The organism is Herbidospora sp. RD11066 (assembly GCF_054661255.1).
Window position 1 is genome coordinate 1 of the sequence record NZ_BAAGDO010000011.1, and the last position, 57,671, is coordinate 57,671.

General features: G+C 70.3%; 42 protein-coding genes (1 of these 42 running past the window's edge). 27 read left to right on the forward strand and 15 right to left on the reverse strand.

From position 1 onward, the window contains the following. Positions 1-143: 143 nt before the first annotated feature. The 5 genes from ACYQ78_RS32795 to ACYQ78_RS32815 all read left to right on the forward strand — a co-directional run bounded on the left by ACYQ78_RS32795 (position 144) and on the right by ACYQ78_RS32815 (position 7,549). The gene (locus ACYQ78_RS32795; RefSeq protein ID WP_459804832.1) at positions 144-1,649 is read left to right on the forward strand and encodes a sugar ABC transporter ATP-binding protein; all 1,506 of its coding nucleotides are present in this window, start codon (positions 144-146) and stop codon (positions 1,647-1,649) included. A gap of 100 nt (positions 1,650-1,749) precedes the next feature. Further along, positions 1,750-1,944 (forward strand): hypothetical protein, encoded by a 195-nt coding sequence (locus ACYQ78_RS32800; protein WP_459804833.1) that lies wholly within the window; start codon positions 1,750-1,752, stop codon positions 1,942-1,944. Between the two features lie 124 nt (positions 1,945-2,068). After that, positions 2,069-3,100, forward strand: coding sequence for an ABC transporter permease (locus ACYQ78_RS32805; protein ID WP_459804834.1), 1,032 nt, complete (start codon positions 2,069-2,071; stop codon positions 3,098-3,100). Between the two features lie 5 nt (positions 3,101-3,105). Beyond that, entirely contained in the window at positions 3,106-4,083 is a 978-nt protein-coding gene (gene yjfF, locus ACYQ78_RS32810; protein ID WP_459805078.1) for a galactofuranose ABC transporter, permease protein YjfF, read from the forward strand. Positions 4,084-4,150: 67 nt separating this feature from the next. Next, positions 4,151-7,549, forward strand: a complete 3,399-nt coding sequence (locus ACYQ78_RS32815) for an alpha-L-arabinofuranosidase C-terminal domain-containing protein (RefSeq protein WP_459804835.1) — start codon at positions 4,151-4,153, stop codon at positions 7,547-7,549. A gap of 48 nt (positions 7,550-7,597) precedes the next feature. Here ACYQ78_RS32815 and ACYQ78_RS32820 read toward each other — a convergent pair whose 3' ends face one another. Continuing rightward, positions 7,598-8,974, reverse strand: a complete 1,377-nt coding sequence (locus ACYQ78_RS32820; protein ID WP_459804836.1) for a glycoside hydrolase family 16 protein — start codon at positions 8,972-8,974, stop codon at positions 7,598-7,600. 285 nt (positions 8,975-9,259) lie between these two features. Between ACYQ78_RS32820 and ACYQ78_RS32825 the strand changes: the two genes are divergently transcribed. From ACYQ78_RS32825 to ACYQ78_RS32835, 3 genes are all read left to right on the forward strand, one after another. Further along, a complete protein-coding gene (locus tag ACYQ78_RS32825) occupies positions 9,260-10,078 on the forward strand; it encodes a LacI family DNA-binding transcriptional regulator (RefSeq protein ID WP_459804837.1) in 819 nt (272 codons plus the stop codon). A 77-nt stretch (positions 10,079-10,155) separates the two neighbouring features. Then, positions 10,156-11,277, forward strand: coding sequence for a monooxygenase (locus ACYQ78_RS32830; protein WP_459804838.1), 1,122 nt, complete (start codon positions 10,156-10,158; stop codon positions 11,275-11,277). 16 nt (positions 11,278-11,293) lie between these two features. Then, positions 11,294-12,421 carry a YibE/F family protein gene (locus ACYQ78_RS32835; protein WP_459804839.1) on the forward strand — a complete coding sequence of 376 codons (1,128 nt, stop codon included), beginning with the start codon at positions 11,294-11,296 and terminating at the stop codon, positions 12,419-12,421. On the opposite strand, the gene ACYQ78_RS32840 is transcribed toward ACYQ78_RS32835, so the two are convergent. Continuing rightward, positions 12,418-12,996, reverse strand: a complete 579-nt coding sequence (locus tag ACYQ78_RS32840; protein ID WP_459804840.1) for an SH3 domain-containing protein — start codon at positions 12,994-12,996, stop codon at positions 12,418-12,420. The two genes, ACYQ78_RS32835 and ACYQ78_RS32840, sit on opposite strands and share 4 nt — an antisense overlap. A 197-nt stretch (positions 12,997-13,193) precedes the next feature. Here ACYQ78_RS32840 and ACYQ78_RS32845 point away from each other — a divergent pair, with 197 nt between their 5' ends. Beyond that, complete coding sequence (locus ACYQ78_RS32845; RefSeq protein ID WP_459804841.1) at positions 13,194-14,147, forward strand: sulfotransferase family protein; 954 nt, start codon at positions 13,194-13,196, stop codon at positions 14,145-14,147. Positions 14,148-14,288: 141 nt separating this feature from the next. On the opposite strand, the gene ACYQ78_RS32850 is transcribed toward ACYQ78_RS32845, so the two are convergent. Beyond that, the gene (locus ACYQ78_RS32850) at positions 14,289-15,134 is read right to left on the reverse strand and encodes a glycoside hydrolase family protein (protein WP_459804842.1); all 846 of its coding nucleotides are present in this window, start codon (positions 15,132-15,134) and stop codon (positions 14,289-14,291) included. Positions 15,135-15,396: 262 nt separating this feature from the next. Between ACYQ78_RS32850 and ACYQ78_RS32855 the strand changes: the two genes are divergently transcribed. Further along, positions 15,397-16,620 (forward strand): TIGR03118 family protein, encoded by a 1,224-nt coding sequence (locus ACYQ78_RS32855; protein ID WP_459804843.1) that lies wholly within the window; start codon positions 15,397-15,399, stop codon positions 16,618-16,620. Positions 16,621-16,646: 26 nt separating this feature from the next. Further along, complete coding sequence (gene gndA / locus ACYQ78_RS32860) at positions 16,647-18,086, forward strand: NADP-dependent phosphogluconate dehydrogenase (protein ID WP_459804844.1); 1,440 nt, start codon at positions 16,647-16,649, stop codon at positions 18,084-18,086. A 194-nt stretch (positions 18,087-18,280) separates the two neighbouring features. On the opposite strand, the gene ACYQ78_RS32865 is transcribed toward gndA, so the two are convergent. After that, the gene (locus tag ACYQ78_RS32865) at positions 18,281-19,612 is read right to left on the reverse strand and encodes a condensation domain-containing protein (protein ID WP_459804845.1); all 1,332 of its coding nucleotides are present in this window, start codon (positions 19,610-19,612) and stop codon (positions 18,281-18,283) included. 65 nt (positions 19,613-19,677) lie between these two features. Here ACYQ78_RS32865 and ACYQ78_RS32870 point away from each other — a divergent pair, with 65 nt between their 5' ends. After that, positions 19,678-26,064 (forward strand): amino acid adenylation domain-containing protein, encoded by a 6,387-nt coding sequence (locus ACYQ78_RS32870; RefSeq protein WP_459804846.1) that lies wholly within the window; start codon positions 19,678-19,680, stop codon positions 26,062-26,064. Beyond that, positions 26,061-31,361: an amino acid adenylation domain-containing protein gene (locus ACYQ78_RS32875; RefSeq protein ID WP_459804847.1), complete on the forward strand. Its 5,301-nt coding sequence runs from the start codon at positions 26,061-26,063 to the stop codon at positions 31,359-31,361. The genes ACYQ78_RS32870 and ACYQ78_RS32875 overlap by 4 nt, the downstream gene beginning before the upstream one ends. Here ACYQ78_RS32875 and ACYQ78_RS32880 read toward each other — a convergent pair. The 3 genes from ACYQ78_RS32880 to ACYQ78_RS32890 all read right to left on the reverse strand — a co-directional run bounded on the left by ACYQ78_RS32880 (position 31,358) and on the right by ACYQ78_RS32890 (position 36,637). Beyond that, complete coding sequence (locus ACYQ78_RS32880) at positions 31,358-31,978, reverse strand: GmrSD restriction endonuclease domain-containing protein (RefSeq protein ID WP_459804848.1); 621 nt, start codon at positions 31,976-31,978, stop codon at positions 31,358-31,360. The two genes, ACYQ78_RS32875 and ACYQ78_RS32880, sit on opposite strands and share 4 nt — an antisense overlap. 182 nt (positions 31,979-32,160) lie before the next feature. Beyond that, on the reverse strand, positions 32,161-33,510 hold the full coding sequence (locus ACYQ78_RS32885) for a condensation domain-containing protein (RefSeq protein WP_459804849.1): 1,350 nt from the start codon (positions 33,508-33,510) through the stop codon (positions 32,161-32,163). Positions 33,511-33,577: 67 nt separating this feature from the next. Further along, positions 33,578-36,637 (reverse strand): glycoside hydrolase family 48 protein, encoded by a 3,060-nt coding sequence (locus tag ACYQ78_RS32890; protein ID WP_459804850.1) that lies wholly within the window; start codon positions 36,635-36,637, stop codon positions 33,578-33,580. 214 nt (positions 36,638-36,851) lie between these two features. Here ACYQ78_RS32890 and ACYQ78_RS32895 point away from each other — a divergent pair, with 214 nt between their 5' ends. Genes ACYQ78_RS32895 through ACYQ78_RS32905 form a run of 3 tightly spaced genes read left to right on the forward strand, consistent with a single transcriptional unit; the run spans position 36,852 to position 39,689 of the window. Continuing rightward, a complete protein-coding gene (locus ACYQ78_RS32895; protein WP_459804851.1) occupies positions 36,852-37,577 on the forward strand; it encodes an NUDIX hydrolase in 726 nt (241 codons plus the stop codon). A gap of 34 nt (positions 37,578-37,611) precedes the next feature. Beyond that, positions 37,612-38,445 carry a hypothetical protein gene (locus ACYQ78_RS32900; protein ID WP_459804852.1) on the forward strand — a complete coding sequence of 278 codons (834 nt, stop codon included), beginning with the start codon at positions 37,612-37,614 and terminating at the stop codon, positions 38,443-38,445. A gap of 17 nt (positions 38,446-38,462) precedes the next feature. Next, the gene (locus tag ACYQ78_RS32905) at positions 38,463-39,689 is read left to right on the forward strand and encodes an adenylosuccinate synthetase (protein WP_459804853.1); all 1,227 of its coding nucleotides are present in this window, start codon (positions 38,463-38,465) and stop codon (positions 39,687-39,689) included. On the opposite strand, the gene ACYQ78_RS32910 is transcribed toward ACYQ78_RS32905, so the two are convergent. Beyond that, complete coding sequence (locus ACYQ78_RS32910) at positions 39,661-41,523, reverse strand: S41 family peptidase (protein WP_459804854.1); 1,863 nt, start codon at positions 41,521-41,523, stop codon at positions 39,661-39,663. The two genes, ACYQ78_RS32905 and ACYQ78_RS32910, sit on opposite strands and share 29 nt — an antisense overlap. An 80-nt stretch (positions 41,524-41,603) precedes the next feature. Then, a complete protein-coding gene (locus ACYQ78_RS32915; RefSeq protein WP_459804855.1) occupies positions 41,604-43,175 on the reverse strand; it encodes a hypothetical protein in 1,572 nt (523 codons plus the stop codon). Between the two features lie 174 nt (positions 43,176-43,349). On the opposite strand from ACYQ78_RS32915, the gene ACYQ78_RS32920 reads away from it, so the two are divergent. After that, entirely contained in the window at positions 43,350-43,796 is a 447-nt protein-coding gene (locus tag ACYQ78_RS32920) for a hypothetical protein (protein WP_459804856.1), read from the forward strand. Here the strand turns inward: ACYQ78_RS32920 and ACYQ78_RS32925 are convergent. Further along, a complete protein-coding gene (locus ACYQ78_RS32925; protein WP_459804857.1) occupies positions 43,765-44,409 on the reverse strand; it encodes an endonuclease V in 645 nt (214 codons plus the stop codon). The genes ACYQ78_RS32920 and ACYQ78_RS32925 overlap by 32 nt on opposite strands. Positions 44,410-44,439: 30 nt before the next feature. Here ACYQ78_RS32925 and ACYQ78_RS32930 point away from each other — a divergent pair, with 30 nt between their 5' ends. From ACYQ78_RS32930 to ACYQ78_RS32940, 3 genes are read left to right on the forward strand one after another with little or no spacing between them, the layout of a single operon-like run. Then, the gene (locus ACYQ78_RS32930; protein WP_459804858.1) at positions 44,440-45,021 is read left to right on the forward strand and encodes a TetR/AcrR family transcriptional regulator; all 582 of its coding nucleotides are present in this window, start codon (positions 44,440-44,442) and stop codon (positions 45,019-45,021) included. A gap of 27 nt (positions 45,022-45,048) precedes the next feature. Further along, the gene (locus tag ACYQ78_RS32935; protein WP_459804859.1) at positions 45,049-47,568 is read left to right on the forward strand and encodes a molybdopterin-dependent oxidoreductase; all 2,520 of its coding nucleotides are present in this window, start codon (positions 45,049-45,051) and stop codon (positions 47,566-47,568) included. Further along, entirely contained in the window at positions 47,565-48,425 is an 861-nt protein-coding gene (locus tag ACYQ78_RS32940) for an FAD binding domain-containing protein (protein WP_459804860.1), read from the forward strand. The genes ACYQ78_RS32935 and ACYQ78_RS32940 overlap by 4 nt, the downstream gene beginning before the upstream one ends. Here the strand turns inward: ACYQ78_RS32940 and ACYQ78_RS32945 are convergent. Genes ACYQ78_RS32945 through ACYQ78_RS32960 form a run of 4 tightly spaced genes read right to left on the reverse strand, consistent with a single transcriptional unit; the run spans position 48,413 to position 52,975 of the window. Further along, positions 48,413-49,705, reverse strand: coding sequence for an AAA domain-containing protein (locus tag ACYQ78_RS32945; RefSeq protein WP_459804861.1), 1,293 nt, complete (start codon positions 49,703-49,705; stop codon positions 48,413-48,415). The genes ACYQ78_RS32940 and ACYQ78_RS32945 overlap by 13 nt on opposite strands. Beyond that, a complete protein-coding gene (locus ACYQ78_RS32950; RefSeq protein ID WP_459804862.1) occupies positions 49,702-51,159 on the reverse strand; it encodes a hypothetical protein in 1,458 nt (485 codons plus the stop codon). The genes ACYQ78_RS32945 and ACYQ78_RS32950 overlap by 4 nt, the downstream gene beginning before the upstream one ends. Then, positions 51,156-52,229: a hypothetical protein gene (locus ACYQ78_RS32955; protein WP_459804863.1), complete on the reverse strand. Its 1,074-nt coding sequence runs from the start codon at positions 52,227-52,229 to the stop codon at positions 51,156-51,158. The genes ACYQ78_RS32950 and ACYQ78_RS32955 overlap by 4 nt, the downstream gene beginning before the upstream one ends. Then, a complete protein-coding gene (locus tag ACYQ78_RS32960; RefSeq protein ID WP_459804864.1) occupies positions 52,226-52,975 on the reverse strand; it encodes a hypothetical protein in 750 nt (249 codons plus the stop codon). The genes ACYQ78_RS32955 and ACYQ78_RS32960 overlap by 4 nt, the downstream gene beginning before the upstream one ends. 109 nt (positions 52,976-53,084) lie before the next feature. Here ACYQ78_RS32960 and ACYQ78_RS32965 point away from each other — a divergent pair, with 109 nt between their 5' ends. The 7 genes from ACYQ78_RS32965 to ACYQ78_RS32995 all read left to right on the forward strand — a co-directional run bounded on the left by ACYQ78_RS32965 (position 53,085) and on the right by ACYQ78_RS32995 (position 55,706). Beyond that, complete coding sequence (locus tag ACYQ78_RS32965) at positions 53,085-53,939, forward strand: DUF6119 family protein (protein WP_459804865.1); 855 nt, start codon at positions 53,085-53,087, stop codon at positions 53,937-53,939. Positions 53,940-54,016: 77 nt separating this feature from the next. Next, positions 54,017-54,640 carry a hypothetical protein gene (locus ACYQ78_RS32970; RefSeq protein WP_459804866.1) on the forward strand — a complete coding sequence of 208 codons (624 nt, stop codon included), beginning with the start codon at positions 54,017-54,019 and terminating at the stop codon, positions 54,638-54,640. Between the two features lie 68 nt (positions 54,641-54,708). Beyond that, the gene (locus ACYQ78_RS32975; RefSeq protein WP_459804867.1) at positions 54,709-54,831 is read left to right on the forward strand and encodes a hypothetical protein; all 123 of its coding nucleotides are present in this window, start codon (positions 54,709-54,711) and stop codon (positions 54,829-54,831) included. 69 nt (positions 54,832-54,900) lie between these two features. After that, positions 54,901-55,137 (forward strand): hypothetical protein, encoded by a 237-nt coding sequence (locus ACYQ78_RS32980; RefSeq protein ID WP_459804868.1) that lies wholly within the window; start codon positions 54,901-54,903, stop codon positions 55,135-55,137. Then, positions 55,134-55,280 carry a hypothetical protein gene (locus ACYQ78_RS32985; RefSeq protein ID WP_459804869.1) on the forward strand — a complete coding sequence of 49 codons (147 nt, stop codon included), beginning with the start codon at positions 55,134-55,136 and terminating at the stop codon, positions 55,278-55,280. The genes ACYQ78_RS32980 and ACYQ78_RS32985 overlap by 4 nt, the downstream gene beginning before the upstream one ends. A gap of 19 nt (positions 55,281-55,299) precedes the next feature. Continuing rightward, the gene (locus tag ACYQ78_RS32990; protein WP_459804870.1) at positions 55,300-55,458 is read left to right on the forward strand and encodes a hypothetical protein; all 159 of its coding nucleotides are present in this window, start codon (positions 55,300-55,302) and stop codon (positions 55,456-55,458) included. 56 nt (positions 55,459-55,514) lie between these two features. Then, complete coding sequence (locus tag ACYQ78_RS32995) at positions 55,515-55,706, forward strand: hypothetical protein (protein WP_459804871.1); 192 nt, start codon at positions 55,515-55,517, stop codon at positions 55,704-55,706. 10 nt (positions 55,707-55,716) lie between these two features. Here the strand turns inward: ACYQ78_RS32995 and ACYQ78_RS33000 are convergent, their stop codons facing one another. Next, positions 55,717-57,671: the 3' portion of an AfsR/SARP family transcriptional regulator gene (locus ACYQ78_RS33000; RefSeq protein ID WP_459804872.1), read on the reverse strand. 1,090 nt of this gene lie beyond the right edge of the window; 1,955 of the gene's 3,045 nt are visible here — the last part of the coding sequence; its start codon lies beyond the right edge, outside the window — the gene reads right to left on this strand; its stop codon occupies positions 55,717-55,719.

Below are 57,671 nucleotides of genomic sequence, written 5' to 3' on the forward strand. Positions count from 1 at the left end.
CCCGACGCGGGTCGTCACCGAGGAGACCACCTTCACCCAGGAGCAGGCCAAGACGGCCCTGCCCACCCGCCAGTACTGAGAACCACCCTCTTGGGCCGCCCCGATCTGCGAACGGGGCGGCCCGCCCGAATGAAGGAGCGCGCATGGCCGACACGGCCCCGATCCTGCGCATGACGGGGATCGGCAAGGAGTTCCCGGGTGTCCGGGCCCTCGACGGCGTGGACTTCCGGCTGCTCCCGGGTGAAGTGCACGCGCTCATGGGCGAGAACGGCGCCGGGAAGTCGACCCTGATCAAGGTCCTGACCGGGGTCTACTCGATCGACGCCGGTGAGATCGAACTGGGCGGCACCCGTGTGGCGTTCGCCGGTCCGCTGGAGGCCCAGAAGGCCGGCATCAGCACGGTCTACCAGGAGGTCAACCTCTGCCGGAACCTGTCGGTCGCCGAGAACGTCTTCATCGGTCGCGAGCCGCGCAGGTTCGGCCGCATCGCGTGGCGTGAGATGCGCCGCCGGGCTTTCGAGCTTCTGCGGAGACTGGACCTGTCGATCGACGTGTCCAAGCCGCTCAGCTCCTACTCCCTGGCGATCCAGCAGATGGTCGCGATCGCGCGGGCCATCGACATCGACGCCCGGGTGCTGATCCTCGACGAACCGACCTCCTCTTTGGACGCCGGTGAGGTCGCCCAGCTGTTCCGCGTGATGCGGCGGCTGAAGGAACAGGGCATCGCGATCCTGTTCGTCTCGCACTTCCTGGACCAGATCTACGAGATCGCCGACCGCATGACCATCCTGCGCAACGGCCGTCTCGTCGGCGAGTACGTCACCGCCGAACTGCCCCAGGTCGAACTGGTCGCGAAAATGATCGGCGGCGAGCTGGCGGTGCTGGAGCGCCTGGACGAACGCCCTCCGGCCCGCGTTTCCGACACCCTCGTCGAAGCTCAGGAGCTTGGCGGGAAGGTGGCACCCTTCTCGCTGACCATCCACAAAGGCGAAGTGGTCGGCCTGGCCGGGCTGCTCGGTTCGGGCCGCACCGAGATCGCGCGCCTGTTGTTCGGCGCCGACCACGCCGCGACCGGCACGGTCCGGATCGGCGGTGACCAGGTCGCCCTCCGCACCCCGCGTGCCGCGATGGCCAAGGGTGTGGCGTTCTGTTCGGAGAACCGCCGCGAAGAGGGCCTGGTCCCCGAGCTGACGGTGCGGGAGAACCTGATCCTGGCGTTGCAGGCCGCGCGCGGCTGGAGCCGCCCGGTGCCGCGTAAGAAGCAGGACGAGCTGGTCGCCAAGTACATCAAGGCGCTCAACATCCGCCCGGCCAACCCCGAGATGCTGATCCGCAACCTGTCGGGCGGAAACCAGCAGAAGGTCCTCCTGGCCCGCTGGCTGATCCTCGAACCCAAGCTGCTCATCCTCGACGAACCCACCCGGGGCATCGATGTCGGCGCCAAGGCCGAGATCCAGAAACTCGTGGTCGAACTCTCCGACGGCGGAATGGCGGTCCTGTTCATCTCCGCCGAACTCGACGAAGTGCTGCGGCTCAGCCACAAGGTCGCCGTCCTGCGCGACCGGCGCGTGGTCGCCGAACTCCCCAACGACGAGAGCCTGACGACGGATGCGCTGATGGAAACGATCGCCAGCGGAGCGGTCAGATGAACCCGTTGATGCGGCCGCAGTGTGGTGTCGCCGAACTCTCCAATGACGACATCCTGACGACGGATGTGCTCGTGGAGACGACCGCGAGCGGAGCAGTCAGATGAATCCATTGATGCGGCCGCAGTGTGGCGTTGCCGAACTCCCCAAGAACGTGAACCTGACGACGGATGCGCAGCGGAGCGGTCAGATGAATCCGCTGGTGCGGCCGCAGAGTGGCGTTGCTGAACTCCCCAAGAACGAGAACCTCACGACGGACGTGCTCATGGAAACGATCGCGAGCGGAGCGGCCAGATGAGCCGACCGATGTGGCTGCAGCGTGTGATGGCCGAACTTCCCGATGGCGGACGTGCTGGTGGGCGCGATCGCCGACTGACCGGTGGAATGACCCGGTTGATGCGGTCGCAACGTGTGGTGGTCGCATGAAGCGCCTTGCCTGGCCGGTGGGCATGCTGGCCGCGCTGCTGCTGGTCAACCTGATCTTCACCGACCACTTCTTCCAGATCGAGATCAAAGACGGCCACCTCTACGGCAGCCTCATCGACATCTTCCGCTTCGGCGCCCCGCTGATCCTGGTCGCCCTCGGCATGACCCTGGTCATCGCCACCAGCGGCATCGACCTGTCGGTCGGCTCCGTCGTGGCCATCTCCGGCGCCATGGCCTGCCTGCAGATCAGCACCCTCTCTTCCCAGGACTCGGTCGGCGGAGTTCTGGGAGCGATGGGCATCGCCCTGGCATTGGCTGTCGTGCTGGGTGTGGGTAACGGTGTTTTGGTCGCGGTCATCGGGATCCAGCCGATCATCGCGACCCTGATCCTGATGGTCGCCGGACGCGGTCTGGCCCAGCTGATCAGCGACGGGCAGATCATCACGATCAACAGCGAGCCCTACAAGCTCATCGGCGGCGGCTACTGGCTGACCCTCCCCTTCGGGATCATCGTCGTCGCCGCCGTCCTCGCCCTCACCGCGTTCTTCACCCGCCGCCTGGCACTGGGTCTGCTGATCGAGTCGGTCGGCGGCAATGCCGAGGCCAGCCGTCTGTCGGGGATCCGCTCGCGCGGGATCCTCATCGTCGTCTACGCCTTCTGCGCCCTGCTCGCAGGCATCGCCGGACTGATGATCAGCTCCAACGTGTCCAGCGCCGACGGCAACAACGCCGGCCTGTGGATCGAACTCGACGCCATCCTCGCCGTCGTCATCGGCGGCACCTCCCTCGCAGGCGGCCGCTTCTCCCTCAGCGGCACGGTCCTGGGCGCGCTCATCATCCAGACGCTCACCACGACGATCTACTCCATCGGTGTCCCGCCCGAGACGACGCTGCTGTTCAAGGCGCTGGTCGTGACGATCGTCTGCCTCCTCCAGTCGCCCGCCTTCCGCGCCAAGGTCTTCCGCCAACGCAGAAAACCGGCCACACCCGCGGTCAAGGCCGACGAGAAAGTGACGGTGGCCTCGTGAAAACCATGACACTGCCGCGCGCACTGCCCCGCACCCTGCCACGCAACTACCTGCCGGTCCTGGTCACCGCAGCCCTGTTCGCCGCGATGTTCATCGCGGGCGGCATCCGGTATGAGGGGTTCGCGTCCGGCCAGGTCATTCTCAACGTCTTCATCGACAACGCCTTCCTTCTGGTCGTGGCGGTCGGGATGACGTTCGTGATCCTCACCGGCGGCATCGACCTGTCCGTCGGATCGGTGGTCGCACTCACCACGATGATCAGCGCCTCACTGCTCCCATCGACACCCTCTTTCCTGGTGATCCTGCTGGTCCTGGGGATCGGCGGGCTGCTGGGGGCGGCGATGGGCGCGATCATCCACTACTTCGAGATCCAGCCGTTCATCGTCACCCTGGCCGGCATGTTCCTGGCCAGAGGGCTGTGCTATACGATCGGCACCGACTCGATCCCGATCACCGACCCGACCTTCACCGCCGTCGCGCAGACCCAGATCCCGCTCGGGCCGGGCATGTGGATCAACCCCAGCGTGCTGATCGCGCTGGCGGTGGTGCTGGTGGCGACGTACACGCTGCACTACACCCGCACCGGCCGGAACGTCTACGCGGTCGGCGGCAACGAGCAGTCAGCACTGCTGATGGGCCTCCCCGTCGCCCGGACGAAGATCGTCGTCTACACCATCTCGGGCTTGTGTTCCGCGCTCGGCGGGCTGCTGCTGTCGTTCTACATGCTGTCCGGCTACGGGCTGCACGCCGTCGGGATGGAACTGGACGCCATCGCCGCGGTCGTCATCGGCGGGACCCTGCTGACCGGCGGGTCGGGCTACCTGCTCGGGACCGTCCTGGGTGTGCTGGTGCTCGGGCTGATCCAGACGGTGATCAGCTTCGAGGGCACCCTCTCCTCGTGGTGGACCAAGATCGTCATCGGCCTGCTGCTCCTGATCTTCATCCTTCTCCAGCGCCTCATCGCAGGGCGGTCACGCCACTGACGGGACCAAGGCGCCGGCCCCGTCGCCGACCGGGCAAATGTTAGCGATAACACAAGGGAGCGTCACGTTGAGACGAGCCGCTTTAGCCGCGTTACTCCTGATCAGTACGTTGGCGCCGCCGCAGTCCGCGACCGCGGCGGCCGATCCGATCCCCGTGGGGGCCGTCGTCGACCAGTTCGACGGCACCACCCTGGGACCGGACTGGACGGTACTGGCACCGGACGACTCCCGCTGGTCGCTGTCGGGGAGCGCACTCCATCTCGACACCTCGACCGGTGACACCTACCAGGCGCAGAACAGCGCCAGGAACCTCTTCCTCGTCGACATCCCGGCCGGTGACTTCGAGGTGGTCACCAGGGTCAACGCCCCGGTCGCGCTCAACTACCAGGCCGGAGGGCTGCTGGCCTGGCAGGACTGGGACAACTACGTGCGCGCGGGGCTGGCCAACGTCAACGGCGCGGTGATCGAGACCGGGACCGAGGTCGGCGCCCTCTACCGGGCGAGCCTGGCGCCCATGCCCGGCTCCACGAGCGAGACCCTCAAACTGGCCAGGACCGGCGACGTCTTCGTCTCCTCCTACTGGACCGGCGAGGCCTGGGCGGAGGCCGCCCGCACGACCGCCGCCCTCGACGTGAAGCAGGTCGGGCTGTTCGGCTTCTCGGCCACCAACGGCACCCCGATCCGCGTCGACTTCGACTATTTCGCCGTCAAGGCCAGCCCGGGACAGCCGGTGACCCCCGAGGGGCGGTTCACCCTCCGGGCCAAGACGGCGCCCTACCTGACGGCCGACGCCACCGGAGTGGTCCGGGCCGCGACGCAGGTCCCGAACACGGGCCTGCTGCTGACCGCCGAGACCCGGGCGGGCGGCGTGGCGCTCAAGGACGCCGCGTCCGGGAAGTACCTGGAGGTGGGAGGCCAGGTGCGGCTGAGCGCGACCGGCTCGGTCTTCCAGATCACCGACGCCGGTGGCGGCAAGGTCATGCTGTCCTCCGGCGACGCGAACGTCGCGGTCAGCGAGGGCCTGCTGGTCACCGGCGAGGCCGCGACGAAGTTCGCCGTCGAGGGCTTCACCGGCGGCGACCTCACCGTCGACACCGGGGCCCAGGGCACCGAGGTCAGCCCCAACCTCTACGGCGTGTTCTACGAGGACATCAACCACGCCGCCGACGGCGGTCTGTACGCCGAACTCGTCCAGAACCGCTCCTTCGAGTTCAACAACCAGGACAACGCCTCCTACAACGGGCTGACCGCCTGGAGCAGGGTCGAGCGCGGTGCCACCGCGGTCGCCGCCGTCTCCACCGAGGCGCCGCTGAACTCCAACAACCGCACCTACCTGCGGCTGGACGTCACCGGAACCGGCACCGCCGGAGTGAGCAACGCCGGGTTCAACCGGGGCCTGGCCGTCAAGGAGGGCGAGCGGTACGAGCTGTCGCTCTGGGCCAGGCGGGCGACCGGCGGGGCGCTCGCGGTCACCGTGGAGAACGGCGGCGCCGTGCTCGGCGAGGCGACGCTGCGGCTGCGGGCCGGTGACTGGACCAGGTACACCGCCTCGTTCAAGGCCACCGGCACCACCGACGCCGCGCGGCTGGTCGTCCAGGCCCCGGCGGGCCGCGTCGACCTCGACATGGTCTCGCTGTTCCCCAAGGACACCTTCGAGGGCCGCAAGAACGGCATGCGCAAGGACCTGGCGGAGAAGATCGCCGACCTGAAGCCCCGGTTCCTCCGCTTCCCCGGCGGCTGCGTGACCAACGTCGGCACCTACGACACCTACGCCGAGAGCGGTGGCCGCCGCCGCATGTACCAGTGGAAGGAGACCATCGGACCGGTCGAGGAACGGCCGGCCAACTTCAACTTCTGGGGCTACAACCAGACGTACGGGATCGGCTACTACGAGTACTTCCAGTTCGCCGAGGACCTCGGCGCCGAACCGCTGCCGGTCCAGTCGGTCGGCGTGAACGCCTGCGGTGTCAACCTGCGCCTGACCGACCAGCAGAAACTCGACAGGTACGTCCAGGACACCCTCGACCTGATCGAGTTCGCCAACGGTCCCGTCACCTCGGAGTGGGGCGCCAGGCGCGCCGCCATGGGCCACCCGGAACCCTTCGGCCTGGAGTACGTCGGCCTCGGCAACGAGGAGACCGACGAGTACTTCTTCACCACTTATCCGAAGTTCGCCGCCGCGATCCGCGCCGAGTATCCCGACATCAAGATCCTCACGAACTCGGGCCAGACCTCCCAGGGCACCTGGTTCGACCGGCTCTGGCAGTTCGCCCGCGACCAGAAGGCCGACCTGGTCGACGAGCACTACTACAACGACCCGGGCTGGTTCCTGTCGAACAACCGGCGGTACGACTCCTACGACCGCGAGGGCCCCAAGGTCTTCATCGGTGAGTACGCCTCGCGCGGCAACACCTTCTTCAACGCGCTGGCCGAGGCGTCGTACATGACCGGGATCGAACGCAACTCCGACGTGGTCGAGCTGGCCTCCTACGCCCCGCTGCTGTCGAACGTCGACTACGTGAACTGGACGCCCGACCTCATCTGGTTCGACAACGACCAGCTCTACGGCTCGCCGAGTTACTACGTACAGAAGATGTTCTCCACCAATGTCGGCGAGCGGATCCAGCCCAGCACCTTCGAGGGCGAGACCAGAGCCGAGGCGGACATCGCGGGCGGCATCGGGCTCGGCTCCTGGAACACCCAGGTCCGGTACGACGACGTCACGGTCACCGGCGACGACGGAGAGGTGCTGTTCACCGAGGACTTCTCCGGGGGAGCGGGCCGGTGGACCGCGACCACCGGGGCGTGGTCGGTGCAGAACGGCGCCTACGTGCAGACCGGTAACGCCACCGACGCCCGGTCGACCGCCGGTTCGCCCGATTGGTCGAACTACACGATGGAGGTGACCGCCAGGAAGACCGGCGGCGCCGAGGGCTTCCTGGTCTCGTTCGGCGTGAAGGACACCGGCAACTTCTACTGGTGGAACGTCGGCGGCTGGAACAACACCCAGTCGGCCATCGAGAAGTCGGTGAACGGCGGCAAGACGTCGATCGCCACCTCCACCACCACCGTGCAGACCGGCCGCGACTACAAGATCAAGATCCAGGTGTCCGGACGTAAGGTCACCACCTGGATCGACGGCCAGAAGGTGAACGAGTTCGTCGACAGTTCCGCCGTCGAACCGCTCTACCAGGTGGTCTCCCGCGACGGCGAAGGACACGTCACCCTCAAGGTGGTCAACGCGCAGGACACCGGCGTGCGGAGCACGGTCCGCCTGGACGGCGCCCGCGTCGGCCCGACGGCCCGGGTGACCACGCTCACCGGCGACGCCGGCGACGTCAACTCCCTCGCCGATCCGACCAGGATCGCGCCGGTGGAACGCCAGGTCGGCGGGTTCTCCAACGCCTTCACCTACGACTTCCCGGCCCGTTCCGTCGTCTTCATCCGGTTCAGCGAACGCTCGTAGCCACAGAAGAAAGGGGTGGGCCGCGCCGAGGCCCACCCCTCTAGCCGGTCAGTTCGAGAACGTGAGCCAGTTCAGGTTCACGAAGTCGGCCGGCTGGCCGCTGCTGAAGGTCAGGTAGACCGTGTGGGTCCCGGTCACCCCGCTGATGTTGGCGGGGATGGTCTGCCAGGTCTGCCAGCCGCCGGTGTTCCCCACCGAGATGCTGCCGATGGGGGTCGCGGTCGGGCTGTCGAGGCGCACCTGGATCAGGCCGCTCACCCCGCCGGCCGTCCCCGAGGCCGCTCGTGCCTTGAACTGGGTGGCCGCCGACGTGCCGAACTGGACGTTGTCGTAGCGCAGGTAGTCGCCGTTGGAGATGTAGGCGACGTTCTGGCCGCCACCCGCGTCGGTGGTCGTCTCCAATGCGGTGCCGCTTTGGGCCTGGTAGGCCTCGGCCTGGATGGTCGAGCGGGCGTTGACGCCGGTACCCGACGTGGGTGTCGGCGTCGGGCTCGGGTTGGTCGTGCCGCCGCTGTGCCAGACCGCCACGTAGTCGACCAGCATCGGCTTACCTGACACGGTCGAAGACGTGGGAGTGGAGTAGCCGGCCACGCCGTTCGGGAAGGCGCCGCCGATGGCCACGTTCAGGAGCAGGAAGTAGCCGTTGTGGTTCGTCATGTTCGACCAGGTCGTCGCGTCGAACTGGCTCTGGTTGACGCCGAAGAACTGGATGCCGTCGACGTACCAGCGGATCTGGTTCGGCGAGACGCTGCGGTCCCATTCGAGCCGGTACGTGTGGAACGCCGACTGGCAGCTGGGGTTCGGGCACGCCCGGCTGGCGCCGAGCCCGTTGGTCTCGTTGCACGGCCCGCCCGGGTTGACGCCGCAGTGCAGGGTCCCCCAGACGGCGTTCACCCCGTTGACGTTCTCCATGATGTCGAGCTCGCCGATGCCGGGCCAGTTCCAGTAGTTGCCCCGGTAGGGCGCGCCGAGCGACCAGAACGCGGGCCAGTAGCCCATCGCCGAGGCGCCGGTCACGTTGGGCATCTGGATCCGGCCCTCGATGCGCAGGATCCCCCCGGCCGCCGGCTTGAAGTCGGCGCGGCGGGTCTCGACGCGGCCCGACGTCCAGGAGCCGTTGCTCGCCTTGATCGGGGTGATGCGCAGGTTGCCGCTGCCGTCGAGGCTGAGGTTCTGGGTGTTGCTCGTGTACTGCTGGATCTCCCCGGTGCCCCAGTTGGACGGGCCGCCCGAGTAGCCGTAGCCGGTGTCGATGATCCAGTTCGACGACGACGGCAGCGAGCCGGCGGAGCCGGTGAAGTCGTCGGCCCAGACCAGCGACCAGCCCGACGGCGTCGACGGCACCGACGCGGCGGCCGGGATGCCGGCCAGGGTCGTGGCCGCGACCGCGACCGCCAGGAGCGGCAGGAGTAATCGTTTGAACATGGTGGATCCTCGTTTCTGATCCGCGACCGGGCGGCGCCGGTGACGGTCCCGGGCAGCCTCGCGGGAGGGCCGCTGGTAGACGGCCCCTGGCGGGGTGGGGATGACGCCGCGTCGGCGGATCGATCTGAGCGACACTGTGCTCCGCCCGTCTCACGGCGGTCAAGAGGTCCGGTGAGATTTTTGAGAGCGCTCTCTCGGAAAAGTTTGGGCCTTGACGCCATCTGCGATGAGGGCCAGCCTGTGCAGGAAATCGCTCTCTACGTTGTCTCTGGAAGGGTGGCCGCCGTGCGTGGTTCCGTGGCGCTGGTGGTCGGGGAACCGCTGTCCCGGGTCTTCTCCGAGGACCCGCTCTTCGCCCTGGTGAGCCGGTCGGTCAGCCGGGAGCTCGGGCACGTCGACCGCCAGGTCGTGCTCATGCTCGGGACCGGTCCGGACAGCTCCGCGCGCATCGAGCGCTACGTCGCGGGCGGCCACGTCGACGGCGTCATGCTCGTCTCGATGCACGACACCGACCCGCTTCCCGGCGCCATCGACCGGATCGGGGTGCCGGTCGTGTCGTACGGACGGCCCGCCGCCCCCTGCCCGATCGGGTACGCCGACAGCGACAACCCCTCGGGCGCCCGCCTGGCCGTCAACCACCTGCTCAACCGCGGCCGCCGGAAGATCGCCACCATCGCGGGGCCGCCCGACATGATCGCCGGCCAGGACCGGCTGACCGGCTACCACGGCTCGATGGCCGACGCCGGGCAGCCGCCGTGCGTCGTCTTCGGCGACTTCACCCGCCATTCGGGCGCGGAGGCGATGGCCCGGCTGCTGCGCACCGACCCGGATGTGGACGCCGTCTTCGCCGCCAACGACCTGATGGCCATCGGCGCCCTCCAGACGCTGCGCAGGGCCGGTCGGCGGGTCCCCGACGACGTGGCCGTGGCGGGCTACGACGACTTCGAGGCGGCCAGGTTCACCCATCCGCCGCTCACGACCGTGCGCCATCCGGTGGCCGAACAGGTCGGTGCGATGACCCGGCTGCTGGTCGACCGGATGGGCGGCGGCCCGCTCGCCTCGATCGTGCTGCCGGCCGAGCTCGTCATCCGAGAGTCGACGTAACAGGCCATCCGAACGTAGGAGCTCCACCTCCGAAAGAAGGAGATCCACATGGCGCCGGGTACGCCAGCGTGGAAGGTATGAAGCGACTCTGGGGAACGACGGCCGCGCTCGTCCTGTTGGGCGCGCTCGCGGCCTGTGGCACCACCACGGAGAAAGCGGCGCCGCCGGCCGCCACTCCCAAGCACGGCCACACGAACGCAGAGGAGAAGCCGGCTCCGCTACGCGACGGCGAGCGGTTCGTCACGCTGACGATGGCCGAGCCGTACACCCCCAAGGGACCCAACGGCGGGTCCGACGACTACCGGTGCTTCCTCATCGACCCCGGCACGGAAGGCAGCGGGTTCCTGACCGGCGCGCAGTTCCAGCCGCTGAACACCGCCGTCGTCCACCACGCGATCTTCTTCCGGCTCTCGCCCGAGCAGGTCGCCGAGGCGAAGAAGCTGGACGCCGACGCGCCCGGCCAGGGCTGGACCTGCTTCGCCGACGCGGGGGTCCGCCAGGCCGGATGGGTGGCCCACTGGGCGCCCGGCACCAACGAGACCCTGCTCGACCCGAAATACGGGCACCCGGTCCCGCCGGGGAGCCAGCTCGTCATGCAGGTCCACTACAACACCCGGGCGGGGAGCGGCCCCGACCAGTCGGCGATCCGGCTGAGGGTGAGCGACAAGCAGCTCGAACCGCTCGGCACCGCGCTGTTCCCCGCGGCGGTCGAACTGCCGTGCACCGACCAGGAGTCGGGGCCGCTGTGTGACCGCGCCGCCGCCGTGAAGGACATCGGCCGCCGGTTCGGGCCCGAGTCGGAGTCGACCCCCGACGGCCTCGCGCAGTTGTGCGGCCCGGTGAAGCCGGGGCCGACCCAGCACTGCGACATGCCCGTCCGGGAGCCGGGCACGCTGCACGCGCTGACCGGCCACATGCACCTGCTCGGGCGCTCGATCAAGGTCGAGCTCAACCCCGGCACGCCGGACGCCAAGACGCTGCTCGACGTCCCCGACTACAACTTCGACAACCAGGCGCTCCAGCCGCTCGCCACCCCCGTGGAGGTGAAGAAGGGCGACACGGTCAGGGTGACGTGCACCCACGACGCCAAGCTCCGCTCGATGCTGCCGCAGTTCGAGAAGGAGGAGCCGCGCTACGTCGTCTGGGGCGAGGGGACCGCCGACGAGATGTGCCTGGGGGTCGCCATCATGTCGACCTGAGCTAGCCTCTCGGGCCATGGGGCACTCGCACGGGCCGGTCGCGCCCGCCGACCGCAAGACCGTCTGGGCCGTGCTGGCCGTCATCGTGCCGCTGGCGGTCGCGACGCTGGTCGCGCTCGTCGTCCTGTGGCCCGGCGACGTGAAGAAGGCGCAGGAGCCCCGGCTGCCGGAGCTGAAGGGGACGATCACCTCGATCTCCGGCGAGACGGCGACCGTCGAGTTCTCGATCTACCACCAGGTCCGCGCGATGCTGCCGACCGCGCCAGGATCGGCCACCTTCGCCGACGGCGACGCGGTCGTCGTGCTCGACCTGCAGGACGGCACCTACGCCGTCTCCGACCACGACCGGTCGTCGTCGCTGTGGCTGCTCGGGGCGGCGTTCGCGCTGGCGGTGGTCGCCTTCGGGCGCTGGCGGGGGCTCACCGCGCTGGCCGGGCTCGCGATCACGTTCGGCCTGCTGCTCACGTTCGTGCTCCCGGCCATCCTGGCCGGGGCCTCGCCCCTGCTGGTCGCCGTCGTCGGCGCGGCGGCGATCATGTTGATCGTCCTGTACGTCACCCACGGCGTCTCCGTGCCCACCTCGGTCGCCGTGATCGGCACCCTGGTCAGCCTGGCCCTCACGGGCCTGCTCTCGCTGCTGGCCATCGACGGGGCCCACCTGACCGGCGTGAGCGACGACAGCTCGTGGCTGCTCGGGACGAACTACCAGATCAACACGGAAGGGCTGCTGCTGGCGAGCATCATCATCGGCTCGCTCGGCGTGCTCGACGACGTCACGGTCACCCAGGCCGCGACGGTGGCCGAACTCGCCCACGCCAACCCCGGGTACACGGGCCGGGAGCTCTACCGGGCCGCGACCCGGGTCGGGCGGGCGCACATCGCCTCGGTCATCAACACGATCGTGCTCGCGTACGCCGGTGCGTCCCTCCCGCTGCTGCTGCTCATCAGCATCGGAAACGAGCCCCTGGGTGAGGTGCTGACCGGGCCGGTGGTCGCGCAGGAACTCGTGCGGAGCATCGTGGGCACTCTCGGGCTGATCGCGGCGGTGCCGATCACGACGGCACTGGCGGCGCTGACCTGCCGGGGGCGGGCCCGTTCGGCCGGGGACGTTCCCGAACGGGCCCGCGATATGGTGAACGGCTAGGCGCGGCGCAGGTAGTAGCCGTACGACCAGCCGGTGGTGCCGTCCTTCTTGGTGATCTTGACCCAGCCGCGGGTCTTGACCGGGGAACCCTGGACGGTCGACTTCCACTTGAGCTTGCCGACCACCTTGTGCTTCAGGCCGGGGCCCGAGCGCACGTTGAGATGGCTGCCCTTACGTACGTGCTGGACCCGGTACTTCACCGAGGTCCCGGCGGCCACGACCGTCAGGTAGCCGAACGCGGTCGGATAGAGCTGGCCCTGGCAGGCCACCGAGATCGAGTAGGTGCCGGGCTTGGTGCCCGCCCAGACCGTGGCGGTGCCGGCCGCCCGAACACCGTTGGGCAGCAGGGTCACGCTGCGCCCCCAGGCGGGCGAGTAGGCGTAACCGGGCCGGGTGGCGCACGCCTTGGTGCGCAGCCGGATGGCCTGCCCGGCGTGGACGGTGGAGGGGGCGGCGGTGACCGCCGGGGCGGTGGTGCGGGAGGGCCCCTGGGGGTGGCCGGTGCTCGCGTCGGCCGGGAGGGCCAGGCAGAACACGGTCGCCGCGACGACGGCGGCGGGCTTGACGAGATCCATGATCTCACTCCTTACGTACCAGGCAGGCTTTTGACCTGCTGTTACTACTCATAGTAATCACTTGATTACAAGTTGTGAATACCTTGGAGTGAATCTGGTTGCCAACCGCCGGTGCAGGGTCCGTACCGTGGGAAGGGCCGGGACGTTGAAGGAGGCTCGATTCCATACTAAGTTTGTAGGAAAAGTGGAGGATTATCGTGACTCTGCCCGGTTTCCTGGTCATCGGGGCCCCGAAGGCCGCCACGACCGCCCTGCACGCCGCGCTCACCGCCCACCCCGACCTGTGGCTTTCCGGCGTGAAGGAGCCCAAGTTCTTCCTGTCCGACGGCCCGCCGCCGGACCGGGGCGGCCCCGGCGACGCGGAGACCTACCGGGAGCACGTCTGGCGCCGCGCCGACTACGAGGCCCTGTTCCGGCCCGGCTACCTGAACGGTGAGTCGACCCCGTTCTACCTGTACGACCGGGACGCCCAGCGGCGCATCAAGGACCTGATCCCCGACGTCAGACTGATCGTGGTGATCCGCGACCCGGTCGAGCGGGCCCACTCGAACTGGACCCACCTGTGGTCGGCGGGCCTGGAGCCCGTGGGGGACGTCGTCGAGGCCTGCGCCCGCGAGTCCGAGCGGATCGCCGCCGGATGGGCGCCCTTCTGGCACTACGTGGGCCTGGGCAAATATGGCGAGCAGCTGCGCGACCTCTACGACCTGTTCACCGAGGAGCAGGTGCTCGTCTTCCGCTACCGGGACCTGCTCGACCGCCCGGCGGAGACGCTCGACCGCATCTGCGGGCATCTCGGGGTACGTACCGGCCTGATCTCCGAGGTCCCCCGCGAGAACGTGACCGTGCACCCGCCCGAGACGGTGCTCCACCAGGTGTTGTCACAGGTGGTGCGCGTGGGAGACAGGCTCGGCGGCCAGGTGCTGACCGCGCCGCTCGCCCGCGTCCTCCAGCGCGACGGCCGCGCCCGCCGGCCCCTGACGTGGGAGCAGCGCCAGGAGCTGATCGCGTATTTCACCGACGACATCAAGCTGCTCGAAGAGGTGACGGGGGAGGACTTCTCCGACTGGATCAGACCGAGAGACCGTTCGGGCGGCCAGGTCGGCCACCGGCCCAACGGCCAGGGCCAGGCGCGCAACGGCCGGCCCAGGTAGGCAACGCTTTGAGGGCGGGGAGCCGGCGGGCTATGGCCCTCGGCTTTTGCGCGGGCAAGTGGTCCCGCATTCGGGTCGCGGGTAAGTAGCCGCATTTTTCGGCCGCGCGGGCTAGTTGCGCCGCGCGGCCGCGCGATCGTGCTAAATCAGCTCCGTGCGCAGGTCGTGGGCGCCGTCGGGGCGGGTCCACTCGTAGTAGATGCGCTGGCCGCCGTTCGGCAGGTCGAGGATGTCGAGGTAGCGCAGGCCGCCGTAGGGCGACTGGGCGTGCGGGTGGAGGCCGACCGCCGTCAGGGTCGACGGGTCGGGACCCGTGGCCACGCCCGTGCGCTCCTCGTAGTTCTCCGCCGCGCTGGCCCGGCCGTCGTAGTAGGCCAGGACGCCGTCGTCGGTGAAGCGGACCGCGGAGATGCGGACGCCGCGTGAGTCCCAGGTGCCGGGGCGGCGGTCGAGGGCGGTGCCGTGCCAGGTCCAGTCGCGGCCGTCGGGGCTGGTGGCGTAGTCGGTGACCATCTGGTCGGCCTCTTCGGGGATCTCCAGCGGGTGGCAGGAGGCCCACAGGTGCCACTGGCCGCCGTGGTGGACGATCACCGGGTCTTTGACGCCCGTCTTCAGGTCGCCGGGCAGGACCACGTGGGCGGTCGCCGGGTCGAGGTCCTCGGGGCGGCCCGCCTCCAGGAGTTCGACCCGCCAGTGCTTGGTTCCGTAGGTGGCGCAGCTCAGGTAGAGCCGCCAGGTGCCCGACGGGGTCAGCACGAGCGTGGGGCGCTCCAGCGACTCGGTCCGCATCTGGTCTTTGGTGATCGTCAGGACGGGCTCGAAGCGTTCGCCGTCGTCCGAGCGGGCGATCTGGATCGCGTAGCCGCGACCCTCGCCGATCGGGCGGCGCAGCCGGTAGGCCAGGTAGATCGTCCCGTCGGGGGTGACGACGGCGCTCGGGGCGCCGGCCCAGAAGCCGGGGCCGTCTCCGGGCGGGGGGATCGCCACGACGGAACGCTGGGGCTGAGGGAGGAACATTCCGGAGTCTCCAAGGATCACATGTCGACCATAGACAGCCAGGTCGCAGGGTCGAAGAGGCTTTGCCAGGTCGTTAACTCGACAAAACCTACCCTTTTAATGGGTTTATAGGCCGGTGATATTTCCCTGAACCCTCCCGGTGAACCCCGCGTATCTCGGCCCGTAAGGGGAGTTCGCGAACCTCCAGCACCTTAGGTCATGCACCGAGAAGGCCCTCGAAGGAGACCACCAGATGCGTTCACGCGTCGCCGTGCTCGCCGCCGGGACGCTCGTCCTGAGCACCCCCTTGAGCATCCCCGCCAGTGCCCAGACAGTTGCCCAGACGGCCCCGCAGGCCAAGCCAGTCACCGCCGCCAAGCCGGCCGCCGCCAAGACGGCGACCAACAGGTACGCCCAGGTTAACCTGGTTTCCGATGTCGCCGGTAAGGCCGCCGTCACCGACCCCAAGCTGGTCAACCCCTGGGGCCTGGCGATGGGCAAGACGCTGTGGGTGTCGGGTGCCGGCACCGGCGTCGCGACCGTCTACTCCGGCAACGCCAAGAAGGAGCAGACCGAAGTCGCGATCCCGGGCGGCACGCCCACCGGCCAGGTCATCAACACGTCGACCGACGAGTTCATGATCAAGGACAAGCCGGCCCAGTTCATCTTCGCCAGCCCGTCGGGCGCGATCACGGCGTGGAACGCCGAGGTCAACCCGAAGAACGCGGTCATCGCCGCGTTCACCAAGAACGCCGACTACAAGGGCCTGGCGGTGATGGAGACCAACAAGGGCTCCTTCCTGCTGGCCCCCTCGTTCTCGCACGGACGCGTGCACGTCTACGACTCGGAGTTCGACCGGGTCGCGCTGTCGCGCTCGCAGTTCCGCGACCCTCGCATGCCCAGCAACTACTCTCCGTTCAACGTCGAAGTCGTCGGCAACGTGATCATGGTCGCGTACGCCAAGCGCGACCCCGCCACCGGCAAGGCCGTCCCCGGAAAGGGTAACGGCTTCGTGTCCCGATTCTCCGCCAACGGCCGCTTCCTCGGCCGCTTCGCCCAGCGCGGCGCGCTCAACGCGCCGTGGGCGATGATCCAGGCGCCGCGCGGATTCGGTGCCTTGGCCGGCGCCGTTCTGGTGGGTAATTTCGGAGATGGGCACGTCAACGCCTACAACGCCCGCTCGGGTCGCTGGCTGGGCGCGCTGAAGTCGTCCAACAACCAGCCGATCGTGCTGGAAGGCCTGTGGGATCTGGAGCCGGGCACCGAAGCGAACGGCGGCACGAACTCTGTATGGTTCGCGGCGGGCATCGACAAGGCCCAGCACGGCCTCCTGGGCGTGCTGAGGCCGTCCGACGCCGGGCCGCTGCCCGGTGCCGGGTCGGCATCGGCTCCGTCGGCTTCGCCGGCGGCGACGCCCAAACCGTCGGCGAGCACTACGCCGACGTCGTCTGCGGGCGGCAGCAACTACAGCTACTGAGCTGCCCGGAAGGATAGGAGCGGCGCATGGACAAGAACGTTCTGGGTACGGCGGACATCGGAGTGACGGGCCTCGCGGTTATGGGCCGGAACCTCGCGAGGAACCTGGCCCACCACGGATACGTCGTCGCGGTGCACAACCGCACCGAGAGCAAGACGCAGGAGCTCGTCGAGAACCACGCCGGAGAAGGCGCGTTCATCGCGACGGGCACGACGGCGGAGTTCGTGGCGTCGCTCACGAAGCCCCGTAAGGCGATCATCATGGTGAAGGCCGGTCCGTCGACCGACGCCGTGATCGAGGACCTGGCGGCACACATGGAGCCCGGCGACATGATCGTCGATGGTGGGAACGCCCTGTTCACCGACACCCGCCGGCGTGAGGCCGCGCTGAAGGAGCGCGGCATCCACTTCGTCGGCACCGGCATCTCCGGCGGCGAAGAGGGCGCCCTGAACGGCCCCAGCATCATGCCGGGCGGGTCGCCGGAGGCCTACCGGTCGCTCGGCCCCATCCTGGAGGACATCTCGGCGAAGGTCGACGGGGTGCCCTGCTGCGTCCACGTCGGCGCCGACGGCGCGGGCCACTTCGTCAAGATGGTCCACAACGGCATCGAATACTCCGACATGCAGCTCATCGCGGAGGCCTACGACCTGCTCCGGCAGGCCCTCGGCCGCTCCCCGGGCGAGCTGGCGGAGATCTTCACCGAGTGGAACCGGGGTGACCTGGAGTCCTACCTGATCGAGATCACCGCCGAGGTGCTCGGTCACGTCGACGCCAAGACCGGCCGTCCCTTCGTGGACGTCGTGGCCGACCGCGCCGAGCAGAAGGGCACCGGACGCTGGACCGTCCAGAACGCCCTCGAACTCGGCGTGCCGGTCACCGGCATCGCCGAGGCGGTCTTCGCGCGCGGCCTGTCGGGTGACGTGACCCGTCGCCAGGCGGCCCGCGACCTGGAAGGCCCGATCGGCTCGGCGCCGAACTACTCCCTGGTGGACGACGTCCGGCAGGCCCTGCTCGCCTCGAAGATCGTGGCGTACGCCCAGGGCTTCGACCAGATGGCCGCGGCCTCCAAGGAGTTCGGCTGGGACCTCAAGCTCGGCGACATGGCCACGATCTGGCGGGGCGGCTGCATCATCCGGGCCCGCTTCCTCGATCGCATCCGTGACGCCTACGCCAAGGACCCGGGGCTGCCGACGCTGCTGGCCTCGCCGTCCTTCGCGGAGGCGCTGGCCGAGGCGCAGGGCGCCTGGCGCCGGGTCGTCTCGACGGCCGCCTCGATCGGCGTCCCGACGCCCGGGTTCTCCTCGGCGCTGGCCTACTACGACGGCCTGCGCCGCGACCGGCTCCCGGCGGCCCTGATCCAGGGCCTGCGCGACTTCTTCGGTGCGCACACCTACAACCGCGTCGACCGCGAGGGTGTCTACCACACCGACTGGAGCGGCGACCGCTCGGAGAGCCAGCAGTCGTAGAGGAAGCCCACGGGGTGCCGGTGACCTGACCACCGGCCCTCGTTCTGGCGTGGGGGGCCGGTGTCCATTCCCATCGGCCCCCCACACGCTTTTGCCCATTTGCGCCATTCGGGCTTTGAAGACTGGACCGGTAAGTGAGACGCGGGTACCGCGCCCCCGCTCCCACGTGATCCAATGCGCGGGTGCCGCGCTCGTCAGCGAAGTTCGTCCAGCAACTCGCGGAAGACGACCGGCAGCTTCTTGACCTGACCTGCGGAGAATCGGTCAAGTTTGCCCGTGAAGGCGAGCTCGTACTCCTCCCCTCGCGGGGTCGCGGTCAGCATCAGGTCGAGCGCGGCGTCGTCGACCTCGTGGTCCCACACGCGGGCCGTCAGGCCCTCCCAGGTGGCGGGCGGCTTCGGGTCGTCGCGGTGGATGAACGACGTCTGGAACACCGGATGCACGCCCGGGATCCGGGCCACCCCCGCGCGCGAGACCAGGGTGTCGAAGGGGATCTCGTTGGCCAGCGCCCCCGCCGCGGCCTCCCTGACCTTGGTGAGCAGCGCCGGGAACCCCTGCCCCGCGGGCAGCGCGACGCGCAGCGGGAGCATGTTGACGAACGTGCCGACGACCGATTCCAGCTCACGCCGCGTGCGCGAGGCCGCCACGATGCCGGTGACCAGATCTCGGCGCCCGGTCATCCGCTGGAGCAGCGTCAGGTAGGCGGCGCAGAGCGCCACGAACGGCGTCGTCGTCCCGTCGCCCAGGCGTCGCAGCCGGTCGACCGTCTCCCTGCCCACCCGGACGGCGGCCGTCGCCCCGGCCCTGGTGGTCTTCTCGCCGGTGGTGCCCTCGAAGAGCGGGCCGGGCGCGCCGCCCAGCAGATCGGTCCAGTAGGGGAGCCGTTCGGCGATCCTCGTCTCGGCGCGGCGCACCGACCAGACGGCGTAGTCGGCGTACTGGATCGGGAGTTCCGGCCGGTCGAGACCCGCGTAGAGCGCGGCGAGGTCGTCGGCGACGATGCCCAGCGAGCCGCCGTCGGCGGCGATGTGGTGACACACCAGGAAGAGCCGGTACTCCTCCGGGCCCACCCGGAACACGGTCAGCCGCAGCAGCGGCCCGTCGCCGACCGGGAAGCGCTCGCCGCTCTTCGCCAGCGCCAAATCCAGTGCCAGGTCGAGCGCCGCCTGCTCGGGCAGGCCGGTGAGGTCCAGGTACTCCAGGGGTGCGGGCAGCGCCTCGTGGACGACCTGTTCCGGAACCTCCGTGTACGTCGTCCGGAACACCTCATGCCGCCTGATCAGCGCGGTGAAGGCGTTCGCGAGACGTACGAGATCGAGAGGGCCCGAAAGGGCCACGCCGAGCGTCACGTTGGGCGCGGCGGCCGGGTCGGACTGCTGGGCCAGCCAGATGCGGCGCTGCTCGTGGGAGCACGGGAGCGGGGCGCCGTCCCGCGGAACCGGGGTGACCCCCTGCGGGGCGGCCTTGCGCGCCAGCAGTTTGGCGACGAGGGCGCGGCGCTTGTCGGCCTGTTCGGGCACTGTCATCCCGCGATTGTGGCCCACGTCCATGATCGCGGAGAAGTCCTGTTTCATCCCTGGGAGATGGCTGCATGATCGATACCACCCTGACGGACGTCCCGGCCTTCCTGGACCTCTTCGAGGCCCACGCGGAAGAGTCGCCCGGCCGGGTCGCGGTGGTGTGCGGGGACCGCACGCTGACCTACGGCGACCTCGACGCCGCCGCCCGCGGCGTGGCCCGTCGCCTCATCGACGCCGGGGTGACGCCCGGCGACCTGGTCGCCCTCTATGTCGACAGATCGGCGGAAATGGTCGTCGCGTTACTCGGCGTCCTCAAGGCCGGGGCGGCCTACTTACCCATCGATCCGGGCTACCCCGCCGCCCGGATCGCGATGGTTCTGGAGGATTCCGGGGCTGCGGCCGCCTTGACCAGGCCGCATCTCCGGGAGAGCCTCCCGGGTTTCACCGGGCCGATAGTCGACGTCGACGGGGCCACGGACCTCTTCGGCGGCGCCTCTGGACGCCGGAGCTCCCGCGCCTACGTGCTCTACACCTCCGGCTCGACCGGCCGCCCCAAGGGCGTCGTGATCTCCCACCGGGCCCTGCTCAACTTCCTGTACGCCATGCGCGAGCTCCTCGGCGCGGGCCCCGGCGACGTGTGGCTCGCCCTCACCTCGCTCTCGTTCGACATCTCCGGCCTGGAGCTCTACCTCCCCCTCGTGACCGGCGGCCGGATCGTGGTCGCCGACGCCGCCACCGCCCGCGACGGCGCGCTCCTGCGCGACCTGATCGAGCGGGAGGGCGTCACCCACGTCCAGGCGACCCCCTCGGGCTGGCGGGTGCTGCTCGACGCCGGGTTCTCCCGGAACGTCACCGGGCTGGTCGGCGGCGAGGCGCTGCCCGTCGCGCTGGCCCGGCAGCTCGCCGCCCGCTGCGCCCGGCTGATCAACGTCTACGGCCCTACCGAGACCACGATCTGGTCGACGGCGTGGGAGGTGCCGAAGAACCCCTCCTACGTCAGCATCGGCACGCCCATCCTCAACACGACCGTGCACGTCCTCGACGACGACATGCGGCCGGTCGACGAGGGCGAGCTCTACATCGGCGGGCACGGCGTCGCCGACGGCTACCTCCACCGGCCCGCGCTGACCGCCGAGCGGTTCGTCCCCACGGGGCGGGGCGATCGGCTCTACCGGACCGGTGACCTGGTGCGCCGCCGCGCCGACGGCGGGCTCGACTTCCTCGGCCGCGCCGACACCCAGGTGAAGCTGCGGGGTCACCGCATCGAGCTGGGCGAGATCGAGAGCGTGCTGGAGGAGCTCGACGGGGTCCGGCAGGCGGTCGTGGCCGTCCACGGTGAGGTGCTGGTGGCCTATGTCGTCGGCGACCACGGCGATCTTCTGGCCGGTCTGAGAGAGCGTTTGCCGGCGTACATGGTGCCGTCGATCGTCATCCCGCTCGACGCGCTGCCGCTGACGCCCAACGGCAAGGTCGACCGGCGGGCCCTTCCGGCGCCCGCGGCGAGCGCGGGGGAGATCGAACCTCGTACACCGACGGAAAGGGTCGTCGCCGAGGCGTTCGCCGAGGTGCTCGGGCTCGGCAAGGTGGGCGCGGAGGCCGACTTCTTCATGGTCGGCGGGCACTCCCTGCTGGCCACCAAGGTCACCGCGCGGCTGACCCGGCGGCTCGGCGTGGAGATCCCCGTGCGCGAGCTGTTCGGGGCGCCCACGGTCGAGGCGCTCGCGGCGGTGCTCGACGGGCTCGACACGGTGTCGGTGCCGCTGGAGCCCCGGCCCGCCGGGTCGCCGGTGCTGCTGTCGCCCGCGCAGGAACGGCTCTGGTTCCTGCACCGCTTCGACCCCGGCGACGCCTCCTGGAACCTGCACCTGACCCGCCGCCTGCGCGGCCACGCCGATCCCGACGCTCTGGAGCGCGCGCTCCAGCGGGTGGTCGACCGGCACGAGGCGCTGCGCACCCGCTTCCCCGACGCCGACGGCCGTCCGGTCGCCGTCGTCGAGGAGCGCTTCCCGCTCCCGCTCGAACGGCTCACCGCCGCTTCTGAGGAGGAGGCGAAGGCGTTGCTGTCGGCGCGGGTCAACGCCCCGTTCGACCTGGCCGCCGCGCCGCCCGTGCGGGCCGCGCTGGTGAAGGTGGCCGGCGAGCACGTGCTCTGCGTGGTCTTCCACGGCATCGCCGGTGACGAGTGGTCGCTCGACGTCCTGGCCGAGGACCTCGCCGACGACCGGGAGGCCCCGGCCGTCCAGCACGGCGACGTCGTGGCCTGGCAGCGCGGCCGGGAGGCGGCCGGGCTCGGCGCCGACGCCCTCGCCCGTTGGCGCGACCGGCTCGCCGGCGTGCCGGTGCTCAACCTGCCCGCCGACCGCCCCCGCCCCGCCGTCGCCTCCAGAAGAGGCGCGATTGTACGAACAGAGCTCCCGATCCCCCCACTCGAAACCCTCGCCCAGAGCCAGGGCACGACCCTGTTCACCGCGCTCCTGGCCGCCTACCAGGCGATCCTGTCGGCCGAGACCGGCCTGCACGACTTCGCCGTCGGCGCTCCCACGGCAGGCCGGGGCCGCGTCGAGCTCGAACCGGTCTTCGGCCGCCTCGGCAACGTCCTGGTGCTGCGCGCCGACCTGTCGGGCGACCCCACGTTCGCCGGCCTGCTGGCCAGGGCCCGGACGACCGTGCTCGCCGCCATGGCCGACGAGGAGGTCCCGGTCGAGCGCCTGCTCACCGAGCTCGACCTCGGCCGCGACCTGGGCCAGACCCCGCTCTTCCAGACCATGCTCACCCTCGACGACCTCCCCGACGCCGTCTTCCCGCTCGACCACGTCCCGGCCCGCCACGACCTCACCGTCGACGCCCGGCGTTCCGGCGACACCCTGACCCTCGACCTCACCTACGACGCGACCCTCTTCGACGCCGCGCGCGTCGAGGCCCTGGCCACCCGCCTGACCGCTTTCCTGAGGGCCGCCGCGACCACCCCAGAGCTGCCCCTTTCCGACCTGCTGTTCCCGGGTGTCACCCTGGGCGGCGCGGCCTGGCGGGCCGAGGGACTGACCGCCCCGACGCGCGTGGAGGCCGTCCCGGTCATCCGCACACACCGGGTTCCCGAGACCCCCGCGGAACGCCGCATCGCCCGCATCTTCGGTGAGGTCGTCGGCGTGGACGACGTCGGCGCCGACGACGACTTCTTCGCCCTCGGCGGCCGGTCGCTGCTCGCCCCGCGCGCGGCGGCGCTGCTGTCGGCCGCGTTCGGCGTGCCGGTCCCGGTGCGCACCCTGTTCGCCCACCCGACCGTCGCCGGACTGGCCGCCGCGATCGGCGCCGACCCCGGCGTCGTCCCGCTGGAACCCCGCGAACCCGGCACCCCGGTCCCGCTGTCGGCGGCCCAGGAACGCCTCTGGTTCATGGACCATTTCGACCCCGGCGACGCCTCCAGCAACATGTACCTGGCCCGGCGCCTGCACGGCCCCCTCGACCAAGCCCGGTTCGCCGCCGCCTACCGCGCCCTGGTCGACCGGCACGAGTCGCTGCGCACCCGCTTCCCCGCCGACGACGGCCAGCCTCTTCTGGTCATCGACCCGCCCGGCGGCGGCGTGATCAAGTGGGTGGCCCTGCCCGAGGACGCCGTGCGCGACTACTGCGCCGAACTGGTCAACACCCCGTTCGACCTGGCGGCGGCCCCGCCCGTGCGGGCCACCCTGATCCAGATCACCCCCGACGACCACGTGATCTGCGTCGCGATGCACCACATCATCGCCGACGGCTACTCGGTCAACGTGATGATCACCGAACTCGCCGCCCTGTACGAGGGCGGCGACCTCCCCCCGCTCCCGGTCCAGGCCGGAGACGTCTCCCTGTGGCAGCTCCGGCGCGAGGCCCTCGACGAGGGCGCGGCCGCCCTGGCCCACTGGAAGGACAAACTGTCGGGCGTCCCCGCGCTGGAACTCCCGCTCGACCGTCCCCGCCCGCTCGACGGCGCGCGGATCGGCGCCGAGCTGAGCGTCCAGGTCCCCTCCGACGTGGTCGCCCGCCTGGAGGCCATCGCCCGCGACAGCGGAACCACGCTCTTCATGGTCCTGCTGGCCGCCTACCAGGCGGTCCTGTCCCGCCACACGGGCCAGACCGACTTCGCGATCGGCTCCCCGACGGCCGCGCGTGAACGCGTGGAACTGGAGTCGGTCATCGGCTACCTGGCCCACACCCTGGTCCTGCGCGCCGACCTGACCGGCGACCCCGGCTTCGACGAACTCCTCCGCCGGACGTGGGCGACCGTCGTCGACGCCCTGGCCCACCAGGAGATCCCGGTCGAACGCCTCAAGTCGGTCTTGGGTGTCCGTCGTGACCTGGGCCAGTCGGCCCTGTTCCAGACCATGCTCATCCTGCACAGCCACACGACCGAAGGCGCCCTCCCCGACACCTTCGGCGACCTGTCCTACGAGCCCTACGACGCCGGCGCCATCAAGACCGCCTTCGACCTGACCCTGACGATCTGGCCGGTCGCGGAGGGCCTGAACTTCGTCTTCGACTACGACCTGGCCCTCTTCGACACGCCGACGGTCGAACGCTTCGCCGCCCGCCTGGTCACCTGCCTGTACGAAATCACCGAAGACCCCACCGCACCCCTATCGGCCCTCACAATGCGAACGAGGGAAGACGACGCGGCCCTCGCCACCTGGGGCACCGGCCCGGAACTCGCACTCCCCGAAGGCACCCTGCTCGACCTGATCAAGCCCAGCGACCGCATCGCCGTAGACGACCTCACCTACCGAGACCTCCTGTCGGCGGCGGACGTTTTGTCCGGAAAACTCGCCGCACTAGGAGTCGGGCGGGGCGACATCGTCGCCATCCTCGCCGAACGCTCCACCGAGGCCCTGACCGGCATGCTCGCCGTCATGAAGACGGGCGCCGCCTACCTGCCCCTCGACCCGGCCTACCCGGAGGCGCGCATCGCCTTCGTCCTGGAAGACGCCCAACCCAAGGTCCTGCTCGCAGACCGCGAGCCATGGGCGACCAGCGGCGATTCGTCGGAGCGCGTGCCCATCCCGGTCCTTCGCCTAGATCTCCCAGATCACGAAATTTCGGGTGCGGCAGAGAGCTCCTCTGTCGCTCCAGATTCAGGCTTGGGCAATCCAGCAGCAGGCGGATATGCCGAAATTTCGGGCAGCGTGCTGCCCGGGGATCCCGCCTATGTCCTCTACACCTCCGGCTCTACCGGGAAGCCGAAGGGGGTCGTCGTTCCGCATCGGGCGTTGCTGAACTTCCTCGTCTCCATGCGGGAACTGCTCGGGTCGACCTCCGATGACGTCTGGCTGGCGTTGACGTCGCTTTCCTTTGATATCTCCGGGCTTGAGCTCTACTTGCCCCTCGTCACCGGCGGGCGGATCGTCATCGCCGATCCCGCCATCGCGCTCGATGGGCAGGCGCTCGCGCGGCGGATCGCCGACGCGGGAGTCACCCACGTTCAGGCGACACCCTCCGGCTGGCGGGTGTTGCTCGAAGGGGAGATCCCCACGGTCACCGCGCTCGTTGGTGGGGAGGCGTTGCCTCCGGGGCTGGCGAAGGAGCTCAAGGCGCGGACCGCCAGGCTGGTGAACGTCTATGGGCCGACCGAGACCACCATCTGGTCGACCGCCTGGGAGGTGCCCGACGATCCAAGTGAGATATCGATCGGCCGCCCCATCGGCAACACGACCGTCGCGGTGGTCGATGCGCAGCTCAACCCGGTGCCGCCGCGTGCCCCAGGTGAGCTGGTCATCGGGGGGCTCGGGCTGGCCGACGGCTATCTGCGCAGGCCGGAGCTGACGGCGCAGCGGTTCACCCAAGGGGTCTATCGCACCGGCGATCTCGTCCGCTGGAGCTGGGACGGCACGCTCGAGTTCCTCGGGCGCAACGACGACCAGGTCAAGCTGCGCGGCCATCGGATCGAGCTCGGCGAGATCGAGTCGGTCCTCGAAAGCCTCGACGGCGTCTCCAGGGCGGCCGTGGCGATCAAGGGTGAGGTGCTGGTCGCGTACACGGTGGGAAGGAGCACGGGCCTCAGGGAAGAGCTGGTCGAGCGGCTTCCGGCCAGCTTCGTGCCGACCGTTTTCGTGTCGCTCGACGCGCTGCCGCTCACTCCGAACGGAAAGCTCGACCGGCTGGCACTTCCCGAGCCCGAGCCGCAGCGGCAGCGGAGTTTCGTCGCGCCCCGGTCCGACGCCGAGGCGCTGGTCGCCGATGTCTGGAGTGAGGTGCTCGGGGTCGAGGGGGTCGGGGTGTTCGACGACTTCTTCGAGCTCGGCGGGCACTCGCTGCTGGCGGTTCGGGTCGCGGCGCGGCTCGACGGGACGATCGGGGTCGTGGTGCCGATCAGGACGCTGTTCACGCACTCCACCGTCGAGGCGCTGGCCCAGGCGGTCGAGGAACTGCTGCTGGCCGAGTTCGACGACCTGTCCGACGAAGAGGCGCTCGCCCTGCTGGAGGAGTCGTGACCCAGGACCTCTCCGCCGCCAAGCGGGCCCTCATCCAGCAGCGGCTCCGCCGCCGTACCGCCAAGGCCGTCATCACGCCGCGCGAGCCGGGAGTGGTCCCGCCGCTCTCGCACGCGCAGGAACGCTTGTGGTTCCTGGAGCAGTACCGTCCGGGGACGACGGCGTACACGGTGCCGCACGCGGTCTGGCTCGAAGGCGAGCTGACCGCCGACCAGATCAGCGACGCGCTGCACGACGTCACGGCCCGGCACGAGACCCTGCGCACCCGCTTCACCACCAGCGACGACGGCCTGCCGGAACTCGTCGTCGACGACGAACCCCGCACCGACCTGACCGTCTACGACGCGGCGAGCCCCGAGGAGGCGCGGCGGCTGATCTCCGCCGAGCTGACCCGGCCGTTCGACCTGGCCACCGGGCCGCTGCTGCGGGCCACCCTGGTCAGGCTCGCCCCTGACCAGCACGTGTTCCAGCTCGCCGCCCACCACGCCGTCACCGACGGATGGTCGGGGGACGTGCTGCTGGGCGACATCCTCAGCCGGGTCGCGGGCAGGGAGCTCACGCCGCTGCCGGTCCAGTACGGCGACTACGCCCTCTGGCAGCGCGGCCGGGTCTTCCAGAGCGACGTCGACTACTGGCGCGAGCGGCTGGCGAACGTCCCGCCGCTCGACCTGCCCACCGACCTGCCGAGGCCGCCGGAGCAGAGTTCCCGGGGAGCCTCGCACGGGTTCCAGCTTGACGGGGACCTGGTGGCCGCGCTGACCGAGATGGCCGGGGCGCGCGGCGCGACGCCGTACATGACCTTTCTCGCGGCTCTCGAAGTGCTGCTGGGGCGCTGGTCGGGGCAGGACGACTTCGCCGTCGGCACGCCCGTCAGCGGGCGGGGGCTGCCCGAGCTCGACGGGCTGGTGGGGATGTTCGTCAACACCCTCGCCATGCGCGCCGACCTCGACGGCGACCCGGCGTTCACCGAGCTGCTCGACCGGGTGAAGGACGGCGCCCTCGACGCCTTCTCGCACCAGGAGCTCCCGTTCGACCAGCTCGTCAACGAGCTCAACGTCGAACGCGACGTCAGCCGCACGCCCATCTTCCAGGTGCTGTTCGCGCTGCAGAACTACCAGACCGGCCCGGCGGGGACCGACGTCATCGCGGTCACCGGCTTCGCCGCCGATGTGACGGCGGCCCGGTTCGACCTGGCGCTCTACCTCTACGAGGGGCCCGACGGGATGGGCGCCTCCTTCATCTACTGCACCGACCTGTTCACGCGGGCCACGATCGAGCGGCTGGCGGAGTCGTTCACGACGCTGCTGCGCTCGATCGCGGCCGACCCGTCGGCCCCCATCTCCACGCTGAACCTGCTGCCCGCGGACGAGGCCGAGAAGGTGCTGGCGTTCGGCGAGTCGGCCCCGCCCGAAAAGCTCGGAGCCACGCTGCTGCACGAGGTCGTCACGGTCTCCGACGCCGCCGCGGTGGTGTTCGGCGACGACACGCTCACCTACCGGGAGCTCGACCGGCGGGCCAACCACCTGGCCCGGCGGCTCGTCGAGCGGAACGTGCGGCCTGGTGACCGGGTGGCGGTCTGCCTGGAGCAGTCCGCCGACCTGGCGGTGGCGATCCTGGGCGTGCTGAAGTCGGGGGCCGCCTATGTGCCGGTGGATCCGGAGCTGCCGGCGGCGCGGATGGCGTACATGATCGAAGACGCCGGGATCGCCCTCGCGGTGACCACCCCCGAGCTGAAGCCCGACGGGGTCACCGGGATCTACCTCGACGGCGGCGTCGACGACACCGCGCCCGTGACCGGCGTCAGGCCCGGCGACCTGGCCTATGTCATCTACACGTCCGGGACGACCGGCCGCCCGAAGGGTGTGGCGGTGCAGCACCGGGAGGTGCTGGTCTACCTGGCCGGGGTGCACGAGCGGTTCGCGGTCGAGCCGGGCTCGGAGTTCGCGCTGCTCCAGTCGCTCGCCTTCGACTTCGGCATCACCGTCTTCTACCTGTCGCTGATGACCGGCGGCTGCCTGCACCTGCTGCCGCCGAAGACCGCCGCGCCCGACCTGAGCGCATATTTCCGGATCTATCCGGCCGACTATCTCAAGATCACCCCTTCCCACCTGGCCGCGCTGCTGGCCGAGGCCGACCCCGCCGAGCTGCTGCCGCGCAAGCTCCTCATCCTCGGCGGCGAGGCCGCACCGGCCGAATGGGCCGCCGAGCTGGCCACCCGGGTCCGGGTCGTCAACCACTACGGCCCGACCGAGGCCACCGTCGGCGTCACCACCCACGAGGTCGGCTCCGAACGCGGCCTGCTGCCCATCGGCCGGCCGCTCCCGGGCGCGACGGTCCGGCTGCTCGACGCCAACGGCACTCCGGTCCCGATCGGCATGCCGGGGGAGATCCACCTCGGTGGCGCGCGCCTGGCCCGCGGCTACCTCGGGCGCCCCGCGCTGACCGCCGAGAAGTTCGTCCCCGATGTGTACGGCCCTCCCGGCGCCCGCCTCTACCGCACCGGTGACCTGGGGAGATGGCTGGAGTCCGGCGAGCTCCAGTTCCTCGGCCGCCGCGACCTCCAGGTCAAGGTCCGGGGCTACCGCGTCGAACTGGGTGAGATCGAGACCCTGCTGAGTACCTACGACGGCATCGCCCAGGCCGTGGTCGACCTCAGAGACCAGCGCCTCGTGGCCTACCTGGTCGGTGCGGGCGACACCGCCGAACTGCGGAGCTGGCTGAAAGATCGCCTCCCCGACTACATGGTTCCGGCCCGGTACGTCTGGCTCGACCGCCTCCCGCTCAAATCCCACGGCAAGGTCGACCGCGCAGCCCTCCCCGACCCGGCGACCGTGCTCGAACCGGCGGCCGAGTTCACCGACCCCGAGACGGAGCTCGAAGAGCTGGTGGCCGGGATCTGGTCGGCCGTACTGGGCCTGGAGCGGGTGAGCGTCACCGACGACTTCTTCGACCTCGGCGGCCACTCCCTGCTGGCCATGCAGGTGGTGGCGCGGCTGCGCAAGGCGGGCCACGTCGCGACCCTGCTCGACCTGTTCAAGCACCCCACGGTCCGCGACCTGGCCCGGCTCCTCGACCCGTCGACCGAGAAGGCGGCCGGCGGCCTCCTCCACCGGCTGACCCCGTCGAGGGCCACGAGGGCCTCGGTCGTCTGCGCCCCCTACGGCGGCGGCAGCGCGATCATCTACAAGCCTCTGGCCGACGCGCTCCCCGACGACTGGGCGCTGTTCTCCCTGGCCGTCCCGGGCAACGAACTCGGCGAAGAACCCCGCCCCATGGACGAGGTCGCCCGCGACTACGCCGAGGAGATCCTCGCCAAGGTCACCGGACCGATCGTCCTCTACGGCCACTGCGGCCTCGGCGGCATGATCTCCATCCAGGCCGCCCGCCACCTCGAAGCGGCGGGCCGCGCCCCCGAAGCCGTCTACCTGGGCGGCGCGTTCCCCTTCGCCAAGCCGAAGGGTCCCCTGGCGAAGATCGGCACCTGGCTGGAGGAGCTCGGCGGAGACCAGAGCCGCATCAACGCCCTGTCGGCCGCCGGTCTCGACGTCGCCGAGTTCGACCAGGAGGAACTGCGGCTCATCGTCGCCAACCGCAGGAGCGGTACCCGCGAGGCCGAAGAGTACTTCACGAAGGTCTTCGAACAGGCCCCGCCGCCGATGAGGGCCCCGGTCATCGCGGTCGTCGGTGAGCGCGACCCGGCGATGGAGTTCTACCAGGAGCGGTTCCGCGAATGGCACGTCGTGGCCGAGACCACCGCCTGCGTGGTCCTCGACGAGGCCGCGCACTACTTCGTCAAATACCGCGCCGACGAACTGGCGACCATCGTCACCCGCACCCACACCGCCATCGGCGACGGCGTCGCGGAGACCCTTGAACGCCGCACCGGCGACGAGACGTGGTGGCTCCAGGACGTCTCCCACGACGGCCGGGTCGTGAAGAGCGGCCCCGAGCCGAGCATGAAGCGCTTCGCCGCGCTGTCGGCGGGTCAGCTCGTCTCCATCGTGGGTTCGGCGCTGACCGAGTTCGCCGTGCCGCTGTGGATCTACATGACCACCGGGTCGCTGGCCAACTTCGCGCTCTTCTCGGTGCTGGCGCTCGTCCCGGGGATGCTCGTCGCCCCGCTCGTGGGCGTGGTCGTCGACCGGTTCGACCGCCGCAAGGTCATCCTGGCCGGTGACATCGCGGCCGGCGGCTCGCAGCTCGCGCTCGGGGTGCTGGCCTGGACCGGCAACCTGGAGATCTGGCAGATCTACCCGCTGCTCGTCACGCTCTCGCTGGCGCTGGCCTTCCAGCGGATCGCCTTCATGGCGGCGATCCCGCAGATCGTGCCGAAACGGTTCCTGGGCCACGCCAACGGCATGATGGGCCTGATCGGCGGTGTCGCGCACCTCATCGTGCCGCTCGCGGCGGCGGGCCTGATGGCCGTGATCGGGCTGGAGGGCATCCTCGTCATCGACGTCGTCAGCTACGGCTTCGCGATCACGACCGTGCTGCTGGTCAGGTTCCCGAAGACGATGGCCTGGCGCCGTCGCGAGTCGATGCTCACCGAGATGGTCCAGGGCTTCAAGTACACGTGGGGCAACCTGGGCATCCGCCGCATGCTGCTCTTCTTCGCCGTCGTGAACCTGTTCATGTCGCCGCTGTTCCTGCTCGTCTCGCCGCTCGTGCTGAGCTTCGCGGGGCTCGGGGACGTCGGCAGGGTCACCTTCGCCGGCGGCGTGGGCGTGTTCCTCGGCGGACTGATCATGACGATCTGGGGCGGGCCGCGGAAGCGCAGGCTGCGGGGTCAGCTCTGGTCGACGGTGGCGCTGTCGGCGGGCGCGCTCGTCGTGGGGTCGCACGAGAACCTGGTCGTGATCGGCGCCGGGGTGTTCGGGATGTTCTTCTCGCTGACCGTACTCAACGGGATCTACAACACGATCATCCAGGTCAAGGTGCCGCAGCGGTTCCACGGCCGGGTGTTCGCGCTGAACCAGCTCGTCGCCTTCTCCACCCTGCCCCTCGGCTACGGCGTGGTCGCCCCCTACGGCACCGCATTGCTCGAACCGCTGATGCTGGAGGGCGGTCTGCTGGCCGGGTCGGTCGGGCTGGTCCTGGGCACCGGCGAGGGTCGCGGGATCGCTCTCATGTACGTGCTGTTCGCGCTCGTCATGGCCTCGGCGGTCCTGGTGGCCCGGTTCATCAGGGGTCTGTGGTACTTCGACGACCTGGTCCCCGACGCGCTCCCCGACGACCTGATCGGCCAGGAGATGCTGAAGGGGGCCGGACGGACCGGCCCCCTGGCGGTGAAGTCCTAGCAGTAGCCGAGCATCGAGTTCAGGGCCGTCTTCTCCGACGACTGGAGCGTCAGGGAGTACTTGTACTTCACGGTGATCCAGGACTTGGCGTAGTTGCAGTAGATGGCGGTCCTGGACGGCTTCCACGCCGCCGGGTCCTTGTCGCCCTTCGACTGGTTCACGTTGTCGGTGACGGCCCAGAGCTGGGGCGCCGACAGGTCGTTGGCGAACTGCTGGCGGCGGCTGGTGGTCCAGGCGTACGCGCCCGACTTCCACGCCTCCGACAGCGGGACCATGTGGTCGATGTCGACGTCGGACGCGAGCGTCCAGGTGGCGCCGTCGTACTGCGAGTACCAGCTGCCCGAGGTGGCCGAGCAGGACGAGTTGGTGACGACGCCGGAGCCGTCGCGCTTCAGCACCGTCTCACGGGTGTCGCAGGAACCGGAGACGGTGCTCCAGTGCGGGAACAGGTCCCGGTTGTACGAGCCGGCGTTGGTCTCGTTGGCCACGGTCAGCGCGTTCAGCTGGCTGACGGCGGTGGCGTAGGAGGGGATGCCGGGGACGGCAGCGGAGGCGGGGGTGGCGAGCAGGGCGAGGGTGGCAACGGAAGCCAGGCCTAAGGACAGGGCACGCCGCACGGGAGCTCCTTGAGAGGTTGTGAACCTTGTCAAGAATGACTCTCACATCGCTGACAAAATCCTGAAATATCAGGCTTTGACTACCGGTGCCGTGTGTCTTCGTGTGAAGCCGCTCAGGACAAGTTCTAGAAAAACCCCAGTTCACCGCCCGTCCATCCGGGGGCCGTCCCCCGGCCGAAATGTCAGCGCAACACCTGAAGATCGACCGGGCGGGTGTCCCGGAACGCCGACTCGACGACGAGTTCCTCGACCCCGCGCATCAGCGTCACCATCCGCCCGCGCGGGAACTTGCACGTGTCGGCCGTCAGCCCGATCGCCAGCGTCCCGGCCTGCCGGGTGACCACGAAGCAGAAGTCGCAGTTGAAGTGCTCGACCCCGGGCAGCCACTCGACCTCGGCCGGGCACGGGTTGCCCGCCGGGGGTTCGGTGACCATCCGCTGCTCGACCGGCCGCACGTCGTTGAAGCAGCACGACGGGTAGACGCGCACATCCCGGTCGGAGCTCACCTTGTCGACCATGGCGTCCCAGGCGCGCTGGTCGTACTGGGCGTGGCGGTAGGAGCGCATCGCGTCGGAGTGCGACTGCTCCAGGGTCTTGGCCAGCGGCGCGAGGGGGTCGCTCTCCATCGTGAACAGGCCGAGTTGCGTGAGGGTCGCGACGAGGTTGCGGGTGGCGGGGCGGTAGCGGTTGTGGACGATCGGGGTGATCGCGCAGACGTCGTGGTCGAGCAGCGGGCCGAGCAGCGCGGTCACCGCCGTCATCAGGACCGTCGCGGTGCTCACGTGGTGGCGGGCGGCCACGACCGCGACGGCGTCCTCCAGGGCGTGCGACTCCAGCACGGCCCGGCTCCAGCGCGGTTCGGCCGGCGGGCCGACCACGGCCGGGAACATCGTCGGCGGGATGCGGCGGTAGCCGTTCTCCCAGTGGGCCAGCGCCGCCTCGGACCGGTAGCGCCCTACACCCGACTCCTCCTCGGCCACAAGGTCGAGCAACTGCTGCGACGGCTGCACGGGGAACCCGCCGCGCAGCAGCAGGTTCCGCAGCTCGCGGGCGACCAGGTCGGCGGCGTAGTCGTCGGCGGCCAGATGGCACAGCACGAACACGACGTGCCTGACCCGGCCCTCCACCACGACGAAGCCGAACCGGGCCGGCCACTCGTCGCCGGGGGAGAACGAGGTCCTGGCCAGCTCGGCCAGCAGCACCTCGGCGACCTCGTCGGCCTCGGCGTCGGCGCACTCGGCCGACCGGATCGTCAGCGCGCCCTCGCCGTGGACGACCTGGTAGGGCTCGCCGTCCTCGTCGACGTGGGTGCTGGCCCGCAGGGCCTCGTGCCGGACGACCAGCGCGGCCACCGCGGCGACCACGTCCTCCGGTGGGAAGGGGCCGCGCCCCCGGGCGAAGGCGATCAGCCGTCCGATGTTGAAGAAGTGGGCGTTGGCCGGGCCGGCCTGCTGGATGGCGTCCCAGATCGCGCGCTGTCCCCAGGCCAGCCGCGCCCGCCCCGTCCGGGCCCCGGCGAATTCTGCTTTCACGGAGTACTCCAAAGCCCCGGTGCGCGCGTGGGCGCGCACCGGGGTGTCACTTATTCCTGGAGGATCGTCAGCCCGCTGGGAACAGCGTGCCGTAGTCGGCGAAGGCCATGGCGATGTCCGCCTGGGCCCAGAACCGGTGGTAGGTGAACGTCGGCACCGCGCCGCCGTTCAGGTAGGCCTGCACCTTCGACCACTCGGGGTCGCTGGTGTAGAAGGAACGGATACCGAGGAACGACTTGCCCGGGACGACGGTGTCGCCGTTGGGCATGACGCCGCTGAAGCCCGAGGGGATGTAGACCCCCTGGCCGGTCGAGGCGTTGTAGACGTCGTCGAAGCGGTTGTAGTCGGCGCGCGGCTCGGGCAGCGCGATGCCCTTGCTGGTCTTCGACAGCGCGAGGCGGTCGATGAGGCCCTTGGCCGTGGCCTTCGCCTGGTTGCCCAGGGTCGAGCCGTTCTCCTTGGCCGCGTACCAGATCAGCGTGCGGGCCAGCGAGGCGGCCACGCCGACGTCGGTGCCGGTGTTGCGGATCGTGACGTGCAGGCCGGGGTTGTCGGCCGGGACGCAGGTCGCGCAGCTGAAGCTCGCCGACGGGGCGCCCGACCAGTCCATCTCGTTCGGGATGGCGAAGGTCGCGCCGCTGCCCAGGGTCGTGTTGGCGATCACCCACGGAACCCACTTGTCGAGCACCGACTTGGCGGTCGTGTTTCCGGTCACGTGGTAGAGCTCGGCCAGGCGCTGCATGCCCCAGGCCTGGAAGCCGAACCACTGGTTGGAGGGCGGGTCGTGGTAGACGGGGTCGACGTCGTAGGTCTGCCCGAAGAACTGCGGCAGGCCGCTCGGACGTGACGCGTAGGCGCCGTCCCACGAGTTGGTCGCGCCACCGGCGATGCCGCCTTCTGCGGACTGGAGCCACTTGTAGAACTGGACCTGGCGGGTCAGCGAGGTGTTCCAGTCGGTGGCCGCCGTCGGCGACTGCGGGCGCAGCGCCGAGGGGCCCGAGGGGCTGAGCACCCAGGCCGCGAGCGGGTTCTGGTAGCCGCCGTGGTTGTGGCTGGAGCCGATCCGCCACGCCCACGTGCCGTCCATGGCGCCGCCCCAGGCGAAGTACCAGCTCAGCAGGTACGCCGAGCTGCTCTTGCCCGAGCCCGCGGTGCAGGTGGGGGAGGCGCAGCCGGGGTTCTTGAAGTACTTGTCGTACATCGCGTAGCGCAGGTAGTCGCCGAGCTTGGCGGCCTTGGTGATGGTGGCCGCGATCTGCGACTGGTTGCCCTGCTCGGTTGCCCACTGGAGCGCCCAGTAGGCGGCCTGGACGGCGCGCGCGTCGGCGTCGGGGGCGTTGGTGTAGCGCCACTGCGGGGCCGCGGTGCCCTGGATGAACAGCGGCTGGAAGCCGCCGCCCGTCTGGCCGTACCGCTGGGTCTCGCACGAGGGGTGCGGGATGGTCTCCCAGACCGACTCCTGCGGGCCGCGCTGGTAGGTGTTGATGTACGTCACGCGCTTGGTGTTGTCGCCACACTCGCTCAGGCTGCTGCCGCGGCCGGTGCCGAAGCCGTAGACGTCGTCGACGTCGATCAGCCAGTGCATGGCGTACATGTTGCGGTTGCCGTAGGTCGACTGGAGCTCGGCCGCCAGCGGGTCGGCGCCGGCCACGACCGAGGTCGAGAGCGGCGACGGGTACTGGTTCGGCTGGTTGAACTCGGGCGCGTAGTCGGCCGGGTCACTCGGGTTGTACGCGGTCTGCCCGCCCGGCTGTCCGGCCGACGACGGGATGATGTACTGCTCCATCAGCGTCCACGAGGCGTTGAACGGCGCCCAGTTGCGGGTGATGCGGCCGTACTGCGCCTCCAGCCAGATCAGGTAGGAGAACGCCTCCGACGTGGTCTCGTGACCGTGGTCGGGCGCCTCGACGAGCAGCGTCTCCACCGAGTGGTAGGGGATTCCCTCAGGCGACAGGTAGCCCGAGGCGCTCGCCTTGAGCTTGTTGTACTGCGTCTGGAACTCGGTGATGTACGCGTTGGTGGTGCTCTCGTCGTCCGCTTCGGTCGCCGTGACCGCCACCGAGGTCAGGCCGGTGGATGCCACGGTGAACGTGCGGGTGCCGTTGGTGCTGTCGGCGTCCTGCGCGGCGCTCAGGGTCACGTTCTGCGCGGTCGCGTAGTTCGACGGGGTGAACGTCAGCGACGTGCCGCCGGTCGCGGTCAGGTCGGAGTCGCCCGAACCGGCCGTCGTGGTGACGGTGACGTTGGAGGTGGGGGCGATCGCCAGGCGGACACCGAAGATCGCGGTGTTGCCCTCGGGGACCGTGATCGCGGTCGGCGAGACGACGAGCGACTGGGTCGTGCCCGGGTCGTCGTCGGCCTCGTTCGCGGTGACGCTCACGCTGGTCAGGCCGCTGGAGGCGACCGCGATCGTGCGGGATCCGTTGGTGCTGTCGGCGTCCTGCGCGGCGGCCAGCGTCACGTTCTGCGGGGTGGCCCAGTTCGACGTGGTGAACGTCAGGCTGCCCCCGGAGCTCACGGTCAGGTTCGTGTCACCCGAGCCGGCCGTCGAGGTCACGGTGACGTTCGACGTGGGCTGAGCCTGGAGCCGGACCGAGTAGGTGGCCGTGCCGCCCTCGGGCACGCTCACCGTGGTCGGCGACACGATCAGAGCCTGAGGTGTCGGCGACGGCGAGGGGGACGGCGACGGGTTGGCCCCGTTGCAGACCGTTCCGTTCAGCGAGAACGAGGTCGGGTTGGTGTTGGTGCCGCTGAACTGCCCGTTGAAGCCGATCTGGACGTTCGCGCCGGTGGCCAGGTTCTGCGCCCACGACGGCGCGACGACCGTCACGTTCGCGCCCGACTGCGACCAGGTGGCGTTCCAGCCCTGCTGCACGGTCTGGTTGCCCGGCCAGGTGTACGTCAGCCGCCACGGGCTGACCGCGTCGCCGAGGTTCTGGATGGTGATGTTGGCGCCGAAGCCGCTGCCGTTGTCCCACTGCTTGGCGTAGGTCACCTGGCAGGCGATGGCGGCGTTGGCGGGGAGGGTCGGGATCGTGGCGAGGGCGACCGCGGCTACCAGGGCGGTGAAGACCGCCATGACGCGGAACCGCCATGACCGCAGCCGAAGTCGGGGTGGGGGTCTCATAAGCAGGTCATCTCCGTGGCAGGGGGTGGGCGGATCTCAATGTGGGCGTGTTTCCGCGCGACGTACAGGGTGTTTCCGCGACGTGACGACCCCGGGTGATCCGACGTGGGACAGCGCGAGGAAGAGGGTGAAACGTTCAGGATCGCGGCTTGTGTGCGGCCCGGCGGGGAGTTATCCTCATTCTCAGAAGTACTCAGGTTGAGAAAGACGGGCGATGAATGAGGAAGAGTGGTTGAAGGCCTATGGCCCGCGTGCTTACTACGACGCAGCCGTGACGGTTGACCTCGTCATCTTCACGATCCGGAATGAGGAGCTCCACGTCATGCTGATCGAGCGCGGCCAGCCGCCGTACGAGGGCATGTGGGCGCTCCCGGGCGGATTCGTCCTGGAGGAGGAGGATCTACCGGAAGCTGCTGCCCGGGAGCTCTCGGAGGAGACGGGCCTCGATCACGTCTGGCATGAGCAGCTGAAGACCTTCGGAAGGCCTGGCCGTGACCCGCGCACGCGCGTGTTCACGGTGGCCTACCTGGCATTCCTGCCTCAGTTGCCCGAACCCGTTGCTGGATCCGACGCTGCGAAGGCCGCGTGGACCCCCTTGGCTGCCACCGAGGGGATGAAGCTCGCCTTCGACCACGCCGACATCTTGGCCGAGGGGGCGGAGCGGGCCCGGGCGAAGCTCGAATACAGCTCGCTCGCCACCTCGTTCGTCGGACCGGAATTCACCATCTCCGAACTGCGCAAGGTCTACGAGGTCGTCTGGGGCGAGCAACTGCACGCCGCCAACTTCCATCGGAAGGTTCTGTCGGTGCCCCGATTCGTCGAGGAGACCGGCCGCACCACGGAGCGCGGAGGAGAACGTGGGGGCCCCCGGGCCCGGCTCTACCGATGGGGCGGGGCGACCCAGCTCCACCCGGCCTTACTACGTCCGACATCTGAATAAAAGCTCGAAGCCACCGAACAGGAGTCACCGCATCATGGGATGGGGCCACTGGTCCGACGATGAGTTCGAGGCCGCGCAGATCTACCGCGAGCAGCGCGGCCTCGCCGACTTCGGCCACGACGAGGCGATGCGCCACCAGCCGCGCCACATGCGGCGGGTGCACCAGGCGCTCGACCCGTACAACATGAGGTTCCGCGAGGCGCGCGACTCGCAGGAACACCCCGAGAGCATCGCCGTCGCGGTCTTCTTCGACGTCACCGGCTCGATGCAGCGGGTCCCCAGAGAGCTCCAGGTCCGCCTGCCGAGCCTGCTCTCCACGGTCACCGCGCTGCTGCCCGACGCCCAGATCCTCTTCGGCGCCATCGGCGACGCCACGGCCGGCGACCGCGCCCCGCTCCAGATCGGTCAGTTCGAGTCGGACAACCGCATGGACGAGGACCTGCGCCGCATCCTGCTGGAGGGCGGCGGTGGCGGCGGCATGGAGGAGAGCTACGAGCTGGCCCTCTACTTCCTGGCCCGGCACACCGCGCTCGACTGCCACGAGAAGCGCGGGGTGAAGGGCGTCGCCTTCATCATCGGCGACGAGAAGCCCTACCCGTCGGTGGCCGGCCACCAGGTGGCGGGGCTGTTCGGGGAGTCCATGGTCAAGGACGTGCGCATCGAGACCATCGTCAAGGAGGCCTCCCGCACCTGGGACATCAACATGATCATCCCGGGCGCCACCTCCCACGCGGGCGACCAGCAGGTCAGCGGCCTGTGGCGCGCGCTTCTCGGCGACCGCGTGATCGAGCTCGACGACCTCTCGTCGATCTGCGACACGATCGCGCTCACCGTGGTCGACCGCGTCATGTCCCAGAAGGCCCACTAGCGAGAGTGGACGCCGCCATGGAAGATCACATCATCGTCACCGACCTCGGATACGGCGACGCGGGCAAGGGCACCATCGTCGACTGGTTGTGCTCCCGCGCCCCCTACCGGGCCGTCGTCAGGTTCAACGGCGGTGGCCAGGCCGGCCACAACGTCGTCACCCCCGACGGCAACCACCACACCTTCTCCCAGTTCGGCGCCGGTACCTTCTGGAAGGTCCCGACGTTCCTGTCGCGGTTCATGATGGTCGACCCGATCCGGCTCGCCAGCGAGGCCAAGCACCTGTCGCGGCTCGGCGTGCCCGACCCGATCGGCCTGCTGACCGTCGACCCCAACGCCCTGGTCACCACCCCCTACCACAAGCTGGTCAACCGGTTCCGGGAACGTTCCCGGGGCGACCGGCGCCACGGTTCGTGCGGCATGGGCGTCGGCGAGACGGCCTCCTACGCCCTCGACTACCCCGACGCCGCGATCCGGGTCGCCGACTGCGGCAACCCGTGGGCGCTGCGGCCGCTGCTCAGCCTGCTGCGCGACTGGGCCTCCGACGAGATCGGCGAGCCGATCAGGGTCCCGGCCGTCGAGGACGTGGCCGACGCCTACCGGCAGTTCGCCGCGACCGTCCACACCGGGCGGCTGCCCTCGGGCGGGCCGCTGATCTTCGAGGGCGCCCAGGGGGTGCTGCTCGACGAGTGGGCCGGCTTCCACCCGTACACGACCTGGTCGACCACCACGTTCAGCAACGCGTTCGAGCTGCTCGGCGAGGCCGGGACCGACGACGCGAAGCGGCTCGGTGTCGTGCGGACGTACATGACCCGGCACGGCAACGGCCCCTTCGTGACCGAAGACCCCACCCTCGACCTGCCCGAACGCCACAACCGGACCGGCGAGTGGCAGGGCCCGTTCCGCACCGGCCACCTCGACCTCGTCGCCCTGAAGTACGCCGCCGACGTGTGCGGCGGCATCGACGAGATCGCCCTCACCCACCTCGACGTGGCCGAGGAACACCCCGAGCTCAAGGTCTGCCGTGAGTACGCCGACGGCCTGACCCTGGTGCCCGGCGGCGGCCTCGACCACCGCGCGGCGGTGTCGGAGCGCCTCCTCACCGCCCGGCCGATCCTTTCCGACGCCCCCGACTCCTGGGCGGGCCTGGTCGCCCAGGAACTCGACGCCCCGGTGACGGTCCGCTCCAACGGGCCGACCTGGCTCGACAAGAAGATCAGGCGGGCGGCAGCGGCGAGGCGCTAGCGACCAGCTCTCCGTTCTTGAACCCTTCGGCCCTGATCTCCTCACCGCTCGGGACGGCGAGGGAACCGGGACCGTCGGTGACGTCGATTGAGCCACGGGGGCGTCCGTCGACGTACACGTCAACACGGTCGAGACCGAGAGTGTCGAAGTGGACCGTCCCCTCGGCGGCGCCGATCCTGAGGCGCCGCCGAGGGAGCTTCGCCAGCTCGCGCCCGGCCGTCTCCATCAGGTCGGGGTTGCCGCCGAGCAGGTCGGCCACGGTGAGCTCGTGCCGTACCGAGGGCACCACGCCGAGGTCTTCGAGCGGCGTCCCGGCCGACGGGCCGACGCGCAGGGTGCGCCTGATCGCGACGCTGATCGCGGCCCCGGCCGGCAGCGGCTCGTACGGGGTGCCCGGCACGTCGTGGAGGTCGTCGAGCAGGTCGGCCTGGCCGACCACGTTCGCGCCGCCCGCGCCGGTGTTGCCGTCGGTGCCGATGATCGTGCCGATGCCGTGGTCGGCGAACCCCGCGGCGAAGATGTCCGAGGTCGAGTAGCACCGCGCATCGGTGATCAGCACGACCGGCCCGTGGTAGAACTGCCCGAACGCGTTGACGATCTCCTCCGAGCTGAGCGGCAGCGCGTCGGAGTAGACCGCGCCGGTCTGCACCGACAGCTCCAGCGACTCCAGCCACGGGGCGTAGTCACGGGTGTGCCTCGCCAGCAGCAGGTTCAGCGGCGTGCTCACCATCTGGGCCGGTTCGGGCTGGATGCGCCGATGGGTGAGGAACTGCAGCAGGATCTCCCCGGCCAGGATGTGCCCGCCGGGGTTGCCGCGGATGTCGATGATCAGCCCTTCTTCGGGCAGCGACGTGATGATGGACGCGAACGTCTCGACGTGCGCCTGCAGCGCCGCCACCCACTGCGCCTGCGAGGTGAACTGCCCGAGCCCGAACCCGGTGATCCTGACGTGCCCGAACGTGCCCGAGGTCGTCTCGACCGCCCGCCACAGGAAGATCCCCGACTGGGTGTAGTTCGAAGGCCCGGCCCCGCTGAACAGGAAACTCCTGATGGACGCCAGGTGCTCGCCCTCGATGTCCACCCCACGTGGCGCGTCCCCGCCGGGCGGCGTGGCCGGCACGATCCGCCGCAGCACCAGCCACGGCATCCTGAGTTCCTGGGGCTTGCCGTCGAGGTCGACGTACGAGAGGACCACCCACTCCTCGTCGGGCGGCAGATGCCCGGCCAGCGCCCGCTGCGTCAGCGAGTCGAGCCCCCGCGCGTGCCGCGCGGCCAGGTTGCTCCCGGCGTACCGCTCGCCGTTGACGTCGGCCGCCTTGCCGATCGGCACCCCGTTCCAGTGGGTGACGGTGACTCCGACCTTCAGATCCGCCCCGACGGGCAGCAGATTGGCGTTGATCTGGGTGACGAGATAGGTGTCACCGGCCTGTTCGATCCGGAACGGCAGGAACGCGGCGGCATCCGCGAACGGCTTCGGCAACTGGTAGCCGGTGTGCAGGTCACGGACGGAATGGAAGATCGACTGCAGCTCGAAGTGGAACGCCCACTCGGGATCGGGCGTGACCTGACGGCTGAGCCGAGCCTGCAACAACCGCAGCCGCTGGACGGGATTGACGCCGTGCATGGCGACCTTGAGCGGCAGATGCGCGAAGTTCTGCTCGAACACGACGAGCGCCTGCCGCACGATGAGCCGCCGCTGATCGAGCGTGAGCGTTCCGGCGGTGGCGAGGAAGTCGGCGAGAGTGCCGGGGACGACGGTCCAGACGGGCTGGGGGGCGGCGGCTTCGGGCTGGGGGTCCGAGGCGGCGGCGGTTAAGACGGCCTTTGCATCCATATAGGCCTCCTGGTGGCCTTCAGGTGGGATGTCGGAAGTCCACCATGCCGCCCAGGAACGATCCAGAGGAGAGTAGGGGGTTACTCACCAAGAAGCTCGTGCAACCGCCAGCCACTCTGGTGCCCGGCCAGTCGGAGCGCGAGTTCGGCGCGGCTGGCGAGCTGGAGGGGAGTGGTCTGCGTGGCGGCGTAACCGTGCACGATCCGGTCGAGGGCCGCACCCACGAGCGGTCCGGCGGTCCTGATCGTCGCGGGCAGCGCCACCGACCGGGTCGAACCGCCGTGGAGCACGATGTTGCGCTGCCGGTAGAGCCGTCGCATGCTGCCGCGCACATATTTGTTGATCCGGCTGAGCGTGGGGCCCGGCTGCGCCGAGAGTTCCCGCATCCGATGGAAGGCGGCCACGGTGGCCGGGTCGGCGGTGGGGACCGCCGGGCCCGAAGCCAGCCAGCCGAGCATGACCCGGCAGCGTTCCTTGTTGCTGGCGACTCCCGACAGCTGGGCCGCCAGACGATCGTTGCAGGCCAGCACCTGCCTGTCGTAGCTGAGGGTCGTCAGCTCGGCCCTCGGCCAGCCCGCCGTGACCAACGCCGCCGCCCGGTCGGCGGATACGGCCCGGCTCTCCTCCCGGTCGGCGTCGTCGGTGTCACAGAAGAGCAGGGACTCCAGAGCGCTCCAGGCCCCGGCGACGGCCTTGCTCGGTGAACTCTCGGTCAGCCCCGCGGCCAGTTCGAGGGCGTCGTCGATCAGGGAGCCGTCGGTGCCGAACTTGGGCGACTCGTAGAGGATCCTGTTCTTCTCCAACGAGGCGATGCTCACCGCCGAGTCGCCACGCCGGAACGGCTGCGGCGTGCTCACGCCGCTGAGGAAGATCTGCGGGAACACGTCGAGTGGTGTCGTCGAGCGGCTGTACCGCACCCGGTTGCGGATCCGGTCGAACCGCTCGGTGATCTCGTGCAGAGCCGAGATCGGATCCCGTGCCTGCACCACGAAGATCAGCCCGCCCGAGACCATGGCGCGGTCGACCTGGGGCTGGTCCTTCTCCAGCCGGGCCGCGACGATCTCCCGGCTGATCCAGTGAGCCGACTCCGACGCGACCGGCGCGGCGGGGACCTTCCCTTGGAGCACGACCAGGCCCTCATACGCCCGGTGACCCGCGGCCTCCAGTTTCATGAAGAGCTCCACGAGATCGGCCGCCGTCGTCGTGGCGCCGAAACCGGTGGAGATCTGCGACCACACGAAGTCGGGGTGCAGGCCCACGTCCAGGACATGGGCGGCGATGCAGCGGGCCGCACGCTCCACGTGGAAATCGCCGGACACCAGAATGTCGCGCCAGCGCTCGAGGTAACCGTCTTCGGCGAGATCCGCCAGCAGCGCGAGGGAGCGCTGGCTCCGGGTGGCCGGATTGATCGGCTGGTTCAGCAGCTTGTTGAACTCGGCGCGGACCCGGCCGTCGCCGATGGCGGCGTCGGTCTTCAACCGGGGGAGCAGCGATTCCCGTGAATACCAGGCCAGACTGGCAGGGGAGAGCACATGGCGCCCCACCCAATCGGCGGCCTCCACGCCTTCGCGCAGCGCCAGGATCGTGCCGAGGTCCCACGCGCGACGTTGCCAGCCACGCCACGACTGGAGGAGTTCTCGAATCCGGGCCATCACCAGAGCGTCACCGGCCGATGTCACGTAGTGCTCACTTTCTTGCGCGCGGGGGTTCGCGGCATGTAACGTGGGGGACCTAGGCAGGGGGGCCGCCCGAAAGGGTCGCTCCCCAATTGCCTTTTCTGGGGTCTGATCTTTCCCGATCTCGCTACTTTCTGCTACACATTCGGCATGATTCGTAGTCATGGGCAGCAATGGGACGCCCTCGTCGGTGAATGGACCGTCACCACCGCTCTCGCCGACGGCCAGCCTCTAGGCCAGGTCAGATCCACGTTCGAATGGCTCGACGACCGGTTCGTCGTGCAGCGCACCGATGTCTTCCCCGGTGCCCAGGGCATGCCCGAGCTCTTCCCCGCCATCTGCCTCTACGGCTTTGACGACGGCACCGGCCGTTACACCCAGCTCTACTCCGACGGCCGTGGCGTCCACCGCGTCTACCAGTGCACCCTCGACGGCGGCGTCTGGAAGATGTGGCGCGACCACCCCGGGTTCAGCCAGCGATTCACCGCCACCGTCGAACGGGACGTCATCGACGGAAGGTGGGAGCTCGCCCAGGAGGAGGGCGTGTGGGTCGGGGACATCTCCGTCAGGTACGAGAGAGGCGATCGGCGCGTCTGATCGGCTCCGGCAGCCGGAACTCCGGCGCCAGCCGCAACACCTGGGCGCACGCGTTGTCCAGGCTCATCCGGTGCCCCTGCGAGACGTAGACGGGCTTCACACCGTCGCGGGTCCGCAGGGCGCGCCCCACGACGTCTCCGTCGAGGGTGATCGGCGCCCACGACCCTCGCGCCACGCCGGGTTCGGGATACGTCCCGACGAAGGACGTCTTCGCCACCCCGATCGCCGGCAACCCCGTCACCACCCCCAGGTGGCACGCCAGGCCGAACCGCCGGGGATGCGCCACCCCGTAGCCGTCGCACACGAGCAGGTCGGGTGTCACCGACAGCCGCGACAGCGCCGTCAGCAGGGGCGGGATCTCGCGGAACGCGAACAGGCCCGGCACGTACGGGAACCGCGCCTTCTCCCGCGCCACCGCCTGGTCGACCACCCGTAACGCCGCGTCGAGCACCACGACCGCTCCGGTCACCTGGTCGTCGGGGCCGTAGCCCACGTCGAGTCCCGCCGTGAGACGCACCTCAAGAGGCCCCTCTGAGGTCAGGTCGGCCAGGGGGCGCAGGCGGTTCTGGATCTCCGACGCCTCGTCGGTGGTGGTCGGTTCGTCCCAGGTCATCCCCACAAGGACCCACCGTAGACTGCCGGAATGACGCGAGCGGGAGGTACGCGTGCGGCGCTGCTCGAAGCAGCCCTCGCCGTGTTCAACGAGCGTACCTATGGCGACACCCCGGTGGCTCTGGTGGCCGAGCGGGCGGGGGTTTCGGTCGGCACTCTCTATCGGTATTTTCCCAGCAAGGAGGCGCTGGGGAACGCCGTCTACCGGCTCTGGAAACAGCGGCTGGTCGAGCGGCTGGCGGCCGAGCACGTCGCCGACGCCTCGTCGGAGAGTATTTTCGCGGCGATGTTCCGGACCTTCGTCGGGTTCGCGGCCGACCATCCCGAGGCGTTCGCGTTCCTCGAACTGCAGCAGCACGAAAGCTATCTCGACGTCGACAGCCGGTCGACCTCCACCTCGGTCGACGAACTGGCGGTGGATTTCATCAGAAGTGGGCAGAAGGCCGGGGAGGTCAGGGCCGGTGACCCCCACATGCTGCTCGCCCTCGTCTACGGCGCGATGGTCGGGCTGGTGAAGTCCCGCCGGGCGGGGCTGCGGGTGGGCGACGACGATCTGGCGGTGGCGCAGGCCGCGTGCTGGGCGCTGCTTGACAGGGGTAGCGTAGCGGAGTGAACATTCACTCCGTCTAAGGAGATGAAGATGCGCCTGACGTTCAACGGCAGTCCGCACGAGCACGACCCCGCCCCCGACGACACCGCCGCCGAGGTCATCCGGACCGTGTTCGCTGCTACGGGGACCAAGGTGTCCTGCGGTGCCGGGGTCTGCGGGGCCTGCACGATCCTCGTCGACGGCGAGCCGAAGGTGTCGTGCCTGCTCCCGGCCGCCCATCTCGACGGGACCTCCGTCACCACCGTCGAGGGGATCGGCGGCGACCATCCCGTGCAGCGGGCGTTCGTCGAACTCGACGCGCTCCAGTGCGGCTTCTGCACGCCCGGCTTCGTGACCGAGGCGGCCGCCTTCCACGACCGCTGGCGGAAGGACCACGACGGGGTGCCCTCGCGCGACGAGGTGGCCGACGCGCTGACCGGGCATCTGTGCAGGTGCGGGGCGTACGAGAACATTCTCACCGCCGTCCAGAAGGCGTGTGCCGGGGCGTTCGACGACCGCGAGCCGGTCGCCGCGCGGGTCGAGGCGCCCGCCAAGGTCACCGGCGCGGCCGAATACACGGTCGACGTCGCGCTGCCGCACATGCTTCACGGGGTGATCGTGCGCTCGGCCCGGCCGCATGCCCGGGTCACCTTCGAACTGCCCGAAGACGCGGTACGTCTCCTCGACGGCGACACCGTCATCTACACCGGCCAGCCGATCGCGGCCGTGGCCGCCGCGACCCTCGCCCAAGCGCGGAAAATCGCCCACGGCATCGAGATCTCCTACGAGCCGCTGCCCTCCGTCGTCGACTCCGACGAGGCCCGCCGTGACGACGCGCCGGTCATCTTCGCGACCCCCGACGAACGGAAGAACGCCCCCTCCAGCGCCGAGGGCGCCGGGTTCCCGGGCCGGTGGAAGGGCAACGTGAGGTCGGGCTACGCCTCGGCCTGGCGTGGGCGTACCGCGCGGAAACGGCTCGACGCCGCCGAAGAACGGAACGCCCCCGGCTACTTCGCCGCCACGTTCACCACCGCGGGTCAGTCGCACACGGCGCTCGAACCGCACGCCTCCGTCGCCGACTGGCGGGCCGACGGGCTGACGCTCTACACGTCCACCCAGGGGCTCGGGCACATCAAGGCCGCCGTGGCCAAGCGCTGGAGCCCGCCGAAGGTCGAGGTCATCGCCCGGCACGTCGGCGGCGGGTTCGGGTCGAAGCTCTCGCTCGGCGCCGACGCCGTGGCCGCCGTCGAGCTGTCCAGGAAGACGGGCCATCCGGTGAAGGTCGAGCTGTCGCGCGCCGAGGAGCTGACCGACACCGGCTACCGGCCCGGCACCCGCTCCGAGCTGCGCATGCTCGGCACGCCGACCGGTGGGCTCGCCGCGATCTCCCTCGACGTCGCGGGGCACGGCGGCGTCTCGACCGGTTCGATGGTCGCCACGCTGGGCCTGATGATGTACGGCCGGGGCCCCCGCCACTTCCGCGACCGCGACGTCATCGGCAACGCGCCCCCGGCCAGTCCCTTCCGGGGTCCCGGCGGGCCGCCGTTCGCGTGGGCGGTCGAGCAGGGCGTCGACGAGATCGCCCACCGGCTCGGCGCCGACCCGCTGAAACTGCGCCGCACCTGGGACGGCAACCGGCGCCGCCGCGCCCTCTACGAGATCGCCGCCGAACTGCCGCTGTGGCGCGACCGGCCGCTCGACCGTCCGACCGGGCGCTTCCGGCGCGGGGTCGGGGCGGCGGCCGCCAACTGGATCTACACCGCCGACCTCGACACCAAGGTCGAGATCACCGTCCGCGACGGCCGGATCGTCGCCAGGACCGCCACCCAGGACATCGGCACCGGAGTCAGGACCGTCATCCGCAACGCGATCAGGGAGGTCTTCGACGACGCCGAGATCGTCGTCGACCTCGGCCACTCGGGGGCGCCGCACGGTCCCGTCGCGGGTGGCAGCCGGTCGACCGCCTCGGTCGGCCCGGCGGCCAGGGACGCCGCGACGAAGCTCGCCGCCCACCTCGACGGCAAGCCGGTCAGCGAGGCCGAAGGCGTCACCGTCGTGGGCGAGCGGCCCAAGGACAAGGGCGGTTCCGCGATCCCGGTGTCGATGGACCATCTGCGCATCGGGCGGGGCCTGGCGGGAGCCGTACACATCACCGAAGTGGAAGTCGACACGCTGCTCGGGCAGACGCGGGTGCTCAGGGTCTGGGGCGGCATCGCCGTCGGCACCGTCTACGCGCGGCAGACCGCTCGCAACCAGTGTGAGGGCGGCATCGTGCAGGGCATCGGCTACGCCCTCTACGAGGAGCGGATCACCGACCCGCGCACCGGCGTGGTCCTCTCGGCGAACCTGGAGGACTACCGCCTTCCCGGCATCAAGGACACCCCCGAGATGACCATCCACTTCCACGAAGACGGGTGGGACCACGTCCCCGGCGGCGGCATCGGCCTCGGCGAGGTCTGCACCATCTCGGTCGCCGCCTCGGTGGCCAACGCGGTCTTCAACGCGACCGGCTACCGCCCGCTCGACCTGCCCATCCGCCCCGACCGGCTGCTCGAAGGGATGCCCCGATGACCTCGGAATACAGGGCCGGTGGCACCGACCTGATGGAACGCAGGGCCTCCGGCCGCTCGAAAGGCCCTCTCATCGATCTGTACGACCAGGGCCTCCGGTCGATCGACCGCACTCCGGATGGTGGGTTCCGCATCGGCGCGATGGTCACCGTCGACACCCTCGCCACCGATCCCGCGCTCACGAAGGCCTACCCCGCGCTGGCCCTGACCGCAGGCGCTCTGGCGACCCCGCAGATCAGGCGGGCCGCCACCCTCGGCGGGGTGCTGCTCCAGAAGACCCGCTGCCGCTACTACCGCAACGAGCACTACGAGTGCCTGAAGACCGGCGGCACCGGCTGCCCCGCCCGCGACAACCCGGGCGAACGCGCCGTCGTGCTCGACCTCGGGCCCTGCGTGGCGCCTCATCCGTCGTCGGTGGCCCTCGCGATGCTGATCTACGACGCGGTCGCCGAGATCCGCGACGGCGCCCCGCGAAAGGTGGCCGACCTCTACGGCGACGGCGCCCGCGACCACCTGCTCGACGACGGCGAACTCCTCACCGCGATCACCCTCCCGCCGCCGGTCGAGAACGAGAAGGCGGGCTACAAGCGGGCCATCAGCCGCGCCTCGGCCGAATGGCCGCTCGTGGAGGCGGTCGCCCACCTGACCGTGGAAGACGGCGTCGTCGTCCGGGCCGGGGTGGCCGTCGGGGGAGTGGCGGCCGTCCCGCTGCGGCTCCCCGACATCGAAGCGGCGCTCGTCGGGGGTCCGCCGTCCTTCGGCGGCCAGGTCGCCTGGTCGGCGGCCTTCCCGGAGACCGCCTACAAGATCCCCCTGACGAACACCCTGATCAGGGACGTCCTGACTCAGGCCTTGTAGTTCTCCAGGTGCGCCAGCACCGCGTGGTTGGCGGCCCAGCCGTCGGGAAACTTGATCGGCACGTTGAGCTGCACCCGCGGGCTCATCGGATGGTGGTCGAGCAGGTCGGCGATCCCGGCCCGCGCCACCACGATGCACGCGTGCCGGTGCCGTGACGTCAAAACGCACAGCCGCCCCGACTCCAGGTGGAACGCCGTCGCGTCGCGCCGCCCCGACAGCGGGTGCAGCACGATCGTCACGTCGTACTCGCGACCCTGGAGCCGGTTGGCCGTGTCGACCGTGACGCCCTCGGGCGGCCCGGCCAGCCGGACGGCCGCGACCTGGTCGTTGTGGGCGCAGCCGATCGCGATGCGCTCGGGGGTCACCGGGTGGGAGCCGTGCTCGTCGTGGGCGACCGCGCCGCGCTGGACCAACCGGCGGGCGAGCTCGGCGCAGGCGTGCGCGGCCTCGGGGTCGGTGCGGACGGTGTGGCGGTTGGGCAGTTCGTGCAGCGCCCAGCCGGTGGCGGCGGCGATGTCGACCGTACGGTCCCAGACCGACCGCATGCCCGGCACGGTCAGTTTCAGCTCGCGGGTGCCCTCCTCGGTTCCGGCGGTGAAGCCGCCCGCCGGGTAGAACGCCTCGGCGACCATCGGCGCCGCGCTGGCCGGCAGCCGCCACGACACCGGGAGCCGATGGGTGCGCAGCCCGTTGAGCCGCTGGGTCACCGCGACGGCGCTCTGGAGCGGGTCCCACTTGAGGCCGGTCCAGCGTTCGCTGTCGACCACGCTGAACGGGTCGAGCTGCCCCGGATCGCCGACGAACAGGGCGTGGCCGTCGGCGAACAGGCGGGCCACGCCGAGGAGCTTGTCGGAGCGCATCTGGTAGGCCTCGTCGACGATCGCCCAGCGCCAGCTCCGGTCGGACACGTAGGCCCACTTGTCGGCGGTGGCGGTGACGACCTGGCAGGCGTCCACCTGGGTGATCTTGCTGCCGGTGGTGACGCCGTCGTGGCGGCGCACCCGCTCGGGCGGGTCGAAGCCCTCGGCGTGCAGGCGGCCGATGGCCAGGTCGGGGGCGCGGCGGGCCAGCCGGTCGACCAGGTCGTCGACCTGTTCGTTGGTCTGGGCCACGATCATCAGCCGCTCGCCCTTGGCCGCGATGGCGGCGGTCGTCTCGACGACCAGCGTGGTCTTCCCCGCGCCGGGCGGCGAGTCGACCACCAGGCCGGGCGAGGAGGCGCTCGTGTAGTCGGCCAGGATCGTGTCGGTCGCGGCCCTGGCGGCCTCGGCGGGGTTCACGACCAGGCCTCCATCGCGTCGTCGTCGGTCGGGACGTATTCGGGCGGTGGGCCGCCGTGCGTCCACGGGGTCTCCTCGCGCGGCGGCAGCGGGGCGCGGCGCGACTCGCCCGGGTCGAGCTCGGTGTAGCAGATCACGGTCCCGACCCCGGGCACGCTGCCCTCGGCGGGCTGGCCGCCCCGGCCCATGCCGTCGTCGATCTGGATCACGACCGACCGATCGGAAATCTCCGCGATGGTCGCCGACTGGCGGGGACGGGAGGGCGATCTGACCTTCTTGCCCTTGGAAAGTCGTACGGGATCGGCCGTTTCGATCGTCACCAGGGGACGCGGGACCTCGCGTTTCCCGCCCGGCGGCACGATGCGGCGGGTCAGGTCGACGGCCACGACCTCGCCCGCGAAGGCGACCCCGTCGGCGCGGTATTCGGCCATGACGAGTGGGTCGTCGAAGGCGCGGGTGGCCTCGAACGACTGCTGCGCGGCCTCCAGCCGGGCCAGCCGCTTGGCCGCCGCGACCGCGCTGTCGCGCTTGCCCTGGGGCAGGCCGCCGCCGTCGATCCAGGCGCGGTGCAGGGCGACGTGGACGCGGTCGCGCTCCCAGCGGGCGGTCGCGCCGGGCGACTCTTTCAGCGCCGCGAGCAGGCCGATCGCCTGCCACATGCGCTCCCACGTCGGGCGGAGCTGGCCGTGCAGCGCCTTCTCGACCTGGCCGGTCGAGCCGGTGACGTCGTAGTGCTCGATCGCCTTCTGGAGCTCCTGCCGGTCGAACTCGGGGTGGGTGTCGGGCCCGGCGGGCGGGGTCAGCGGGTCGTCGGCCAGCGCCGCCGCCTCGGGACCGCTCAGGCCGGCGGGCGGGTCGATCCAGCCGAGCAGCGCGGCCAGGTCGCCGTCTTCGGGCGCGCTCTGGCCGGTCACCCAGTGGGCGGTCAGCAGGTCGGTCATCGCCACCATCAGGGACGATCCGGCGAACTCGCTCTGCTCGGCCAGGAACGTCAGCCACCGGCCCAGCATCGGCACCGCCGGATCGACCGCGTAGGGGCCGGTCGTGCGCCGGAACCGCGACGAACGCCCGAGTTTGGCGGTGAACTCGACCCCTCCCACGGTCGGCACCACGATCTGCGGCGCGTCGAGGCACCGCTCGAACGGCGTCTTCGCCTCCACCGTCTCGACCTGCCGGGAGATCCGGTCGATGTACGGCAACAACACCGCCCCCAGGTCAGCGAGGAACTGGAACCGCAGGTCGCGGTTGCGCGGCTGCGGCACGACGAGCAGCCTCGGGTTCCGCGGATCGGTGCCGACCATCGCCGCGAGCGGCGCGGCGGCCTCACCGGCCAGCCGGAGCGGCACGAACACCATCGGCGCCTCGGCCAGATGGATGTGCCGCACGGTGGCGCGCGGCAGCGCCCGGCCCCGCTCCCGCGCCTTCACCTTCACGTAGGAGTGGAGCAGGCTCACGCGACCGCCTCGTCGTAGATGCGCGCGACGTGGCGGAGCCGCTCGGCGATCTCGGCCTGGTCGTCGGCCACCGGCTCACCCGGCGTCGCGACCCGCAGCGCGGTGGTGATCGACTCGATCCCGCCCAGGTCGTCGCGGACGATCCGGCCCAAAGCGTCGAGGTGCCCGTTGAGATGGGCCTCCTTGCGGCACAGGTGCGACAGCTCGCACGCGCTGAGGCACTGCGGCGCGTAGCGCGCCGGGATCGAGGTCACCGCCGCCTCGATCTCCTTCTGCGACTGGTCGAGGTCGAGACTCAGCATCTCGGGCAGCCGGTCGAGGATCGCGTCGATCCTGGTGAGCCGGGAGAGCTGGCGGGCCAGCGTGACGAGCTGGTGGCGCACGTCGACCGTGGTCGCCGTCGGCTCGTTGGTGAAGTCTTTCGGGCAGACCAGGATCACGTCGTGGGAGACCAGGTCGCGGCTGCCGACCAGTTCGCGCAGGGCGTGGATGTAGACCGCCGCCTCGCGCGCCGCCGCCGACACCTTCGGGGTGTCGGCCTGGTCGTCGAGGATCGCGAACGACTTGATCGCCACGATGTGGAACCTGCCGCCCAGCTGGAACGCGATGACATCGGGCTCCAGGTAGACCGGGTGACCGGCGACGTCGAGCTTCAGCAGCGGCCGGTCGAGGATCGTGGCCCGGCCCATGCCCTTGGCGGTCTGCTCGATCACCTGGCGGGTGCGCTTGTGCCGCACCGCCTGGCCCTCCTGGCCGCCGGCGTCTTCGAGGTTGACATAACCGGCCTCCTCGATCGGCAGGTCGAGCAGCCCGCGCAGCAGCCGCAGCAGGTGGGCCGCGCCGTTGGCCTTCACCAGATCGGTGAACTGCTGGTTGCGCTGGATCGCGAACGGCGACTGGCCCCACCGGTCGTCGAACCGCAGCCGCTTCATCAGCAGCGGCTTGTCGATCGCCGCGGCGTCGAGGATCGCCCGCCGGTCGCACGCCGGGTTCGCGGCCAGCGCCGCGATGCTGCGCGCGTTGTGGTCGGCCCCCGGGGTCGTGCCCCGGATCGCGTCGAGACGGGTCACGCGGACCTCACCGCCTTGACACCCGAACCGAAGAGCTGCTCGACCGGCCCCAGCCGATCTGCCGCCCGCGCGGCCGCCTCCCGCCTGTCCATCTGATCCCTCTCCTGGTGTACGGCCAGCTCCGCCTCCGCCGCGGCGATCACCCTGGCCGGATCGCCGGGCCCGAAGCCGTCGGCGCCCCCCGGGATGTTCTGCGCCAGCCGCCCCAGCAGCCGGAACGCCCCCGGAGAGGCGGTCTCCAGCCGCGTCAGGTGTTCGGCGAGCCGGATGGCCGAGGTCAGGAAGTCGGTGCGGGGGCTGAGCGGCCCGATGATCCGCTGGGGCAGCTCCCACGTGCTGAGCGCCAGTAAACCGCGTGCCGGTGACAGAAGTTCGGAGGTCAGCGCCGCGCACAGGTAGTAGGGCCGCGCGCCGGGCGCCGAGCGGTAGGACTTCTCCTCGTCCCGCCGGAGGCTGGTGAGCTGGGTGTTGGCCATCTGGCCGTCGAAGAACGACTCGTCGACCGCGACGATCATCTTCGCGGCGGTCGGGGCGCCGAGCAGGGTCAGCGCCCGGTGGACCTGTTCACGCACCGGCACCAGCGCGGGCTGGGCCGAGGGTTGCTCGACCCCCGTGTCCCACTGACGTTCGGCCTCCCGCAATCGAGCCCGCAGGGCCCGCGCCTCGGCGTGCCGCCCGGCCGCCGTGGCTTGCCGGATGGCCGTTCTCAGCTTTCCCATCTGTGCTTCCAGCCCGTCCAGATCCACGTTTCCGCACCTTAACAGCGCCCCCACGGAAAGCCAAGCTATTCCAGTTGCTTCCAGTAAATTCCAGCATTATGGTCACGGCTGTGACCCGCGAGAAAAGAGAGAACCCATGAGCCGCTGCAAGCCCCCCTTACCCCGGCCCGAGTTCGACGCCCGCCTCGACGCGGCGCTGGGCGAGGAGCGCGTGACCTGGCAGATCGTGGTGCCGCCCGCCTGCCGCGCCGCCCTGCCCCGGGCCGACCGCTTCCGCGTCAAGGTCGGCAGCGTGTCCGGCTGGCGTGACACCGTCGACCTCGCCTACCTGCTGGAGCGCGCCCTCCTCCAGCCCGAGGGAGAGCGGGTGGCCGCGCTCCGGGCCGGCGTCATCCGCATGTACGCGGGCTCGAAGGACCTCGGGGGAGCACGCGTGCTGGCGTGGCTCCACGCGGTGCTCGACGACCGCTGGTCCCTCGTCGACGGCGACTGGTGCGCCCTCGACCCCGCCGCGCTGGCCGCCGCCCTCGACGAGATCCGCCCTCTCTTCGTGACCCGGCCCGACCTGCCCGCGTGGCACCCCGGCGACTCGCCCGCCTCCTACGCGGGCAACGCCGGTAACCTCGACCCCGGCCTGCTCCACGTCGGCGGCGAGTTCGGCGACCTGCTCACCGAGACCGGCGACCTGGTCCACGTCACCACGGTCGCCGACCTGGGCTTCACCGTGAGCCGGGCGCTGGAGTCGGCCCGCTCCCTGGCGACCTCACGGCAGGCACGGGCCCGCTTCGCCGGCGAGGTCGAATCGGCGAGCCTCGGCCGCCGCGCGGTCGGCACCCGCTTCCGCCCGTCATCGGTGGTGTTCGCCCTGCTCGCGGCCACCCCGGTGCCACCGGAACGGCTCTTCCCGCTGGTGCGGCTGTCGCTGGCCGAGGCGGCCAGGGAGTTCGGCGCCCTGGGGATGGGTGTAGAAATTTCGGTACACCGCCAGTAATCAGCCGATATACGCAGAGTATACGCCCGGGTGCAATTCTGAGGTCACACCGGAGGAAACAGCAACGGGGAGTAGACATGCGGAACCACACCAAGAACCTCATCGCCGCCACCGCCCTGGTCATCGGGGGACTGGGCGCCACCGCGGCAACGGCCGACATGCACTGGTCCGCCGGAACGCTCCAGGCCTGGGTCGGCCCGGGCAGCGCCAAGCTGATCGCCTGGGTCGGCCCGACCGCCTTCACGAAGTCGGCCTGGACCGGCCCCACCAAGGTGCAGACGGCCGGTTGGATCGGGCCGACGAAGGTGCAGACGGCCGGTTGGATCGGGCCGACGAAGGTGCAGACGGCCGGTTGGATCGGGCCGACGAAGGTGCAGACGGCCGGTTGGATCGGGCCGACGAAGGTGCAGACGGCCGGTTGGATCGGGCCGACGAAGGTGCAGACGGCCGGTTGGATCGGGCCGACGAAGGTGCAGACCGCCGGCTGGATTGGCCCCACGAAGGCGCACACCGCTGGCTGGGTCGGTCCGACCAGCGTGCAGAGCGCGGCCTGGGTCGGTCCGACGAAGGTGCAGACGGCTGGGTGGATTGGCCCGACGAAGGTGCAGACGGCTGGCTGGGTCGGGCCGACCAACGTCCAGACCGCGGCCTGGATTGGCCCGACCAAGGTGCAGACGACCGCTTGGATCGGGCCCACCTGATTCGGATATACGCGTTCTATACCGCCGTCTGGGACTCTGGGACGCACGACAGCGACCCGGAGGGTGACATGCGGAATCGTGTGAAGGTGATCGTCGCGGGGATCGCGCTGGCTCTCGTGGCGGGGGTCGGCGGTTGGGGGACCGCTTCGGGGGACGTCGGGGTTCTGGCCGGCCACATCGCGATGGACTGACGAGTGGATATACGCCCGCTATACGCGGGCGTGTCACTCTGGCCTCTCACCTCTGACGGGGGACCAACCATGAAGGAAAGAGCAAGAGCAGGCCTGACCGCCTTCGCGCTGACGGTCGGTGTCCTGGGGGCACTGAGCGCGCCCGCGGCGGCCGTCGAACCGTCCGACGGGACGATCGTCCTCGATGTTCGCATCGACGATCCGACCAAGTACTTCAGACCGCCCGTCGCGTGCGGGGACAACATGCACTGGGGCAACCCCGAGTGTCCCGAGGGCAGGCACAACATGCACTGGGGCAACGAGTGAACGCCCGTAAGGCGCTGGCCGTGACGGCGCTGACGCTGGGAGCGCTGGGGGCGTTCGCCGCGTCGACGTCCGCGCCGCCGGACGCGCCCGCGATCGCCGCGCCCGGCGAGAACATGCACTGGGGCAACCATCCGCCCGAATGAGAACCGCACAGGGAAGCCGATGAACAAGAGCCGCAAAGCCGCACTGATCGCCTTCACGCTGACCATCAGTGCGCTGCTGGCGCTCAGTGCGCCGGCCTCGGCCGTGCCGTGGAACGAGGTCTTCTTCAACACGTGCCCGGAGAACATGCACTGGGGCAACGGGGAGTGCAGGGAGTGACGGTTATACGCCGCGTATACGGCGGCGTGTGAGTCTGGTTCAGGGGGACCGACCGAATGACGAAGAGCACGAGAGCGGTTCTGGCCATCGTCGCGCTGACCGCCGGCGCGCTGGGGGCCCTCAGCACACCGGCCGCGGCGGATCCGCCGCAGCCGACCGAATGCGATCACGGGTGGTGCGTGCCACTCGACCAGATCAAGGAGCGGCCGGGCGAGAACATGCACTGGGGTAACAAGCCACTCGGATAGACCGGGAAGGCTACTCGAGGCGGGATCTGAGTTCCGCCGCCTGTCTCGTGGCCTCGGGGGAGTCGAGGCCGTCGAGCAGGGAGCAGGCCCTCTCCCACAGGGCCCGCGCGGCCTCGTCGTCACCCAACCTGCGGAGGGTGACGGCGAGGGCGTCCATGGCGCGGGCCCGCCAGGTGGTGTTGTCCATCTCGGCGAACAACGTCACCGCTCGCTCGAGATGGGACACCGCGGCGCCGAGGTCATCGCCGGACTCGTACAGGCGGCCGAGCCCGAGTGAGGCGCTGGCCTCGGCGAACTGGTCGCCGACGCGCTGCCCGGCGGCGACGGCGGCCTTCATCGACGTCTCGGCGTCGGCGCGTTCCCCGGCGGCGAGCTGGGCCTGGCCGAGGCCGCGCAGCAGGTAGGCCTCGCCGACGAGGTCGCCGAGCGCGCGCACGAGGGGCAGCGCGGCGGCGAAGGCGTCCCGGGCGGGGGCCGGTTGCTCCTGCCGCACGTGGGCGTCGCCGAGCCGGAACAGCGCCTGTGCCTGGCCGCGCCGGTTGCCGATGTCGCGGAAGGTCTGCAGCGCGTCGCGCAGCAGCGCCTCCGCTTCGGCGAACGCGCCCTCCTCGAGTTTGATCTGGGCGAGCCCGATGCCCGCGTGGGCCTGGGCGGCCCGGTCGCCGGCCTCTCTGAGCAGGTCGGCGGCCTCCTTGTAGCGGTGGTGGGCGCGTTCGGGCGTGCCGGTGATGCGGTCGAGCAGGGCGAGGTTGCGCAGCGCCAGTCCCACGCCGTGGTCCGACTCGATCGCCTCGAAGCGGGCCGAGGCGTCTTCGAGCTGTTCGGCGGCCGAGGCGTACTCCTGGCGGAAGAGGGCCAGGCTGCCCAGGCCGTACACCATTGCGGCCTCTCCGAGCCGGTCGCCCGCCGCGCGGGCGGCGGCGAGCGCGATCTCGTGGGTGGAGCGCCAGTCGTCGAACAGGCTGCGGGCCTCGAACAGTGTCACGCACGTCATCGCGAGCTCCCAGGCCAGCGACGCGTGCCCCATCTCGGCGGCCTGCGAGACGGCCGACACGAGCCCGGCCCGCTCGGCGGCCAGCCACTCGATCGGCTCGCCCATCAGCGCGTCGGCCAGCGCCGGATCGGGGATGCGGCGCGGCGTCGACCCGCGCAGCACCGCGAAGTCGCCGCCGTATTCGCGGCGGTGCGCCTCCTGCGCCAGGGTCAGCCAGGTGCCGAGCGAGCGGGTCATCGCCTCGGCGCGGGCGGTGTCGTCGTCCTCCTCCAGCGCGCGTTCGCGGGCGAACAGCCGGACCAGGTCGTGGAAGCGGTAGCGAACGCCGCCCGCGTGCTCCTGCGCCACCACTTCGAGGAGCTGCGCCGCGACGAGCTGCTCGAACAGCTCACCGAGGGGCTCGCGGCCGATGCCGAGCAGCGGCCCGCCGGCCCATTCGCCGAAGTCGGGCACGCCGAGCAGGCTGAGCCGCCGGAACAGGGTCGCCGCCGCCGGGTCGAGGTCGCGGTAGCTGAGCCCGAAGTTGGCCCGCACCCGCACCCCGCCGTGGCTGAGCTCGCTGAGCCGGTTCCGCTCGTCGGTCAGGTGCCCGGCCAGGGTCCCCGCGGTCAGGCGGCTGCGCCCGGCCAGCCGCGCGCCCGCGATGCGCAGCGCCAGCGGCAGCCCGCCGCACAGCTCGCTCAGCCGGGCCAGCTCGGGGTCGGCCGGGTCGACCGCGCCACCGGCGAGCCCGGCCAGCACGGCCACGCCCTCGCGGTCGCCGAGGGTGTCGACGCGCAGGATGTCGGCCCGCTCCTGGGCGACGAGACCGTCGAGGCCGTCCCGGCTGGTCACCATGACCGCGCAGCCGGGACTGCCGGGCAGCAGCGGCCTGACCTGCCCGGCGTCGCGGGCGTTGTCGAGCACGAGCAGCACCCGCCGCCGCGACAGCACGCTGCGCAGCAGCCCGGCCCGCTCGTCGACGTCGTCGG

Excerpts from the sequence above, each read along its gene's own strand:
- ACYQ78_RS32795 (WP_459804832.1), top strand. The coding sequence starts at position 144 with ATGGCCGACACGGCCCCGATCCTGCGCATGACGGGGATCGGCAAGGAG.
- ACYQ78_RS32800 (WP_459804833.1), top strand. The coding sequence starts at position 1,750 with ATGAATCCATTGATGCGGCCGCAGTGTGGCGTTGCCGAACTCCCCAAG.
- ACYQ78_RS32805 (WP_459804834.1), top strand. The coding sequence starts at position 2,069 with ATGAAGCGCCTTGCCTGGCCGGTGGGCATGCTGGCCGCGCTGCTGCTG.
- yjfF (WP_459805078.1), top strand. The coding sequence starts at position 3,106 with ATGACACTGCCGCGCGCACTGCCCCGCACCCTGCCACGCAACTACCTG.
- ACYQ78_RS32820 (WP_459804836.1), bottom strand. The coding sequence starts at position 8,974 with ATGTTCAAACGATTACTCCTGCCGCTCCTGGCGGTCGCGGTCGCGGCC.
- ACYQ78_RS32830 (WP_459804838.1), top strand. The coding sequence starts at position 10,156 with ATGAAGCGACTCTGGGGAACGACGGCCGCGCTCGTCCTGTTGGGCGCG.
- ACYQ78_RS32835 (WP_459804839.1), top strand. The coding sequence starts at position 11,294 with ATGGGGCACTCGCACGGGCCGGTCGCGCCCGCCGACCGCAAGACCGTC.
- ACYQ78_RS32840 (WP_459804840.1), bottom strand. The coding sequence starts at position 12,996 with ATGGATCTCGTCAAGCCCGCCGCCGTCGTCGCGGCGACCGTGTTCTGC.
- ACYQ78_RS32855 (WP_459804843.1), top strand. The coding sequence starts at position 15,397 with ATGCGTTCACGCGTCGCCGTGCTCGCCGCCGGGACGCTCGTCCTGAGC.
- gndA (WP_459804844.1), top strand. The coding sequence starts at position 16,647 with ATGGACAAGAACGTTCTGGGTACGGCGGACATCGGAGTGACGGGCCTC.
- ACYQ78_RS32865 (WP_459804845.1), bottom strand. The coding sequence starts at position 19,612 with ATGACAGTGCCCGAACAGGCCGACAAGCGCCGCGCCCTCGTCGCCAAA.
- ACYQ78_RS32870 (WP_459804846.1), top strand. The coding sequence starts at position 19,678 with ATGATCGATACCACCCTGACGGACGTCCCGGCCTTCCTGGACCTCTTC.
- ACYQ78_RS32890 (WP_459804850.1), bottom strand. The coding sequence starts at position 36,637 with ATGAGACCCCCACCCCGACTTCGGCTGCGGTCATGGCGGTTCCGCGTC.
- ACYQ78_RS32895 (WP_459804851.1), top strand. The coding sequence starts at position 36,852 with ATGAATGAGGAAGAGTGGTTGAAGGCCTATGGCCCGCGTGCTTACTAC.
- ACYQ78_RS32900 (WP_459804852.1), top strand. The coding sequence starts at position 37,612 with ATGGGATGGGGCCACTGGTCCGACGATGAGTTCGAGGCCGCGCAGATC.
- ACYQ78_RS32905 (WP_459804853.1), top strand. The coding sequence starts at position 38,463 with ATGGAAGATCACATCATCGTCACCGACCTCGGATACGGCGACGCGGGC.
- ACYQ78_RS32910 (WP_459804854.1), bottom strand. The coding sequence starts at position 41,523 with ATGGATGCAAAGGCCGTCTTAACCGCCGCCGCCTCGGACCCCCAGCCC.
- ACYQ78_RS32915 (WP_459804855.1), bottom strand. The coding sequence starts at position 43,175 with ATGGCCCGGATTCGAGAACTCCTCCAGTCGTGGCGTGGCTGGCAACGT.
- ACYQ78_RS32920 (WP_459804856.1), top strand. The coding sequence starts at position 43,350 with ATGATTCGTAGTCATGGGCAGCAATGGGACGCCCTCGTCGGTGAATGG.
- ACYQ78_RS32925 (WP_459804857.1), bottom strand. The coding sequence starts at position 44,409 with ATGACCTGGGACGAACCGACCACCACCGACGAGGCGTCGGAGATCCAG.
- ACYQ78_RS32930 (WP_459804858.1), top strand. The coding sequence starts at position 44,440 with ATGACGCGAGCGGGAGGTACGCGTGCGGCGCTGCTCGAAGCAGCCCTC.
- ACYQ78_RS32935 (WP_459804859.1), top strand. The coding sequence starts at position 45,049 with ATGCGCCTGACGTTCAACGGCAGTCCGCACGAGCACGACCCCGCCCCC.
- ACYQ78_RS32940 (WP_459804860.1), top strand. The coding sequence starts at position 47,565 with ATGACCTCGGAATACAGGGCCGGTGGCACCGACCTGATGGAACGCAGG.
- ACYQ78_RS32965 (WP_459804865.1), top strand. The coding sequence starts at position 53,085 with ATGAGCCGCTGCAAGCCCCCCTTACCCCGGCCCGAGTTCGACGCCCGC.
- ACYQ78_RS32970 (WP_459804866.1), top strand. The coding sequence starts at position 54,017 with ATGCGGAACCACACCAAGAACCTCATCGCCGCCACCGCCCTGGTCATC.
- ACYQ78_RS32975 (WP_459804867.1), top strand. The coding sequence starts at position 54,709 with ATGCGGAATCGTGTGAAGGTGATCGTCGCGGGGATCGCGCTGGCTCTC.
- ACYQ78_RS32980 (WP_459804868.1), top strand. The coding sequence starts at position 54,901 with ATGAAGGAAAGAGCAAGAGCAGGCCTGACCGCCTTCGCGCTGACGGTC.
- ACYQ78_RS32990 (WP_459804870.1), top strand. The coding sequence starts at position 55,300 with ATGAACAAGAGCCGCAAAGCCGCACTGATCGCCTTCACGCTGACCATC.
- ACYQ78_RS32995 (WP_459804871.1), top strand. The coding sequence starts at position 55,515 with ATGACGAAGAGCACGAGAGCGGTTCTGGCCATCGTCGCGCTGACCGCC.